Origin of the sequence: Sphingobacterium puteale, from assembly GCF_003627955.1 — a bacterium.
GTDB lineage: Bacteria > Bacteroidota > Bacteroidia > Sphingobacteriales > Sphingobacteriaceae > Sphingobacterium > Sphingobacterium puteale.
Genome location: NZ_RBWS01000012.1, coordinates 57672 through 115342 on the forward strand (window position 1 = coordinate 57672; position 57671 = coordinate 115342).

Annotated in this window: 52 protein-coding genes and 1 tRNA gene (2 of these 53 cut by a window edge); 20 read left to right on the plus strand and 33 right to left on the minus strand. The window is 40.6% G+C overall.

The genetic code is table 11. The annotated features are described in order from the left end of the window. From D7322_RS16270 to D7322_RS16295, 6 genes are all read right to left on the minus strand, one after another. Positions 1–428, minus strand: partial view of a DUF4973 domain-containing protein gene (locus tag D7322_RS16270; RefSeq protein ID WP_121125340.1) — the 5' portion only. Its footprint begins 556 nt before the window's first position; the window shows 428 of its 984 coding nt (coding positions 1–428); it begins with the start codon at positions 426–428; its stop codon lies off the left edge, out of view. A 15-nt stretch (positions 429–443) separates the two neighbouring features. Then, on the minus strand, positions 444–2501 hold the full coding sequence (locus tag D7322_RS16275) for a RagB/SusD family nutrient uptake outer membrane protein (RefSeq protein ID WP_121125341.1): 2058 nt from the start codon (positions 2499–2501) through the stop codon (positions 444–446). A 12-nt stretch (positions 2502–2513) separates the two neighbouring features. Continuing rightward, positions 2514–5600 carry a SusC/RagA family TonB-linked outer membrane protein gene (locus D7322_RS16280; RefSeq protein WP_121125342.1) on the minus strand — a complete coding sequence of 1029 codons (3087 nt, stop codon included), beginning with the start codon at positions 5598–5600 and terminating at the stop codon, positions 2514–2516. A gap of 10 nt (positions 5601–5610) precedes the next feature. Further along, positions 5611–7074 carry an IPT/TIG domain-containing protein gene (locus D7322_RS16285; RefSeq protein WP_121125343.1) on the minus strand — a complete coding sequence of 488 codons (1464 nt, stop codon included), beginning with the start codon at positions 7072–7074 and terminating at the stop codon, positions 5611–5613. Between the two features lie 871 nt (positions 7075–7945). Further along, positions 7946–8281: a hypothetical protein gene (locus D7322_RS16290; protein WP_147430451.1), complete on the minus strand. Its 336-nt coding sequence runs from the start codon at positions 8279–8281 to the stop codon at positions 7946–7948. Continuing rightward, complete coding sequence (locus D7322_RS16295) at positions 8278–8862, minus strand: RNA polymerase sigma factor (RefSeq protein ID WP_121125345.1); 585 nt, start codon at positions 8860–8862, stop codon at positions 8278–8280. Before D7322_RS16295 ends, D7322_RS16290 begins: the two co-directional genes overlap by 4 nt. 120 nt (positions 8863–8982) lie before the next feature. Here D7322_RS16295 and D7322_RS16300 point away from each other — a divergent pair, with 120 nt between their 5' ends. After that, a complete protein-coding gene (locus tag D7322_RS16300) occupies positions 8983–9321 on the plus strand; it encodes a DUF6249 domain-containing protein (RefSeq protein ID WP_121125346.1) in 339 nt (112 codons plus the stop codon). Positions 9322–9371: 50 nt separating this feature from the next. Further along, the gene (locus D7322_RS16305) at positions 9372–11015 is read left to right on the plus strand and encodes a serine hydrolase (protein ID WP_121125347.1); all 1644 of its coding nucleotides are present in this window, start codon (positions 9372–9374) and stop codon (positions 11013–11015) included. A 339-nt stretch (positions 11016–11354) separates the two neighbouring features. On the opposite strand, the gene D7322_RS16310 is transcribed toward D7322_RS16305, so the two are convergent. Together D7322_RS16310 and purD are read right to left on the minus strand one after the other, a co-directional pair. Then, positions 11355–11426, minus strand: a tRNA-Glu gene (locus D7322_RS16310). A gap of 91 nt (positions 11427–11517) precedes the next feature. Continuing rightward, complete coding sequence (gene purD, locus D7322_RS16315) at positions 11518–12792, minus strand: phosphoribosylamine--glycine ligase (RefSeq protein WP_121125348.1); 1275 nt, start codon at positions 12790–12792, stop codon at positions 11518–11520. A 195-nt stretch (positions 12793–12987) separates the two neighbouring features. Here purD and D7322_RS16320 point away from each other — a divergent pair, with 195 nt between their 5' ends. The 7 genes from D7322_RS16320 to idi all read left to right on the plus strand — a co-directional run bounded on the left by D7322_RS16320 (position 12988) and on the right by idi (position 21494). Next, entirely contained in the window at positions 12988–15672 is a 2685-nt protein-coding gene (locus tag D7322_RS16320; protein ID WP_121125349.1) for a carboxypeptidase-like regulatory domain-containing protein, read from the plus strand. 39 nt (positions 15673–15711) lie between these two features. Next, the gene (locus D7322_RS16325; protein WP_121125350.1) at positions 15712–16485 is read left to right on the plus strand and encodes an enoyl-CoA hydratase/isomerase family protein; all 774 of its coding nucleotides are present in this window, start codon (positions 15712–15714) and stop codon (positions 16483–16485) included. A gap of 11 nt (positions 16486–16496) precedes the next feature. Further along, on the plus strand, positions 16497–17180 hold the full coding sequence (locus D7322_RS16330) for a hypothetical protein (RefSeq protein WP_121125351.1): 684 nt from the start codon (positions 16497–16499) through the stop codon (positions 17178–17180). Between the two features lie 34 nt (positions 17181–17214). Continuing rightward, entirely contained in the window at positions 17215–18951 is a 1737-nt protein-coding gene (locus D7322_RS16335) for a phospho-sugar mutase (protein ID WP_121125352.1), read from the plus strand. Further along, positions 18952–19494, plus strand: coding sequence for an NUDIX hydrolase (locus D7322_RS16340; RefSeq protein WP_121125353.1), 543 nt, complete (start codon positions 18952–18954; stop codon positions 19492–19494). It begins immediately after the preceding gene. 78 nt (positions 19495–19572) lie between these two features. Continuing rightward, positions 19573–20886, plus strand: a complete 1314-nt coding sequence (locus tag D7322_RS16345) for a nicotinamide mononucleotide adenylyltransferase (protein WP_121125354.1) — start codon at positions 19573–19575, stop codon at positions 20884–20886. Between the two features lie 74 nt (positions 20887–20960). Further along, positions 20961–21494 carry an isopentenyl-diphosphate Delta-isomerase gene (gene idi, locus D7322_RS16350; protein WP_121125355.1) on the plus strand — a complete coding sequence of 178 codons (534 nt, stop codon included), beginning with the start codon at positions 20961–20963 and terminating at the stop codon, positions 21492–21494. 167 nt (positions 21495–21661) lie between these two features. Here the strand turns inward: idi and D7322_RS16355 are convergent, their stop codons facing one another. From D7322_RS16355 to gcvP, 3 genes are all read right to left on the minus strand, one after another. Further along, positions 21662–22486, minus strand: a complete 825-nt coding sequence (locus D7322_RS16355) for an N-acetylmuramoyl-L-alanine amidase (RefSeq protein ID WP_121125356.1) — start codon at positions 22484–22486, stop codon at positions 21662–21664. 210 nt (positions 22487–22696) lie between these two features. Then, positions 22697–23356, minus strand: coding sequence for a hypothetical protein (locus tag D7322_RS16360; protein WP_121125357.1), 660 nt, complete (start codon positions 23354–23356; stop codon positions 22697–22699). 242 nt (positions 23357–23598) lie between these two features. Further along, on the minus strand, positions 23599–26472 hold the full coding sequence (gene gcvP, locus D7322_RS16365) for an aminomethyl-transferring glycine dehydrogenase (protein WP_121125358.1): 2874 nt from the start codon (positions 26470–26472) through the stop codon (positions 23599–23601). Positions 26473–27013: 541 nt separating this feature from the next. On the opposite strand from gcvP, the gene ctlX reads away from it, so the two are divergent. After that, entirely contained in the window at positions 27014–27967 is a 954-nt protein-coding gene (ctlX, locus tag D7322_RS16370; protein WP_121125359.1) for a citrulline utilization hydrolase CtlX, read from the plus strand. Between the two features lie 199 nt (positions 27968–28166). Here the strand turns inward: ctlX and D7322_RS16375 are convergent, their stop codons facing one another. The 7 genes from D7322_RS16375 to rpmB form a co-directional block, all read right to left on the minus strand. Then, entirely contained in the window at positions 28167–31346 is a 3180-nt protein-coding gene (locus tag D7322_RS16375) for a TonB-dependent receptor (RefSeq protein ID WP_121125360.1), read from the minus strand. 175 nt (positions 31347–31521) lie between these two features. Next, positions 31522–33111, minus strand: a complete 1590-nt coding sequence (bshC, locus tag D7322_RS16380) for a bacillithiol biosynthesis cysteine-adding enzyme BshC (protein WP_121125361.1) — start codon at positions 33109–33111, stop codon at positions 31522–31524. Positions 33112–33368: 257 nt separating this feature from the next. Then, a complete protein-coding gene (rimO, locus tag D7322_RS16385; RefSeq protein WP_121125362.1) occupies positions 33369–34706 on the minus strand; it encodes a 30S ribosomal protein S12 methylthiotransferase RimO in 1338 nt (445 codons plus the stop codon). 148 nt (positions 34707–34854) lie between these two features. Further along, positions 34855–35817: a signal recognition particle-docking protein FtsY gene (gene ftsY / locus D7322_RS16390; RefSeq protein WP_077436836.1), complete on the minus strand. Its 963-nt coding sequence runs from the start codon at positions 35815–35817 to the stop codon at positions 34855–34857. Positions 35818–35951: 134 nt separating this feature from the next. After that, complete coding sequence (locus D7322_RS16395) at positions 35952–36119, minus strand: DUF4295 domain-containing protein (RefSeq protein ID WP_077436837.1); 168 nt, start codon at positions 36117–36119, stop codon at positions 35952–35954. Positions 36120–36174: 55 nt separating this feature from the next. Beyond that, positions 36175–36357: a 50S ribosomal protein L33 gene (rpmG, locus tag D7322_RS16400; protein ID WP_002998409.1), complete on the minus strand. Its 183-nt coding sequence runs from the start codon at positions 36355–36357 to the stop codon at positions 36175–36177. A 77-nt stretch (positions 36358–36434) separates the two neighbouring features. Then, positions 36435–36668 carry a 50S ribosomal protein L28 gene (gene rpmB, locus D7322_RS16405; protein WP_046672597.1) on the minus strand — a complete coding sequence of 78 codons (234 nt, stop codon included), beginning with the start codon at positions 36666–36668 and terminating at the stop codon, positions 36435–36437. A 218-nt stretch (positions 36669–36886) separates the two neighbouring features. Here rpmB and D7322_RS16410 point away from each other — a divergent pair, with 218 nt between their 5' ends. The 3 genes from D7322_RS16410 (at position 36887) to D7322_RS16420 (ending at position 38642) form a co-directional block, all read left to right on the plus strand. Then, positions 36887–37153 carry a signal peptidase gene (locus D7322_RS16410; RefSeq protein WP_121125363.1) on the plus strand — a complete coding sequence of 89 codons (267 nt, stop codon included), beginning with the start codon at positions 36887–36889 and terminating at the stop codon, positions 37151–37153. Beyond that, positions 37137–37859 carry a DNA repair protein RecO gene (gene recO, locus D7322_RS16415; RefSeq protein WP_121125364.1) on the plus strand — a complete coding sequence of 241 codons (723 nt, stop codon included), beginning with the start codon at positions 37137–37139 and terminating at the stop codon, positions 37857–37859. The genes D7322_RS16410 and recO overlap by 17 nt, the downstream gene beginning before the upstream one ends. Positions 37860–38102: 243 nt before the next feature. Continuing rightward, a complete protein-coding gene (locus D7322_RS16420) occupies positions 38103–38642 on the plus strand; it encodes a DUF805 domain-containing protein (RefSeq protein WP_121125365.1) in 540 nt (179 codons plus the stop codon). Positions 38643–39049: 407 nt separating this feature from the next. Here the strand turns inward: D7322_RS16420 and D7322_RS16430 are convergent, their stop codons facing one another. Beyond that, positions 39050–39241, minus strand: coding sequence for a cold-shock protein (locus D7322_RS16430; protein ID WP_046672593.1), 192 nt, complete (start codon positions 39239–39241; stop codon positions 39050–39052). Between the two features lie 163 nt (positions 39242–39404). Here D7322_RS16430 and D7322_RS16435 point away from each other — a divergent pair, with 163 nt between their 5' ends. From D7322_RS16435 to gcvT, 6 genes are all read left to right on the plus strand, one after another. Next, a complete protein-coding gene (locus D7322_RS16435; protein ID WP_077436842.1) occupies positions 39405–40121 on the plus strand; it encodes an SIMPL domain-containing protein in 717 nt (238 codons plus the stop codon). A gap of 2 nt (positions 40122–40123) precedes the next feature. Beyond that, positions 40124–40621: a DUF4112 domain-containing protein gene (locus D7322_RS16440; protein ID WP_121125367.1), complete on the plus strand. Its 498-nt coding sequence runs from the start codon at positions 40124–40126 to the stop codon at positions 40619–40621. Positions 40622–40766: 145 nt separating this feature from the next. Beyond that, positions 40767–41135: a DUF4359 domain-containing protein gene (locus D7322_RS16445; RefSeq protein WP_121125368.1), complete on the plus strand. Its 369-nt coding sequence runs from the start codon at positions 40767–40769 to the stop codon at positions 41133–41135. 1 nt (position 41136) lies between these two features. Continuing rightward, a complete protein-coding gene (locus D7322_RS16450; RefSeq protein WP_121125369.1) occupies positions 41137–41823 on the plus strand; it encodes a pseudouridine synthase in 687 nt (228 codons plus the stop codon). Further along, complete coding sequence (locus D7322_RS16455) at positions 41820–42641, plus strand: DUF6929 family protein (RefSeq protein WP_147430453.1); 822 nt, start codon at positions 41820–41822, stop codon at positions 42639–42641. The genes D7322_RS16450 and D7322_RS16455 overlap by 4 nt, the downstream gene beginning before the upstream one ends. Before the next feature lie 80 nt (positions 42642–42721). Next, positions 42722–43804: a glycine cleavage system aminomethyltransferase GcvT gene (gene gcvT / locus D7322_RS16460; RefSeq protein WP_121125371.1), complete on the plus strand. Its 1083-nt coding sequence runs from the start codon at positions 42722–42724 to the stop codon at positions 43802–43804. A gap of 81 nt (positions 43805–43885) precedes the next feature. On the opposite strand, the gene D7322_RS16465 is transcribed toward gcvT, so the two are convergent. The 3 genes from D7322_RS16465 to D7322_RS16475 are packed head-to-tail and all read right to left on the minus strand — an operon-like array spanning position 43886 to position 44745. Beyond that, complete coding sequence (locus tag D7322_RS16465; protein WP_121125372.1) at positions 43886–44128, minus strand: DUF6358 family protein; 243 nt, start codon at positions 44126–44128, stop codon at positions 43886–43888. A 1-nt stretch (position 44129) separates the two neighbouring features. Then, positions 44130–44429, minus strand: coding sequence for a PLDc N-terminal domain-containing protein (locus tag D7322_RS16470; protein ID WP_121125373.1), 300 nt, complete (start codon positions 44427–44429; stop codon positions 44130–44132). Position 44430: 1 nt separating this feature from the next. Next, positions 44431–44745, minus strand: a complete 315-nt coding sequence (locus D7322_RS16475; protein WP_070562591.1) for a rhodanese-like domain-containing protein — start codon at positions 44743–44745, stop codon at positions 44431–44433. A gap of 267 nt (positions 44746–45012) precedes the next feature. On the opposite strand from D7322_RS16475, the gene D7322_RS16480 reads away from it, so the two are divergent. Beyond that, positions 45013–46317, plus strand: a complete 1305-nt coding sequence (locus D7322_RS16480; RefSeq protein ID WP_121125374.1) for a M20/M25/M40 family metallo-hydrolase — start codon at positions 45013–45015, stop codon at positions 46315–46317. Here D7322_RS16480 and D7322_RS16485 read toward each other — a convergent pair. The 11 genes from D7322_RS16485 to D7322_RS16540 all read right to left on the minus strand — a co-directional run. Next, positions 46314–46814, minus strand: a complete 501-nt coding sequence (locus D7322_RS16485) for a GNAT family N-acetyltransferase (protein WP_121125375.1) — start codon at positions 46812–46814, stop codon at positions 46314–46316. The two genes, D7322_RS16480 and D7322_RS16485, sit on opposite strands and share 4 nt — an antisense overlap. Beyond that, on the minus strand, positions 46811–47383 hold the full coding sequence (locus D7322_RS16490; RefSeq protein ID WP_121125376.1) for a thiamine diphosphokinase: 573 nt from the start codon (positions 47381–47383) through the stop codon (positions 46811–46813). Before D7322_RS16490 ends, D7322_RS16485 begins: the two co-directional genes overlap by 4 nt. Positions 47384–47393: 10 nt before the next feature. After that, positions 47394–48584, minus strand: coding sequence for a M20 metallopeptidase family protein (locus D7322_RS16495; protein ID WP_121125377.1), 1191 nt, complete (start codon positions 48582–48584; stop codon positions 47394–47396). A 13-nt stretch (positions 48585–48597) separates the two neighbouring features. Then, entirely contained in the window at positions 48598–49056 is a 459-nt protein-coding gene (locus D7322_RS16500; protein ID WP_121125378.1) for an SPOR domain-containing protein, read from the minus strand. A gap of 20 nt (positions 49057–49076) precedes the next feature. Next, a complete protein-coding gene (gene secA / locus D7322_RS16505) occupies positions 49077–52364 on the minus strand; it encodes a preprotein translocase subunit SecA (protein ID WP_121125379.1) in 3288 nt (1095 codons plus the stop codon). 318 nt (positions 52365–52682) lie between these two features. After that, positions 52683–53552 (minus strand): menaquinone biosynthesis family protein, encoded by an 870-nt coding sequence (locus D7322_RS16510; RefSeq protein WP_121125380.1) that lies wholly within the window; start codon positions 53550–53552, stop codon positions 52683–52685. Between the two features lie 81 nt (positions 53553–53633). After that, complete coding sequence (locus D7322_RS16515; RefSeq protein ID WP_147430455.1) at positions 53634–53894, minus strand: hypothetical protein; 261 nt, start codon at positions 53892–53894, stop codon at positions 53634–53636. Then, on the minus strand, positions 53884–54693 hold the full coding sequence (gene surE, locus D7322_RS16520) for a 5'/3'-nucleotidase SurE (protein ID WP_121125382.1): 810 nt from the start codon (positions 54691–54693) through the stop codon (positions 53884–53886). The genes D7322_RS16515 and surE overlap by 11 nt, the downstream gene beginning before the upstream one ends. 106 nt (positions 54694–54799) lie before the next feature. Next, the gene (locus D7322_RS16525) at positions 54800–55507 is read right to left on the minus strand and encodes a hypothetical protein (protein WP_121125383.1); all 708 of its coding nucleotides are present in this window, start codon (positions 55505–55507) and stop codon (positions 54800–54802) included. 101 nt (positions 55508–55608) lie between these two features. Then, positions 55609–56229: a hypothetical protein gene (locus tag D7322_RS16530; RefSeq protein ID WP_121125384.1), complete on the minus strand. Its 621-nt coding sequence runs from the start codon at positions 56227–56229 to the stop codon at positions 55609–55611. 759 nt (positions 56230–56988) lie between these two features. After that, positions 56989–57671, minus strand: partial view of an AraC family transcriptional regulator gene (locus D7322_RS16540; protein WP_121125386.1) — the 3' portion only. 310 nt of this gene lie beyond the right edge of the window; 683 of the gene's 993 nt are visible here — the last part of the coding sequence; the start codon falls outside the window, past its right edge; the stop codon is at positions 56989–56991.

Here is a 57671-nt window from a genome sequence, read left to right on the forward strand (position 1 = left end):
ACCCATTTTTCGGTCATGTCAATCCCTCTCAGTGAAAAATCAATGGCCATCAATCCGGTATTTTCTCCAGACTTGATATTTACCGTTTGAGGCATGGTAAAATAGCTGATGTTCAACTGTTTGTAATAAAAGTCCGTCCGTGTCTGGAATCGCTCGTAATTCAGAATACCCAATGTGTCGGTATCCACTCCCACTTTGACCGAAAGATTTTTATCGTTGGTTGTCGACCCGCTCACCTCCAACGGTTGCATAAAGGCGGTCTTCTGTCCATCCTTGTAACGGACATAAATATTCGTCACTCCCTCACTTTCCAAGGGAGCTTTGAAAGAAACGTAATGTTCAAATTGTTCTTCTTTCCACTCATCATTACAGGATCCGCAGACCGCGAGTATAGTGAGTAATAAAAACTTTATATAGGGCTTGCTCATAATATGCGTATTTGATTAATCATTGTAAGTCCAACCAGGATTTTGTGTTAAGTTCTTATTGCGCTTAAGTTCAGTATGGCTAATCGGCCAAAACCACATTTTATCAGCAAAGGTTGTTTTTAAGGTCCAAATCGCGACTGGCTGATAGAAAAGGTCACGCTCGTTTTCGTTCATCAATACATTACAGCCATAAACTGGCAATGCTTCTTCAACAGGCGCATCCATCCAGCGACGCAGATCATAGTAGCGCTGCCCTTCGCCCATAAGCTCAATAAAGCGCTCCCGTTTTATTGTTTTTCGCAATTCGTTCTTATTCCCATATATGCTTGCCGGATAATCGGGTACACCACCACGGATCCGGACAGGGTGTATCCCTTTTTGCAGTTCAGCTATATCCCGGCTGATGCTATAGGATCCGCCACGCCAAGACGGAACCGTATATGAGCCACTTAATTCATTTAGCGCCTCAGCATACATCAGCAGCACATCTGCATAACGGATGGCCGGTTCGGCCTTAGGAACAATACGTGAACCTACTCCGCCTTCGTAAGTATCACTGGGATGAACAAACTTCTTAACCCCGAAACCCGTACGTAACCAATACCCGTTTGCTGAATTGAAGCCGTTTCCTTTTGGGTCAGCGCTATAATAGAAAATTTGTTTGTTGCGGTTTTCTTCTTTTGTTTCATTAAGCAATGTCCAAAAACTTCCATTATAAGCTACCGAAGCATAGAATCTCGGTTCCCGGTTTGCATACTGCAAGGACACACCAGGACGCAATGGTCTGTATTTTTTGTTGTCATAATCCTCTTGGGACACAAAACCACTGATACGGTTTGAACCATTTCCACGACCGATTTCTTTATCCTTACCCGGCACATCCGTCCCATCATTCATATAATAGGCATCCACCAGTTTCTGTGTCAGTCCATGCGTATTCCATCCTGTTGCAGAACGTGGAAGCTGGTGAATGACCATCTGGTCGATCCCTTCATTCGGCTGATTGTTACCCCGCGTAAATATTAACTCCGGATTACCTGAAGCTGTCAATGTCCCATTAAAGACCTGAGCATATGATTTGGCGGGATCAATGTCTGCCCAGCCCGCAGGCCAGCTTTTATCCGAAAAATTATGATCCTGAGGAGGCCGCACTGTCGCATCATCTCCCGTCTCCTGAAAAGGCGCGGTATAAAGTCGATATACCCCCAATTCGATGACATCACGCGCTGCAGCAGCCGCCTTGGCCCATTTCTCTTCTTTATAATCGGCAGATAACAGGCGCTTCATCTGCTTGTCTACCAATAATGAAGCATAGCCTGAATTATTACCATTTGCCAACGGACTTGCAGCATAGAGTAGTACTTTAGCTCGAGCGGCCAATGCTGCCCCAACAGTTGGCCGTGCAGAACCGTCTTGCCCACGCCTCATACCCAGTGCTTCCATTTCTTTAGCAGCCTGCAACAGTTCATCGCTTATATAGGTTGCACATTCCTCATAGGTGTTTCGCGGAATCGCCAAATTGTCATAACTATCGGTATAATCCAGCCCTTCATTTGGCAATAATGGAACCGGGCCGTATTTACGGAGCAATAGCCAATACAAATATGCCCTTGCAAAACGTGCTTGTCCCCGATAATCATTTATCTCAGCAGCCGACATCTCCGTGTTCATATAGATATTCTGAATAAAAGTTGAGGCGTCACGAATACCCAAATAGCACTGTGTCCATGTCCCTTGTTTATCGGCTTCAGTATATTCACCCATCTTGAACATATTGTAAGACAGCTCATTTTTCGATGGATCATAATCTTTATCACGATCACCGTAGTACATATCATCTGCAAAACAATGCGGCGTCAAGCCCTTGCTTGCTACATCTGCATTTTCCCCTTTAAATTGCTGAAATATATCGGCCAGCCATTGTTCCGAATATTTTTTATTTTTAAATGTTTTTTCAATATTAAGCCTGTCCTTAAAATACTGATCAGACTTTAAATAATCCTTTTTGCAGGAAGAGACAACACTTGCCCCCAATACGAGCATCAACACTATATATAGTTTCTTTCTTTGCATCTTTTTAAAATTTTATAGGTTAACATTGATGCCAAGTGTTAACGACTTAGGCAGGGGATAATCCTCTCCTCGTGGTGTCGCCAACTCTGGATCCCAAAGTTTGAATTTTGACCAAGTCAATAAATTTGAACCAGTTAAAAAAATACGAATGCTATTGGTCTTAATTCGATTCGTCAGTGCTTTTGGCAAGGTGTAGCCAATATCCAAGGTTTTCAAACGAATATATTGACCATTTTTCAACCAAAAAGTAGACTCTCTAAAGTTATTCGGGTTTGCTCCATAACTTAATCTTGGATAAGAAGCATTGGGGTCTTCTGTTGAAGGATCACCGGAAATATCCGCAGAAATCCAGCGGTTATCACCCATTACTCCTTTCATGATCTGTCCCCATTCTCCCTCACTAAAGGCATATACTGTTTTCCCATAGGTGAAAAAAGTTGATTTCCCTGCACCTTGAAAATGGACGCTAAAATCTAAACTCTTCCAGCTCGCTGACAAGCCCACGCCATAGATCAAATTAGGACGTCGCGTTGCACCGATCGCAACACGGTCACCATCATCTATAACACCATCACCATTGATATCTTTATATTTAATATCTCCAGGCTGATAAGTACCAAATGTTTGCTCCGGACTATTACGTATATCATCATAATCTTTAAATAAACCTAACGCGATAAGTCCTTTTGCTTGGTCTACGCGGTACCCTTTTTGATTTTGATATCCATATACATTATTTTCCTCATCGATCTCAGTGATTTCGTTTTTACTATAGGTTATATTACTTCTGGCGGTTAAATTTACTTCGCCCAATTTTTGCTTATATTCTAAACGCCCATCAAAACCACTGGACTTCACAGCCCCTACATTCGCACTTGGCACGCTCCCTAGTCCCACCATGATTGGCAGATAATTCCTTGCCATATAGATCCCGGTACGTGCCTCATTGAAGAAATCTAGATTAGCAATAATTTTATCCTTAAAAAGTGCTACATCAAATCCCAGGTTCTTTTTCGTCGCCATTTCCCAAGTGACATTTGGCGAAGCGACCTGTGTATACCGCAATGCAGTGAAGTAACGGTCGAATCCATAATCGGCCCATTGATAACCATTATTTGCTATCTCTCCGATGGTAGACAGATAAGGGAATCTTACATCATTTGCCAATTGATCGTTACCCACTCTTCCCCAAGAATAACGAATCTTTAACATGTTCATCCAGGAGATATTCTCCTTTACAAAAGGTTCCTCGCCGATATTCCATGCTGCTGAAACAGCAGGAAAAAAGCCATATTGTCTGCCTGGAGCAAAGTTCTCAGAACCATTATATCCAAAATTAAAATCAGCAATGTATCTTGATTTCCAATTATAGGTCAAACGTCCAGCTAATCCTTGATTTCTTTTTGCAATTCCATTTTTAATATCATCACCAAGATCAACTGTACGAACAAGCGCATCACGCGTAAAACGAGCAACTGCGCCGATATTATGATTTCCTATACTGCGATCATAATTGAACATCATATCGTAGAATTCGCGACGATCACCACCAGAACTACTTGCCTGATACAATTCTTGTGGATCAGAAATATGTGTAAATATCAGATTCCCATTTTCATCCCGTGCCCGTTCTGCCCGCCATTGTTCAGGCCATTTACGTCGGTAAATATTATTATCATTATTGGTATCATAACCGATAATTCCTCTAAACCGCAGTCCTTTGGTTATAAAATCAAAATTTTGTTCAATGGAAATATTCGTCTGAATCTTATTTTGCCAGTTTTCATTATACCCGGTTTGAGTCGCCACTACCCAAGGATTTGTCTGATTTCCCGTTCCAATTGCCGGAACATAACCATTTGAATACAGCACCGGTGTACGAATTGGTGAATAACCGAACAATACACCCCAAAAATCATCGTCTCCTAAACCTGGGCTATTCCTTTTATTTAACGAACCTGAGACCCCTATTTTTAACACCGTACTTTTAGTCACGTTGATATCCGTATTCAAGCGGTAGTTATATCTTTTGTAGTTTGCATTCGTATTGTAATCATTCCGCAAGGTTTCGTCTGTTTTATACATCCCCCCCTCATTAATGTAGCTTCCGGACAAAAAATAACGTGCGGTAGCTCCCCCACCTGTCATATTTAGATTTGCACGGTAAGTCATTGCCCCGTCTTTTAACAAAAGATCTTTCCAGTTGACATTGGGATATAGATCAGGGTCTAACCCCAAACGTAGGATTTCCAATTCCTCGGGCTGATAAATCGGTTCAAAATTCCGTGTAATACGTGCTTCATTCAAAAGATTGGCGTAGGTAACCCCATCTTCAAATTCAGGCGTAATGGTTCTAGTATTGTAAATATGTTCATCTTTGAAGTTGATACTAATCTTACCGTCCTTACCGCGCTTGGTTGTAATTAAAACAACACCGTTAGCTCCTTTTGAACCATAAATCGCGGTTACAGCTGCATCCTTAAGAATATTAATGGTTTCAATATCTTCAATATTAATATCGTTTATATCACGTTCAATATTATCCACCAATACCAGAGCGGAAGCTCCGCCACCAAAGGTCGAAATACCTCGGATCCAAAACTCGGTAATATTTTTACCCGGTTGCCCAGACTGCATCATACCCAAGACACCCGGCGCATTTCCGATTAACGCATTACTTATACTTGATGTTGGATTCTTTGTCATGGTACTTAAATCAACGCTACTGGTCGCAGCAGTCGATGTCAACTTTCTCTGTGTACCTGTACCAGTCACTACGACTTCTTCAAGCACACTACTCTCTGATTCTTTCAGCGTTACATTTACAGAACGATTATCTTTGACAAGTACTTCTTGCTTTACATAACCTACAGACGAGAACACAAGTGTCTTGTAACGTGCTACTTTTATCTTAAAGTTACCCTTATTATCCGTTGTCGTTCCAAGACCAGGGGAGTCCTTAATCGAAATACTGACACCAATAATCGGTGTGCTTTTAGCGTCAACAACGGCGCCTGTTACTTCCAGCATATCTTGTGCCGACACCCCAAAGCTGACACAGAGAAGCAACAAACAGGTTAGTAATATTTTATTTATCATCTTATCCTAGTTAATTTTGGTTACTTTCATCCATTTCTTCCAATGCAATTTTTCGGATACGTCTGTTTTCCCGATCTCCAATATAAAAGGCATGTTCCTCTTCACTATAAGCGATACCCGACGGACGGTCAAAGCGAGCTTCTTCACGCAAATCACCATTGACGTACCCATACGGATTACTGTTCAAGCTTGCACTCCCTCTACCAGCAAAAGTGGTTACGGCACCTTCCGGTGTAAGTTTACGAATCGCATGATTATTAAGGTCCGTAAAATAGAAGTCATACAGATCAGGCTTATTTGCATCTACATAATCCTGATTTTTCACGAAAACCCCTTGGTAAGGTTGGTCGATCTGAGCTGACGATCCAACCCCATCCTTATAACCGCCTCCTCGTACCTTTCCACAAACCAAATAGGGCTGGTTAAATGTTTTTTTCTCCCAATTGTAGTCCGCCCGCATAATATAACCCCGGTTAACGATCATAATATAGGCGTAATTACCGGTTGGATGGATCAAGATCCTATATTCCCATTCCGGATCCTGAATCAGAAAGGGATTTGTATATTCCTTTTGCCCTAAACCTCCATTGAAATATTGATTCAGATCAAAACGATAAAACTCCCCTTTCGCGTAGCTATTAAAATACATTTCACCATTGACAGGATGAACGGAAGCACCATTACATTGCCGGCTCTTTGTCAAGACTTCTTTATCCAAGAAATTCCTCGCCCTCGAAAACAATAAATTAGAGTCGTCATTTTCTCCCCCCCTATCCTGGGCGACAATCATATAATTTTTGTCCAAAGTAAAATCTATACTGCGTGGACGATCAAAATCCGATCTCCTCGTCGTTATGGTACTATCTTCAAAATTGATCAGATATAGACCGTTATTATTGTCAAATGTTACCCAAAGATGTTTTGGATTGATCGGGTCAAACTTCATAAAAGAAGAAAGCCAAAAACCACTGGCCATCTTGGTCTGGTCCGGATCATTAAACTTACCATCTTTCCAAGGCTCATCACCGCGGGCATTTCTGTAACCAGCGAGCGTGGATACAACCAGTTTACGTTGGTATTCAAAGTTATTCTCCGCTTTCCCGATTACGGGTTTATCTTCTCCCCCTACCCGCACTTCGATATCCCCCTTAAAAGCCTGCTTTGGCACCAGGCAATAAAGAGATTCGCCCAAGGCATTGATGACAACAGCCTTTTTTCCGCCGATATAGACGGCGACATTTTTAGGATCATTACCAAAATTTTGTCCATAAATAATCAGACGCTGTCCCATACCACCTGATTTTGGGCTAAAATCAGACACGATAACTGGTTTAGTAGGATCAAAAGGCTTAGATTCTCCAATAATTGCTGTTGTATCGTTCTTGCAGGCCCAAATACCAAAGGTGAGAATCATAAAGACCCAGAGTCTACCAAATCGGCACAAGGCTCTACTCGCTACTTGTTTTGTTCTCATAAGTTATTAATTGGTTAAAATTTATTTCGAATACTTCTTTTTCAGTATCCCTGTGGACCGCTTCCGGATATTTTATCTTTAGGTTTACCTCCTTGAAGGTATCTCAGGGACTTAACTAGTTTTTCTTACATCGAAATTTTAGGACGAACGAATCGATGCCCGCCCTTTTGAAGGGCAAACTCCTTTTAAAAATGTATACATAATTGATTATTTAAAATTAAAGCTAAATGGTATTAGCTTTTGACAGCTAAAAAAGACTTTATTGCAATAGCTTCAAAGTCTTCCTAATTTATTTAAATTACTTTTCTATTATTTTCTATTTTCCTTTTTCAGACTCCAAGGATTATAATCCCTGCAATTCTTAGCATAATGCTCTTCACTCGTTCAAATCGTTGCTACATCTAAGCTATATCGATTACTAGCATAATAATAACATTCATTCTTTCAGCAAAAATTTAATAAGTATTTCTCTAATCCGTGTCTCTAAGTGTTTCCCTAAGGCGTTATATTCATATAATTGATTACTCAAAAGTAGCCAACGTAAAATTTTTGAGACTATCGAATTATCTCAATAATCTGCGTATTTGTATCAAAACAAAACTCATAAACACAAAGAAATGTAAATCAATCAGTTGAAACAAAAAAATAGACTTGCAAATTGAATATTTTATTTTTTAATTTGAACCACTGTGATAAATAAAAAGGGGCATTTCCCAGTCAGAATCTAACGAATGTATACCTATCTGGTTGTACCGGATTAGGAACAGCTATACAAGGAACAGATTGAACATGCCCTATTTTGAGTGTTGCCAATGTTTACACTTATACGGACAATCCCCCCTGAGCATGCTGAGACATATACTCAGAATTGTTATTTTATAATTGCACGCGGATACTGGGTCAAATAATGGATGCTGCATCCAAATACTAATAGAACTGAAGCCAATACGCCAATCAGCAATGCGGAGTCAGCCCCGAACGGGTTTAGCTCTACTAGTATCATCAGGTTAAAAAATATCAAAACAGCAAGGATCACTTTTCCCAGCCGCTCTTCTTTTTGATATCTCTTACTGTAACTAATCCGATAACTGGTCATAGATGCATGTAGCAACTGATCGGAAAACTTTGCTGAAGGCGCATCCAAAAGCTCCTGTTTCAATAACTCCGCTAGTGGATCAATATTTTTCATTTTCTCACGACTCATCATAAATCTTTTATTTCATTCCCTAATAAGCTTCTTAGCGATTGTTCCAGTTTTTCTCGTCCCCTCATCAGCCTCATTTTGACCGCCGACTTTCCAATTCCTAGGATCTCCGCTATTTCTGAGATACTTTTTTCCCCCAGATAATGGAGTGTAACGGCCGACCTTTCTTCTTCTCCGAGTCTAGAAAGAGCCAGGTCAATATATCTTTTCCTGTCTGACTGAATAAGGCTGCTAATTTCTCTCTTTTCGTCGAGCAGATAGCTTTCGGTCCCGGAGTCCTCCGCTAGTTTTGTCGTTTCCAACCGCTTACTGTTTTTTTTAGTCAGGGCGGTATAGTAAACGATTTTATATAGCCAAGTGGAAAACTTAGCCGCACTTCTAAATTGATCCAATGCCCGGAAGGCTTTCATAAACGAATCCTGTACCACTTCTTCAGCATCTTCGTTATTTCCGCAGATTTTAATCGCTAAGGTATATGCCAGCTTTTGATAAGTTGCTACCAAATATTCAAAGCCTTCACGCTTACCACCGATGGCTTTTTTTAAGTAATAATCTTCATCTTTACGGTTTTTTCCGAACAGCATGCCTGTAGCCAAATTATTTATAAGTACTACTACTTAGACTATCAGAAAAAAATAGTGGTCACAATGTGACCACTTGTCCATAAATTCAGTCCTATCAGGAAATTAATAAAAAAAATTGAAATGGAAACTACATCAGCAGCATTATTTATATCCATCTCTCTGGTCGTATTTGGGATTAGCTACTACTACTTTACCACTAGACATAAGGAGCGTATGGAAATCATAGAAAGGGGGCTTTCACCAGACTATTTTAAAAACCAATCTAACTTTTTGCCGATGCTATTGGTACTCGGCTTAAGCAGTGTCGGAGTTGCACTTGGACTGGCCGTGGGGCTTGCCCTATGCGATTTCTTCCCCACAAAAAAATTCCTAATCATCGGACTTTGCATCTTCATGGGGCTCGGCCTCTCGCTCATCATGTCTTATCTGGTACTGAAAAATACTCAAAAAAAAGGGTAAACGCACTTTTTTACAATTAACATTTAGTTTTTACAATAACCTATAAATAAATGAAAACCTCATTACTAGCATCGCTATGCTTTATTTTTTCACTTCTCATCCAAGTTATAACGCTCGCACAAACCAACCAGCAGCAGTTTGATTCTCTTACTAATCTCCAATTCCATAAAGATGGAGCTGGCACTGTAGTATACCTAAGCAGAGGCAACGAGACTCTTTATCAGAAGGCGTTTGGTAAAGCCAACATAGAACTTGATGTCGCGATGACGTCGGAACACGTGTTTCGTCTGGGGTCAGTGACCAAGCAGTTTACCGCAGTGCTAATCTTGCTCCTTCAAGAGCAGGGCAAGTTGTCGATCCAGGACGACATCCGCAAATACATACCAGATTTCCCCGAGAAGCAGAAAGTGATCACGATTGAAGCCTTGTTGACCCATACCTCGGGAGTCATTAACTATACCGGACTGCAGAGCTTTACTGAAGAACTTAAACGGAAAGACCTAAGTCCAAAACAGCTGGTGGATTTATTCAAATTGGAACCACTGAAATATGATCCTGGTTCGGATTACGAATATTCCAACTCTGGGTATGTCTTGCTGGGCTATATCATTGAACAAATAACGGGAAAGAGCTATGCGGAATTTACTTATGAAACGATTTTCAAGCCTTTAGGAATGAATCATTCCTATTATGATAGCCCGACTAGGATCATACCAGGCAGGGTATCAGGATATGTCCAGCGAAATGGTGCATACCGTAACGCAGACTACCTGAGCATGAATCTTCCCTATTCTGCCGGTTCGCTGATGTCAACTGCTGGGGATTTGCAGAAATGGTACAGCAGCCTGTATGATGGCAAGTTGCTGAAACAAGAGACTATGAAAAAAGCGCAAACATCGTTTAAACTGAACAACGGGCGCTTAACAGGCTATGGTTATGGATGGGAAACAGGAAATGTCCAAGGAAGTCCTAGCGTAAAACATGTAGGCGTGGTCAATGGTTTTTTTGCTTATGCAGCTTATCTACCATTGGAAAACCTTTCTATTTCCATACTCAGGAATTGCGATAGCCCCTATGAACCTGATATCCTGGCTTCCAAACTCCTAGCCGTGGCCTTAGGAAAACCATACGACTATAAGCCCGTTAAATTAAAATCGTCTGAACTTGAGGTGTTTCAGGGTGTATATAATGTTAAAAATAGCGGCAAACATTCTGTACGGTTGCAAGACGGAAACCTAATGTATTATTATCTAGGTGGCCCAAAAACTCGTTTGGTTTCCTACGGAAAGGATCAGTTCGTGATGGGAAATAGTCTGAACACGTTGAAATTTACTAGAGATGAAAAAGGTAACTTAGATGGTTTTACGACAAGCGGTACAGGTATGCCTAGCTCGGCTGTTAGAGAAAACATCGTCTTGAAAGCTCAGCCGAAAATCAAAGTTTCCAAGGCACAATTAGAGAAATACATCGGAAAGTATCAGTTCAATTTTGGGCCGGTATTTGAAGTGCTCCTGGAAAACAATATCCTTTATGGAAAAGTAGGTAACGACAGAAAAGAACTGGTACCATTTGACAAACACAAGTTCTACGCTCGGGATTTGGATGCGGTCATTGTTTTTAACGTAGATGGTAAAGGAACAGTCATTAGTCTGACCAAAACTCAGAATAGTGATATGGTCGCTAAGAAAATTTAGCAGCAGTATAGTTAGACGACCAGGTTGTCATTTAGAGGTCAAATTGCCGAACCTCAAAGATAAGTTACTTGTGAAAATTAGAGTTGATATGCTGTAGATAAGTTATTTGCTGGCTTATTAAAACTGGATTTACTTTACATAAATGCGGGTATTTACAATACACGCTATATTTACAATACACGCTATATTGTTTGCCTATTATACCCTGAAAAACCAAAATTGGATGGCTTGACTTATCGAGTACCCTGACACAATGGCCTTCTAGAAGTTATTCTCCTGATTAACAGAAAAGTAAGAAACAAAAAAAAGGAGGCACCTGGTAAGCAGTGTCTCCTTTTGTAGCCCGTAGGGGAATCGAACCCCTGTTTCAAGAATGAAAATCTTGCGTCCTAACCCCTAGACGAACGGGCCATTTTTAATGCAACTCCAAAAGCTTTCTTGTTTTTGGAGTTGCAAATATAGACCTTAAAATTATTATTACAAAAATAATTTTAAATATTTTTTAGATGAGGTCAAAACCGATGTCACGTCTGAAGTATTTTCCTTCAAAATAAATTCTTCCGGCATCAGCAGTAGCCTGTTGAAGAGCATCAAAAAGTGAGTCTTGTAATGTCGTAACGGCAATTACACGTCCACCGGCAGTGACAACCTTACCATCCTGCTCCTTGGTTCCTGCTTGGAATACAATAGATTCTTTGACATTTTCGATATTCGCGATTTCTTTTCCAGATTCATAGGCTCCAGGGTAACCTCCAGCCACTAACATCACCGTAACAGCTGTTTTTGGAGAAACCGTATAAGAACGTTGGTCTAAATTTCCTTGCGCAACGCCTTCCAACAGATCCAACAGATCAGATTCAATTCGTGGCAATACAGATTCTGTTTCAGGATCACCCATACGCACATTATATTCAATGACATAGGGTTCACCATCAACATTCATCAAACCGATGAAAATAAAGCCTTTATACGGAATACCATCTTTCTTCAGCCCTTCTACAGTTGGTTTGATGATACGTTCTTCCACTTTATTCAAAAATGTTTCGTCAGCAAAAGGTACAGGAGAAATAGAGCCCATTCCGCCTGTATTTAGACCTGTATCACCCTCTCCGATACGTTTGTAATCTTTTGCAGAAGGAAGTACCTTATAGGAGTTTCCATCCGTCAAGACAAATACCGAGAGTTCAATTCCTTTTAAAAATTCCTCCACCACAACGACGCGACTTGCCTCTCCGAATTTAGAGTCAGCAATCATTGCTTTCAGTTCGGCTTTTGCATCTTCGAGTGTTTCACAGATCAAAACACCTTTTCCCGCAGCTAATCCGTCAGCCTTAAGCACAATCGGTAATTTTTGGCTCTCCAGATAAACCAATCCTTCAGCAAGCGAGTCTGCATCAAAAGAACGAGAAGCGGCGGTAGGCACGCCATGGCGATCCATAAATTGTTTCGAAAAATCTTTTGAACCTTCTAATTGGGCACCTTCTTGTTGTGGGCCTATGACAGGAATATTTTTTAAATCTGTCCGGTTCAAAAAATAATCATGAATACCTTTCACCAAAGGTTCTTCTGGTCCCACCAACACCATTTGTATCGCATTTTCCAAAACAAAGGATGCGATAGCTTCAAAATCAGTAACTTTAATATTTACATTTTGTCCATATGCTCCTGTACCAGCGTTTCCTGGAGCAATAAACAATTGATCTAAACGTGGACTTTTCGATAGTTTATAGGCGAAGGCGGATTCACGACCTCCTGAACCGATTATTAGGATATTCATAGCACAAAGATATTTTTTTTATGCTAATTTTCAGACATAAGATCATTCAAAAACGGATTTTATATTTATTTTCCAACTCAAAAGCGCCCTCATCCCAGTAATAGGAATTGCCAGATCTCTTTCATGCGATAATATTTTGATTTATAAGTTGATTAAAGGAAAAATATTTTCTAATTTTCAAGAAACATTAGTCATATGTATGCTCGCTTATTGTTGTTAATCAATTGCCTTCTGTTTCCCTTTCTGGCCTCCGCTCAAATTGATCAGACCATACAGAAATTGGAGACCTATCACGAAAGTCATGTTACGGAGAAAATTTATCTACACTTGGACAAAAATGACTATTCAGCGGGTGAAAATATCTGGTTCAAACTATATTGTACCACGGCGCCATTTAATTACTTGAGCAATATCAGCAAGATTGCGAATATCGAATTGATCTCGCCGACAAATAGCATCATCAAAAGCATTAAAATCCCTCTCACATTGGGCCTTGGCATCGGTGATTTTAGCCTATCGGACACACTCGTGGAAGGATCATACCGTATCAGAGCATACACCCGCTGGATGCAAAACGATTCCGTCTCCAATTTCTATGAGCGGATTGTACCGGTTACCAATGGTCGGGCAGACAATGTCATTACTGAAAGTACTCTCCTTCAAAATGGAACTGAAAACCTCTTCCAGATCAACTTAAAGACAATTCAGGGCGCGCCGCTAATAAACAGCAGCGTGAGCTATACCTTCCAACAGGACGGCCTAAAAGAAAAGAAGGGGCGCTTAAAATCCAATGAAAATGGAACGATAGCTCTTGAGCTCAAAGATAATTTTAGGGGCGGAACATTATCCTTACAATTTTTATCATCAGATAAAAGACGGGTATTAAAGAATTTTACAATTCCAGATCCCAACCTACAGAACAGTATCCAGATTTTCCCTGAAAGTGGTGAGCTCGTAAACAATATTTTGAGCAAAACCGGGGTTAAAGTACTTACACCCGCCGGACTGGGCCTGAAGTCCAAAATCAAAATCGGAGAGGAAAACCAGGCTCCCATCATCGAATTTGAGACGAATGACCTCGGCATGGGCAGTATGCCGCTTATTTTAAGCACAGGAAAAAAATATATTGCCACGGCGGTATTCCCGGACGGGAATTCGGTGAGCAGCCCTCTGCCTCCGGTAGCTGCCTCAGGCTACGTACTCACTGTCAACTCGGGTTTAAAAGATAAAATCGCCGCCCAATTATCGGCGACAGATGACCTCGTAACAGGTAAAGAAGTCTACCTCATTGCACAATACAATGGACTTGTTTTACATGCTGTTAAACAAAAGTTAAACGGGCCGGAAATATTATTCAACATTCCCAAACAAGACCTTCCTTCGGGAGTAATCCAATTATCAGTACTGAATGAACAGCTGGTTCCGATCATCGAAAGGCTCGTATTTAGTTACAATGCGCCAAAAACAATGTTGCCAATAACCTTACAATTGAACAAGCCAACATTTACAACACGGGATCAGGTAATCGCAAATCTTTCGGTTAAGGAAGGTAGCAGTGATACCTCAAAAATCGCCGCCCTCTCAGCTTCGGTAATCAATCTCAATAAAGCCGATTCTGCTACAGCGCAATATTATTCTTCAATTGTCTCCGAGCTCCTCTTAAAATCCGATCTCAGGGGCTTTATAGAACGTCCAAATTATTACTTTGAAGATCTCAACAATATCAAGTTCAATGAGCTTGACAACCTTATGCTGATCCAGGGCTGGCGTAAGCTAGATTGGAAAAATTACCTTAATACGACGAATAATGCGTACCTTCCGGAGAAGGGCCTCACGGTCTCGGGTACTGTTAAAAAAACCGGAAGAAAGGCAGTAGTTCCGAATGCAAAAGTTACTTTAGTCCCCACGAGCAATATGATGCTAAGTTTAGATACGCTAACAGATAATGAGGGTAGATTTACTTTTGATAACCTTTTTTTTGCGGATAGTATCAAGTTTATTGTCACCGGGAATGGTCAAAAAGAGAAGAATAGAGTCGATATTCTTGTTGACAATGCTTCTTCTCCTACAGTCAGGGAAAGTAAAGACAAACCTCTGATGCTGAATGATATCAACACCAAACTAATCAACCAGCTTAAAGATAATCAGCAATTCCTGGCCGAACTTGAAGCAGCAGGTATTATTCAAAAAAGCATCAAACTGGAAGAAGTTCAGGTCAACAGAGTCAGAGTCAATAAAGCAGATAAAAATTCAAGAAACCTCAATGGCCCAGGCAATGCAGATCAGGTGCTGACGGCTGAGGACCTGTCCACATGTGCGACCCTGGAGCAATGCCTTGCGGGAAGACTAGTGGGAGTTATTTTCCGAAACGGAGTCCCTTACAGTACGCGATCGATGGGATTAAATGGAGGAAGCCCCATGCAGGTAGTGCTCGACGGCATGTATATTGAGCCTGACCAGATTAGTATGATCAACGTCCCGGATATCGCGAGTATCGAAGTCTTGAGAAGTGTCGGGAACACCGCTATTTATGGAATGTACGGCGGAAACGGTGTTTTGGTAATCACCAGTAAATCGGGCGATGCAATGTCATCCGCCTATACACCAACAGGAATAATAACCATTTTACCCAAAGGTTTGCATGTCAACCGCAACTTTTTCAAACCACAATATAACACCACACAGAAACAGGTGCTTAATCGTGATTTGAGAACAACAATCTCCTGGGAACCAAATCTGGTAACAACTAAAAATGGAGAAGCCAAATTTGATTTCTACACTTCGGATGAACCCGGAACATATAAAATCACGATTGAAGGAGTTGACATGGAGGGAAAAATTGCACACCTAGAATATTTAATGGAAGTAAAGCCACAATAGCAAGCCGAACAAACCGTTATAAATTTAAATAAACTCATTATGGAGCATATCAAAACCCAAGTAGAAGACCATATTTTAAGCATTTTTCTGGATCGCGGAAAGTCAAACGCCATCGATACGCTATTACTGAAAGAGCTGATAGAGACGTTGGAGATAAATCGGGAAAACGAAGCCGTTCACGGCGCAATTCTTATTGGTAAAGAAAACTTTTTCAGTGCGGGGCTTGATCTCATCACCTTATTTGGCTATAATGAGGATCAAATCAGGGAATTTTGGAATCTCTTTTTGGAGGCAACCTCGCTATTGGCGTCATTTCCAAAACCAATCGCAGCGGCCATATCCGGTCATAGTCCCGCCGGAGGCTGCGTATTTGCCCTATGCTGCGACTATAGGATCATGGCTGAAGGTAATTTCGTCATCGGGCTCAATGAAATACCCGTTGGATTGATTGTGCCCGAAAGTATTTTTCAACTGTATGCTTTCTGGATTGGAAGACACAACGCGTATCAAAATCTGCTTGAGGGAAAACTCTTAACTCCAGATGAGGCAAAATCGCAAGGCTTGGTAGACGATGTCGTTCCGGCAAACATGCTTTTTAATACCGCAGCAAAGAAAATAAAACAGATCACACAGTTTAATCAAAAGACCTGGCAGACCTCCAAGCTGAACTTCAGAAAAGAAATAATTCTTAAATTGCGCGAGAATAGAGAAGAAACTATTCAGGAAATCCTTGTGCAATGGTGGCTGCCATCAACAAGGTCAATATTAAAGTCGATCATAGATAACTTGACTTCAAAAAATAGTACTAAATAAATAAAAACAACATGAGAAATCTCTTTTTCTTTGTTCTGATCTGTATCTCGATAGGTGTATTCTCCTGTAGAAACAATAAAAAGGAAGACAAGGCCGTAAAAATTGCCCAAGATTCTATCCCCTTAGATACGATAAGCAAACCCGACACACTCGAAAAGGAAGTCAAAAAAGAGGATACAGAAACATTAGAACAAGTTTTGGAAAAAATAGCCAAAGCATATATTGATCAAGACAGCAAAACAATCAATGATTATATACATCCCAAATTAGGTATCTATATTATCTATCGCCCGGGAGCACTGGACTCGTATGTGCACCAAAATAATTTTAGCTTTGCCAAACCGGTGCCGGAGTATCACTCATATGAAAAACTGAGCTACAAAGGACCTTTAAAAGCTGGAAAGCTTCCCGTTTTCGACTGCGGCACAATGAAATGGGATAAACTTGGTTTTTTTTATGACAAGAAATCCCGTCCAAATGAATTGTCACAAACAGCCAAATTTATGAATGAGATTTTAGACGCCAAAATTACAGGTAACGAATTACGACGGTTAAGAAATATAGAAATCAGAAGTTATCGCGCGATAATGACCTCCAATGAAAGCGAAGAACCATTTGTTTTTCACGTTACAAAAGAAGGGGAAAAATGGTACATTACAGTTATTGATCGTGCATATGCGGGTTGCGACGCCTAAAATATTTTTTTACATTTAGCCATATTTAATGATAATGGGAAATTTAGATAAAGACATACAAAAGAAAATTGATGACTGGTTAACCTCAAGTTATGATGTGGAAACAAGAGGGGCGGTTCAGAAGTTAATAGATGATCAGGCAGAAACGGAACTGATTGATTCATTCTACAAGGATCTCGAGTTTGGAACTGGAGGATTAAGAGGAATAATGGGCGTTGGCTCCAATCGCATGAATAAATATACGATTGGAAAGGCGACACAGGGCTTATCGAACTATCTTAAAAAGCAGTTTCCTGATCAGGAAATCAAGGTAGCCGTAGCATACGATAGCCGTAACAACTCGCAATCGTTTGGCCACCTTGTCGCCCAGGTATTCGCTGCAAATGGAATCACGGTTTACCTCTTTGACGAATTACGTCCTACACCAATGTTATCTTTTGCCATCCGTCATTTCGGTTGCCAAAGCGGCGTCATGTTAACGGCTTCACATAACCCGAAGGAATACAATGGTTATAAAGCCTATTGGAACGACGGCTCGCAGTTGACTGCACCACATGATAAAAATGTGATCGATGAAGTCAATGCAATCACCTCGGTAAAGGATATCCAGTTTGAAGGAAATAACCAAAATATTATCCCTGTCGGTGAAGAAATTGACGAGATTTATATCAATGCCAATAAGTCATTGAGCATACACCCCGAGGCGGTGCTGGCGCAGAAGGATTTAAAAATAGTCTATTCTCCGATCCATGGCACAGGAATTACAATTGTCCCCAAAATGCTGGCATCGTGGGGTTTTGAAAACGTTACGGTAGTTACCGAGCAGGCGACACCGGATGGAAATTTCCCAACGGTGATCTATCCAAATCCGGAGGAGGAGGACGCAATGGCTTTGGCGAAGAAAAAAGGCGAAGAGATTGGCGCGGATCTCGTTTTGGCGACTGACCCCGATGCTGACCGTGTGGGAATCGCCGTTAAAAACAGCGGGGGCCAATTTCAGCTACTCAATGGTAATCAGATCGGCAGTTTGCTGATCTACTATGTATTGAGTGCAAAGAGTGACCTACAGCAATTGGGACACAACCCATATATCGTTAAAACGATTGTAACCAGCAACCTTCAGGCGGATATTGCCGATCATTATCATGTAGCGCACTATGAAACCCTTACTGGCTTTAAATATATTGGCGAACTGATCACAAAATTAGGAGATTCGGCCCAATATCTAGCCGGTGGAGAGGAAAGTTATGGCTACCTCGTCGGTGACCTGGTCAGAGATAAAGACGCACCCAATTCATGTGCTTTCCTGGCTGAAATGACCGCATATTTTAAATCAAAAGGCAAGACTGTCTATGACGTATTATTGGAGATCTATCAGGAGTTTGGCTGCTATCAGGAAAAATTGATTTCCTTAACGAAAAAAGGAAAAGCCGGAGCCGAGGAAATTCAGGCCATGATGACGGGGTTGCGTCAAAATTTACCGACGAAACTCGGAGGAATCGAAGTCAAGGAAATTCGGGACTATCAACTTTCCCAGGCGACTGACATGAAGACCGGAAATAAGAAAGAGATTACACTTCCAAAGTCGGACGTCTTGCAATTCATTACGACGGATGGTGACGTGATTTCGGCAAGACCTTCAGGTACGGAACCCAAAATCAAATTTTATTGCTCCGTTAAGGGAATACTTCAGGATAAAAAGGACTATCTGAATCTTCAACATATATTGGAAGAAAAAGTGGACCGCATGATGAAAGATATTGTTGGTTAAATGGAAAAATGGAAACTACTATCATCTGAATATATCTGCAAGGAGCCTTGGGCGACATTACGGCGGGATACATGCGAACTGCCCGATGGACGCATCAACGACCATTATTACGTGCTGGAATATCCAGATTGGGTCAATATGGTCGGGATTACGGCACAAAGCGAGTTATTGGTAATCAGGCAATACCGTCACGGAGCAGGGATACTTTCTTTGGAAATTCCGGCTGGTACAATGGAGCCGGGTGAAAATCCCCAAGAAGCTGCTGTACGGGAAATGCTCGAAGAAACAGGGTATCAGTTTGAAAAAATCGAAGAGATAGCAACACTCTATGCCAACCCGGCAACAAGTGGTAATGTTACGTATACTTATCTCATGACAGGAGGACAGAAAGTTCAGGAACAGGAACTGGATGAACACGAGGAGATTGACGTTTTCCTTATACCGCTTAAGGAAGCAAAAGCCATGCTGCTGGAAAACAAATTTAGCCAAGCCCTGCATAGCAGTGCATTGTTCTATGCTTTTAATAAATTAGGCTTGTTTTAAGACAAGCCTAATTTTATTCTGTTTTTTCCTTTCATACTTTAATTTTCACTAGACTTTTGATTTTTGTACCTTTGTGCCATGGCAAGAGAAATTTTTGAAACCAAGCGAAAGGCCCTGAAGATAAATCTAAACCCCGAGATTTACGGAACCTTCGCGGAGATCGGTGCTGGACAGGAAGTCGCACGTAACTTTTTCAATGCAGGAGCTGCATCAGGTACAATTGCTAAAACAATGTCAGCTTATGACATGGCATTCAGCGATGCCATATACGGTGAAGAAGAAGACGGCAGATATGTCAGCAGAACTCGTTTACAGAAGATGCTTTCCCATGAATTTGACTTGCTGACCCAACGATTGCACGGCGATAAGTATTGCAATAAAAAATTCTTTGCCTTTGCGGACACTGTCACTACGCTGAATTTCACCAAAACAAATGAACCCCATGGATGGATTGGCCTCCGTTTTCAGCACGAGGTCGGCGGGCCTACAAACGATATTATTGTTCACATCAGACTCTTGGATAGCGACAATCAGCTGCAACAAAAGGTATTGGGCATTATCGGTGTGAATTTGTTGTTTGCAGCCTACTATTATGCAGAGGATGTGCAGACCATGATCGAATCCCTGGTCGATAATTTATCCATTGGGTCTGTCGAAATTGATCTGGTTAAGTTAAATGGTCCTCTTTTTGAAAATGTCAACCAGCGCTTGATTAATTTATATCTCATTGCCAAAGGCTTCGCGAAGGCTGCTATTTTCCAGCCCGATGGTAAAGCGGTACAGATCAAGGATTATTTATACAAAAAAAACATCATCTTACTTCGCACGAAATACCGTCAGAAATCACTTCCTAACTTCGACCTGTTTAACCTTGCCGTCGAACAGTTTAAGAAAAATACAGGGGCTACGGATAGTGACACCATTGTTTTAATCGAGGTTTTGATGGGGAATGTGCTAGAGGATACTCATGAAATTACGGATGAAGATCTACAAGAATTCGCATCAAGAGCGGATGAATTATGTGCGACAGGCAACAACATTATCGTCAGCAACTTCCGCAGAAATAATCATCTCGCTGAGTTTATAAGCAACTTTAAACCTAAGAATATCGGAATTGCAACAAACGTTTATAACTTAAAGAACATCTTTAATTCGGACAACTACAATAAAGAGCTGTACACCAATGAGCTATTATCGTATATTTCCGGCATGTTCAATAAAAACGTAAAGCTTTACGCTTATCCTTATCTATTGAAAAAGGAAAATAAAATCATCACCACTAAAAATATGCCCGTTTCCGAAGAGGCAAAACCTCTATTTGATTTCTTGATCAAGAACGGATATATCATTGATATTGAAAATTACGACGAGAAATTTGTAAAAACCGTATAATAACACGTCGTTAAAAATTAATTTATTATATAGTCCAATTTAGTTAAATTGGACTATATTTATTTCCAGTCCTTATGAAGCACGAAAATGTAATACTCGTTGATACTAATGATGCCGTGGTTGGCAGCATGGAAAAATTTGAAGCCCATCAAAAGGGCTTATTGCATCGGGCATTTAGTGTTTTTTTATTTAATGACCGGGATCAGCTTCTCCTACAGCAAAGGGCCCTGGATAAATACCATTGTGGCGGGCTTTGGACAAACAGCTGCTGTTCGCATCAACGCCTCGGAGAGAGCAATCTGGACGCTGCAACGAGACGCCTGACAGAAGAGCTACGGATTGAGGCAACAGCGCTCTATGATGCCTTTTCATTTGTATACAGCGCCCGATTTGACAATGGCCTTACCGAACATGAATTTGATCATGTCCTGATTGGAAAATTCAGTGGAGAGCCTGATTTTAATCCGGCAGAAGTCGCCGCTGTACAGTATATGGGTCAACAGGAAATCGAGGACGAAATCACGCACTTCCCTGAAAAATTTACTCCTTGGTTCAAGCTAATCTATCAACGTGTATTTGAAACCTATGTAGAGAAATACAAAAAATAAGATTCAAAAAGGCCTACGGCGAAAAAGTATGCCGAAGCCTTTCCCCTTCCTATCGTGGCTAAAATTAACAACGCTATAATAAGAGCGCTATGAGCTGTCGATTCTGAAAATAAAAAGGAGCAATTCCTTCACAAATTGCTCCTTTCAAGTTTATATCGTTGTCCTCCCTAGAGATACTTTTTATAGATAGAATACATAATCTTTAAATCGTTTTCCCCTAAAAATGCCGTATTCACATCTTGTTGGATATAATGGAGTTTAAAAGCTTTTATTGCCGCATCCAGATTACTGACATCATAACCAATGATACGTAACGCCATTTTCGGATTGAAGTCAATAGGAGGTGTTTCCAAAAATTCTTCGTACCAATAGCCAAAGCCCTGATCGGCCAGCTTTTTCCAAGGGAATCGTGACGGATCATTTTTACGTGTAGGGGCAAGATCCATATGGCCAATGAAATTTGCCTGTGGAATCTTATAGGTATTTTTTAAATAAGTCAATAGTTGTATCAACGCATTTACCTGCGCATCCGTCCAGGGATCTGTTGTCCCATTATTATCCAGTTCAATACCTATGGACGAAGAATTCAGGTCGGTATCATTTCCCCATTTCCCCAGACCGGCATGATGCGCACGGTACAGATCATTCACCATCTGCACAACCTTACCGTCCCTACCAACAACATAATGTGAACTTACGCCTGCTTTTGCAGAATGAAAGGTACGAATGGTCTGCCCCAGAGAATCCTGAGCAGTGTGATGAATAACCACAAAATTAGGCTTTCGGACACCAAAATTGATGGAGGCAATCCACTGCTGATCTTTCACATTTACTTTTTCCAGCTGCCCGGAAACAGGAGACTGACGATATAAATTAGAAAACTCCTTCGCTTGATTCTTATATACTTTCTCGGTCTTCGCATATTTATTGCCCGCACAGGATGTAATCAATGCCGCAGCAATAAAGAGATTGGATACTGATGTTATCTTCATATCGAAATGTTTCAACACAAATATACTTCCAAAATACCATATCAGGGCGATTGTAGCTTAAATTGATACAATATTCTTCCGTTTCTGCGGCGCTTTTCATGAAATCATTTCTTATTCACAGGCCCGATTGTTTTCCAACATCAGCTGATCATCAAAAAAGTCCAGACGGAACATCTGGACTTTTTGAGATCGTTATAAGGTATTGATATTTTATTTTAAAGCGCTTACATTCAATTTACCCATAAATGCCTTTAGCTCATCCAAACTATACCCATTTCCTCTTAATGTGATTAAATAACGGTCTTTTTCAAGATAACTGATTTCAGAACTCTTTGGTGTTGAACCTTCCACACCTTTGTTATCGGTAGTTTTTGCCCGCTTACCTTCAAAATCACCTGTTTTTTCTACTTCCGTATCAGTAATATTTTCTGAATCAACCATAAAACCCATCTGTGCGAGACTAACAATAGCAGAAGCCGTCTCACCAGCGCCATCAATAATGCTTATTTTAATATCCTTTTGATCATCGACGGTATATGTTGCATCCCCAGAAATGACACTGACTCCATACATAGAACCCGCAGAATAAGATGTTCTTTTCAAGCCGTCTAAACTTTCTGGAAGAAATGCTTTTAACTCCTCCGAACTCAACGGTTTTTCAGATTTTAGCTTGGCCTGGAGTTCCTCCATTTTCTTTGCTCCGTCAGTCAGGTTATCTAGATTAGACACCCCCTTAACCACATCCGAGATTCCCGTACTTGTTTCATTTTCATCCGCCGAACCATCCTTGGATTCGTTACGGTTTCCGCAACCTGCGATCAAAATAGCCGCGCTCAATAAGAGAGACATTACGCTCAATTGTCTTTTCATGATTATCAGTTTTTTTAGATAAAACGTTAGAAAGATAAAAAAATGATTTAATAGGCACAACTATTAAAATATAGCAGTAAAATAGTCTGATCCGTTCTTCTCCAACTTATCCCCAATTCGTCTTCCACTAAAAGTCAATACATTTTGGACAACAACAATATAATGGCTTTCTCTAAATTCTCAGTAAAAATAGAAGCCCCCGTAATACGGAGGCTCTATTTTTATATTATTTTCGAAGCCAATTATGCTTCGGCATATTCCTCGATCGAAGGACATGAGCAGATCAATGTACGGTCTCCCTGAGAGTCGTTTACACGGCCTACAGAAGGCCAGAACTTACGTTCTCTCACGTATTCCAACGGATAAGCAGCCGTTTGACGACTGTAAGGTCTATCCCACTCATCTGCGGTAACTACTGCCGCTGTATGCGGAGCATGCTTCAAAACGTTATTTGTCTGTTCAGCTTCTCCAGCCTCCACTGCAGCAATTTCCTGACGAATAGCAACTAATGCATCACAGAAACGATCTAATTCCGCTTTTGATTCAGACTCCGTCGGCTCGACCATCAATGTGCCTGCAACAGGGAAAGAAACTGTTGGCGCATGGAAACCATAGTCCATCAAACGTTTCGCGATATCAGCAACTTCGATACCTACATTTTTGAAACCCCGGCAATCCAAGATCATCTCATGCGCACAACGGCCATTGCTACCAGAATAAAGTACTGGATAAGCATTTTCCAAACGCGCCTTAATATAATTTGCATTTAATATTGCTGTCCGTGTCGCATTTGTCAAGCCTTCACCACCCATCATCGAAATATAAGCGTGGGAGATAATCAAGATTGATGCTGAGCCAAATGGTGCCGCCGAAACAGCTGTAATTCCTTCTTCTCCTGAAGTAGAAACAACTTGATGGTTTGGCAAGAAAGGCACTAAATGTTTAGCAACACCGATCGGCCCCATACCCGGGCCACCGCCACCATGTGGAATACAGAATGTTTTATGCAAGTTCAAGTGACAAACGTCAGCACCAATATGCCCCGGACTAGTCAAACCTACCTGTGCGTTCATATTTGCTCCGTCCATGTATACCTGACCGCCATTGGCATGAATGATTTCACAAACTTCAATGATTGATTCCTCAAATACACCATGCGTAGACGGATAAGTCACCATTAAAGAGTTCAGATGAGCAGCATGCTCTTCCGCTTTTGCTCTTAAATCTGGTATATCAATGTTTCCAAGTTCATCACATTTTACCACGACCACTTTCAAACCAGCCATTGAAGCCGATGCAGGGTTAGTACCGTGTGCAGAAGCTGGAATCAAACAGATGTTACGACCATGATCGCCACGGCTCTCGTGATAAGCACGGATAACCATTAGCCCCGCGTATTCACCCTGTGCTCCTGAATTTGGCTGGAAGCTCATTTTAGCAAAACCTGTGATCTCTGACAACCAATCGTTCAATTCACCGATCATCTGCATATAACCTGAAGTTTGGTCTGCTGGTGCAAATGGATGTAATCCACCAAATCGCGCCCAGGTAACAGGGGTCATTTCAGCTGTGGCATTTAATTTCATTGTACATGAACCCAATGGGATCATCGAATGGCAAAGCGATAGATCTTTTGCTTCCAATGATTTAATATAGCGTAACATTTCATGTTCAGAATGGTAGCTATTAAAGTTTGGATGAGTTAAGTACGCTGAGGTACGAACCAATTCAGCAGGGATCGAAGAACTTAAGTTTTCTTCTAAGGTATCGAAATCTACATCGTTCAATGTCTTGCCCTGAATTTTTGCAAACACTTTTACGATTGTTTTGATATCTTCATAAGTTGTTGTTTCATCAATCGCAATGGAAACCTGTGAACCATTGTAATAGAAGTTCAACTCATTGTTCAACGCTTCAGATTTTAATGCGCCCGCATGTGCACCTAAATCCACACGTAGGGTATCAAAGTATGCGGTATTCAATTGGGCATAACCCAATGATTGTAAAGCCTGATCCAACAAATTGGCTAAAGCATTGATACGGGATGCAATATTTTTAATTCCTTCGGGGCCATGGTAAACAGCGTAGAAAGAAGCCATAATCGCCAATAAAGCCTGCGCCGTACAGATATTAGAAGAGGCTTTATCACGACGGATATGTTGCTCACGAGTTTGTAAAGCCATACGTAAGGCGTACTTTCCATTCGAATCAGAAGTTACACCAATGATACGTCCGGGGATATTACGTTTGAAGCTATCACGCGTCGCGAAGTATGCGGCATGAGGTCCTCCGAATCCCATTGGTACACCAAAACGTTGTGAGTTACCGACAACAACATCTGCTCCCCATTCTCCCGGAGGAGTCAACAGCGCCAAGCTCATTAGATCGGCAGCAGCACATACCGTAATGTTTTTACCGTGTGCAGCCTCAGCAAATGATTTGTAATCAACGATTGAACCGTCTGCCGCGGGATATTGTACAAATGCTGCAAAAACATCATCTGTCAATTCCGATTCTTGAATAGCAGTGATTTTTAGTTCGATACCGAAAGACAGGGCACGCGTTTTCAATACATCTATCGTCTGTGGATACGCATTTTCAGAAACCAAGAATACATTGGCATCTTTGTTTTTACGCGCTGAGTAAAGCATAAACATTGCTTCAGCCGCAGCCGTGGCTTCATCCAATAATGAAGCGTTTGCAATTTCCAATCCAGTAAAATCAGAAATAACGGTCTGGAAGTTTAACAGTGCCTGTAAACGACCTTGTGCAATTTCCGCCTGGTAAGGAGTATATTGCGTATACCATCCCGGATTTTCAAACACATTGCGTTGAATTACACCCGGAAGGATCACGTCATAGTATCCTTGACCAATAAAAGATTTAAAAACTTTATTTTTTTCTGCAATTTCCGCTATCCGCTTTAAATAGGCAACCTCAGACAATGCTTTTGGAAGATTTAAAGGTTTTGGCGCACGGATTTGAGAAGGGACCGTTTGGTCGATTAGCTGGTCAATTGACGTTACGCCCAATTTGGCCAACATTTCATTCGCTTCAACTGGACTTGGGCCATTGTGGCGACTTTCGAATTTTTCTTGGAAGTGTATATTGCTCATGTGTGCAAAAAGTTAACGCTTATAGACAGTTAGCGACATAATAATTAGGTAATTAACTCTCTTATAAACAGTCGTTTTTTGGATGAGCAAAGATAGCAAAATAAATGACTGAAAACGAAGCAAAAAAGTGTATAAAAAGTCAGTTTTAACAACGCGCAGATATGCAATCGATTGTCCTATATGCATTAAAATTCAAATAAAAACAAACAACCAAAGTTCATGTTGAAAATATACCAACCAAATCAAAGATAACTTAACAGAATAATAAAAAATGAAAGATTATGCTGCTATTTTTCAACCGCCATTTTTTCTTTTTGAAGATATTCTTTTTGCAATGGCGCTGATTTTTCAATACATTAGTATAAGTACCAATTGTAAAGTGATTTCTGACACTGTTCAATGATTCAAAGGGATTTCACAATATTACAGCATCGCTGAAAAATCGAAAAGAGAAATCGGGCTTTTACTGCAATGGGACTCTAAAAATAAGCATATCATTCTTTTTAACAAATATAAACCAGGGAAGTAACGATTATAAATCATGAGAAAACAGGTAACAGACAGTGTACTCCTAGTGAGACCCTCTGTCTTCCGCAAAAATGAGCAGACCGCAGTCAATAATTTTTTTCAAAAGGACATTGAAAACTTAAGCGGTGAAGATGTAAATAGGGAGGCACAAAGTGAATTTGATGCCCTTGTCAATGAATTAAAATCACACGGCATTTTAGTGACGGTCATTCAGGACGATGAAAAATCGGAAAGCCCGGACAGCATATTTCCGAACAATATCGTCTCTTTTCATCAGGACGGAAAAATTATCTTTTATCCGATGTTTGCCCCCAACCGTCGAAAAGAGCATCTATTGGACTTTGAGGGCCCATTGAAACAAAACGGTTACTATGTAAAGTTGATTAAAGACTTAAGTGAGGCCGAAAATAACAGACAATATTTAGAAGGGACCGGGGCCCTTGTATTGGACCGAACACACCGGATTGCTTATTGTGCACTGTCGGAACGTGCAGACCGCAGCATGTTGGACGAATACTGCAGAACAGAAAATTACACTCCGATCGTCTTTCATGCATTTCAGACAGTCAATGGCGAACGCAGACCTATCTATCATACCAATGTGGTATTGGCCGTGGGAGAAGATTTTGCAATCTTATGTCCGGCTGCGATTGATAATCAATCCGAACGGGAAGGGTTGTTAAAGAAACTAAAAGAGACCGGAAAAGAAATCATCGAGATCAACGAAAACCAACTGGAAAATTTTGCGGCAAACTGCCTTCAGGTCAGAAATAAATATGGAAACCGTTTTATAGTATTAAGCGATAAAGCATTATCCTCATTGACCCTTTATCAAACGGCACAATTGGAAAAACATGGAAAAATCATCCATCAGGATTTACATGTTATCGAAACCTGTGGCGGAGGTAGTGTCCGCCATATGATGGCGGAAGTATTCCTTCCAAAAGAAAAAGTGATGAATGCTTAAGGCATTCATCACTTTTTGAGACTCAAACTCCATCAGCATGCAGCTATTGAACCTCCTTTAGTTACTAATTTGTTGGATCTTTCTTGTATCTGAACCTGGTATTACATCAGACTTTTGCCTCTTTATTGTTATTTTTTGATTCAATTTCAAAAGGACACGGCTATCTAGTCAGATCGCCGTGTCCTGCTTTTCTAAATGTTTAGAAAGAATAACGTAAGCCCAGCTGGAATTGGTATGGGTTGCCGGAGGGGGTAACGATACCTGAATTGTTTACATTGTAATTGAACTGCTGCTTGGCAACATCAAAAGGGATCAGCTTTTCCCCAGCAGCATCTTTCCCGCCTAACGCATACAGATTTTGATTGCCTAGAGACTCATTTATGCCCCAAGTTTTCTTAAATAAGTTGGCAACGTTGAAAAGATCACCCGATATTTCCAATGCGTGGTTCTTATATAAATTGAATTTTTTGGCAATTCGTAGGTCGATCAAACCATAAAAACCATTCACCCCACCATTACGTTCTGCTATTTTACCCTGATATTTCTTGATATAATCTTTAAGACTCTGACTCGCTTCCGGGTTATTCAACAGATTATTCAACCCGGTGACCAGCTGCTTTGAAGTGTTCGGATTATTCGGGTCAAAGATAAAGGCCAAATCATTGTCCCCGGCGACAAAGTCTCCATTGATGTTACCGCCTGCGAGTAAACTATACCGTGTCCCGCCGATACCCGAGTAGCGAACGCCGACACTAACCCCGTAAAATGTTGGCAAAGTTCCGTAAATAACAATCTTATTGCGGAATTGATTGTTCGAATAGCTCATTTTGCTCAAATCGCGAGGATCATCTTTCACAGCTAAGGATAAGGTAGCCGTATTGGCCACATTCCCGTTGAAGGATGTATTGTCTTTCGCATCGTTCCAGGTATAACTAACCGAGATCGTTCCATCCTTGTAATACTGATAACTTGCATCGAATACGACAGCAAACTGATTGACTTTGCCCTCAGAATTCAATTCCAAAACCCGGCCAAATTTATCTGAAATCCGTCCTTTTTTCCAGTCAGGAGCTCCATCAACGATGGATCCCGCAGGAACGAATACACCTCTATTATCTTCATTTGCCAGTCTAAAGAAAGGATCTTTCACCATATTACGATCGACATACATATAATTATTACGACCCAAATTCATATATCCTGAAAGACTCGCTTTTAGCTTCTCCGTAAAAAAGTGGGTGTAGGAAATATTTGCTTTATACACGACCGGGATTTTGGCATCGGGACCATAAGTATTTATGGTCGGGACCTGAAACTGGGCTAAAGTGGGTGTGGATGATGGATCCTTTCTGTAGCCGACAAAATTTGGTGTAGGTACATCCGCACCGCGAACATCAACAGTAGCAAAATGCTTCCCATCGAAAGTAAGGTTATTGATCGTCATATAATTATTGATATCCGATGCAAATATACCTCCCCCCACTCGAAAGAAATCTTTTCTTTCTTCGTTCACATCCCAGGTCATTTGGAAACGCGGTTGTACCACAAAAGACTTGAGTTTATGATCTGTACGGACACCGACTTCTCTTAGCAATTCTTCATTTAGAGGAGAGGTAGGATAATGTCCGTAATCCAATCGTAAGCCGGCGACCAGGTCCAATCCCTGCGCTAGCTTGGTTTGCAATTGTCCATACACACCGGCATTGAATATCTTACCGACCACAGCCGGATCACTCACCAAAGGAACTTCACGATAGTAAGCATACGGCTTCATGTCGTCAAAGTTCTGCATAGCCGTTTTTCCATCACTTGGTCTAAAGTGGAAGCGCCCATTGACCTCACTCCCGTAAATGGAATTGGCATGGGTATACATCAGATCCACACCAAAGGTGTAATTGATGTTGTCGGTGCTGTAATAGATATTATCGACAAGCTGAAATACATTATTTTTAAAAGATTCCTGCGCAAAACGATGTCCCCCCAATTGCAATGTGGTCTTTTTATCTTCCCCGGCAACTTTGGAGATCGCATCTTCTACAATTGCACGTGGAATATTCTGACCCGGTAAAAGGTCTCCCGGGCTACTTTTCTGATAAGTATAAAGATGTTGTACTTTTAACTCATTGGTTACCCTCGGGGAAATGGTGGTACGCAAAGTAGCCAGTAGGCTGTTGTCAATATTCTTGTCATTTCCGTAAGATTCATACAAAGTAATTGGCTTGTTGTCTTGTAGCCCAAGCTTATTGTTGTCACTTGTAAAGTTATTACGGATTGTCAACAAGTTATTATCATTGATTTGCCAGTCAATACGCCCAAAAATCGCATCGGAGCCTCTTTTCTTGTCAAAGGCACCATATTGGCGTTCGTTCCCCAATCCGTACTTTTTCCGCCCAATATTGACAAATTCATCCAATGTCGCGTTTGTAACATTAAACCTTTTTTCATCGGCTTCAGAGTTGATATCAGCAATAATCAAGGGACGGGAGTCTTGCTGATGATCCCAGGCAACAAAGTAATGGAGCTTGTCTTTTATAATGGGACCGCCCAAAGTAAAGCCATATTGATAAGTGGAAAAATCGTTGCTGCGTTTGTTCCCCCGAATATCGTATGGACTTGACAACCAGTCTGCTCGCGAATATAACCAAGCACTCCCCTGTGTCTTATTTGTTCCTTGTTTTGTCACTGCACTGACCGTCCCCCCTCCGGCTCTCCCATAAGTCACATCATATTGGTTGGTCACGACTTTAAACTCCCGGACTGCTTCAATAGAAATTGAAAAAGGAGCGCCACTCCGACTTGTTGTCGAACCTGCTGAAGTCGGGTTCTTCGCATTCATCCCGTCTATCGTAAAATTGGTAGAAGACCCGAGCTGACCACCGATATTATCGCCTTTGCTTAATGGAGACAGATCCATTAAAGAGGTAAAGTTACGGCCATTGACGGGTAATTTCGCAATATCCCGGGCTGTAACCGCTGTTGCAGCGCCCAAGTTCTCTATCTTATTCTTGAGGGTGCTTACACCAGTCAACTCAACTGTTTCCAGTACATTTGAAGCATTCTGAATCGGAATATCTAACCGGATCATATCCCCTTGGTTTAACGTAAAGCCTGAACGGATCTGCTCACCGTAACCGATATAAGTCACTTTAATGATGTACGGACCTCCCAATGGAAGCTCCTTGAAATTGAAATCACCATTGGCATTGGTCGATGTTTTGGTGGTAAAACCTGTCGATTCGTTACGAACCTCTACTGAAGCTCCATGAACCCCTTTGTTATTCTCGTCTGTAATTTTCCCGGAAAATCCTGCCTGGGTTGTTTGCGCATACAAACCTGTTCCTATCGCAATGGCACAAGTCGTAAGTAATATTTCTTTCATTTAGTTGTTGGTTGTGATATGGCATCAAAACTACTTCGACAGTATTAACAGAAGCTAAATGAAATATTATGAAATTATAAACAAAACATCACAAAGCAATTTAAGGAAAAATAACGAAGCAAAAAGCAAAGACAAGAGGGAATTAATCATAAAAAAAGTCAGTGAAACACTGACTTTAATATAAGATTGTAAATTTAAAATCCAGGGGATTAAAGTATTTATAAAGATCTCTAAAGAGGTTGTCACCATATTTTACATACAACAGGGCGAAGTTTTCCGATCGCTCCTGTAGTCCCCCTCCGGGAAAGAGCTTTTCTTTTACATTGTCTATATCTGCCAATGCATGCTGATGGTTTCGTTTTTCTGCTTTCATCAGCTTTTTTTCCAGGTTATTCATCGCCTTTTTCAAGCGAGCCTTTATCGCCTCCGTGCTGGGTCCCAGACTCGGATCGATTTTGTGCGTGCGCAATTTTATCTTTCCAAAGATCGCATTCAGTTCCATCCATTCATCATTAAGGTTTAATCTCTCTTTGGTATGACGACGTACATACTCCTTCTTCAAAACCTCTGCTGGCCGGAAGATGCTTTTGAAGGTTAGATCAACACGAAAAAGCTTCGCGGCCACATTATCGTCGGTAATCATTGCTGAATTTCGCGGAATCAGGATGGGGAAGTCTATTTGGTACTGATCAAAATTAGATTTCAGTTGCATCCAATAGACCATTTCAGCTCCACCGCCGATATAAGCTAAATTAGGAAGGATAATTTCCTGATACATCGGACGCATCACCACATTTGGACTAAAACGCTCAGGATGGGCATCTATTTCTTTTTCCAGCTCTTCCTTGGTAAAATATATGTTTTGATGCAGAACCTCATATCGGCCGTCTGCAGTCAGCACCAAGCGTTCTCTAAATTCATCCGTCAGATAAAAGAAGTTGATCTCCCGCGCATGTACCTGTGTAGAAAACCCGTTTGCTTCCAGTTCTTTCGACCTGTCCGTGATCGCTTTAAAACTATTTTCGGATAAAATATCCGTTTTGATAATCGGTTTAAATAACTCCTTCAGTGCTTTATCATCTGCATCAATAATCAAAAGACCATAGGCTTTAAAAAGTTCGTTTACCATATAGCGTGTTGCGTCAGCCAACCTCGAGTGCTTAAGGTATGCTTGCTCCACAATATCCGTGAGTTTAGCAGAATTGTCAGAAAGACCAAGGATATTAGTGTATTGCTTTACTGCATCGACAATTGAAGCTGTATCCATACGCCCTGTCGCCGACACTGGTGGTGTCTCCCAGGCAATTTTCTTTCCGTAGACTTTTGTATGATTAATTTCTTCAAAATCATGATCCTCAGTTGCCATCCAATATACCGGGATAAAATTTTTGTCCGGATGTTTGGCATGTAAGTCTTCGGATAGACGTATTGCCGTCATGATCTTAAATATAAAGTACAAAGGCCCTGTAAAGATATTCAGTTGGTGGCCCGTGGTAATCGTATAGGTATTCTCCTGCAACAATAAATCTATATTTTCGGCGACGGCGGGAGACCCCTGCAACAATGTCGCATATTGAGCTTTTAGGCGCTCCACGAGAATGGCACGGTGGTCAAAATGTTTTTTTTCGTGCAATTGCTTTTCAAAACCGTCAAATGTAGGCCAGTGTCCAACAAACGGTTTCAGCGTCTCGTCATGAGCCAGATAGGCCAACAATGTTTTGGAGAAACTATTTGTCTCACTATATTCGATATAAGTTGCTTTCATATATGCTTATTGTACGATATACAAATGTATTTAGTTTGAGCGGACAAAATACTGATTTTTAATAAAAAGCCCATTCCACTTTTAAATTATATCATTCTATTGACAAATGTCCAAATAAAACCTTCATACTTTCACAGACACCAACAGCGACATAAATCCACAGAAGTTCTTTCCCGACGGTTCAAAAAAAGAGCCTCCCTTGTATTCCGGGAGGCTCTTCCGTATATTCTTAATGACCTTCATCGGTCAACCGGATATTATATTTTGACAATTTGGCCATAGAGATCGAAATCTTCCGCACGGTCGATTTTTACCTGAACAAAATCGCCGATTCGTGCATAAGAATCCGCCGCTGAAATCAAGACCTCATTATCCACTTCCGGAGAATCATATTCTGTTCGCCCGATAAAATAATCTCCGTCCACACGATCGACTAATACCTTATATGTATTGCCCACTTTCGATTGATTAATATCGTAAGAAATTCCTTGTTGAACCTCCATAATAGCCTCAACTCGTTCTTCTTTTGTTTCTTGTGGAACATTGTCCTCCAATGTATGCGCATGGGTTTTTTCCTCATGGGAATAGGTAAAACAGCCCAAACGGTCAAAACGAGTTTCTTCCACCCACTCCAACATCTCTTGAAAATCCTGTTCCGTCTCGTCGGGGTATCCACAGATTAATGTCGTACGCAACGCGATATCAGGCACTTTGTCCCGGATCGCATTGACAAGGTCAATCTGTTTCTGTTTGGTTGTCCCTCTACGCATAGACTTCAACATTGGGTCTGAGATATGCTGCAATGGCATATCCAGGTAATTACAGATATTTGAACGCTCATTCATTGCATCCAAAATATCCATTGGAAACCCGGAAGGATAGGCATACTGTAAACGGATCCACTCAATACCATCCACATCGGATAAATGACGCATCAGGTCTGAAAGATTACGTTTCCCATAGATATCCAATCCATAATAGGTTAAATCTTGCGCGATTAAAATTAATTCTTTGGTTCCATTTGATGCCAAAAATTTCGCTTCCTTAACCAAATCATCAATTGATTTGGAAACATGCTTACCGCGCATTAATGGTATTGCACAAAATGAACATGGACGGTTACAGCCTTCCGCGATCTTAAAATAAGAAAAGTGTGAAGGGGTGGTCAACAAGCGTTCGCCCAATAATTCATGGCGATAGTCCGCTCCGATAGAAGAGAGTAAATCAGGCAAATCATTTGTCCCGAAATAGGCATCCACACTCGGAATTTCAGCTTGCAGTTCCGGCTTATAACGTTCCGAAAGGCATCCGGTAACAATCACCTTATTGATCTTACCTTGATCCTTTAATTCTGAATATTGTAAGATTGCATCAATGGATTCCTGTTTAGCATTGTCAATAAATCCACAGGTATTGATGACAACAATATCATTCTCCTGTATATTTGAGGCCTCATGGACAACTTCCATCTGATTACCTTTCAGTTGGCCCATCAGCACTTCACTATCGTGAATATTTTTCGAACAGCCCAAAGTAACGACGTTGACACGTGGTTTATTGATCAATGGGACAGGTTTCGTATATTTTGTCTTCATATGATTAGAAGGGTTTGTCAAGAAACAAAAAGGAGCACCTGACTAAGGAAACAAGGTTTTAAACATGTCCATTTATTTCCTCAATCTGATTAATCATCATGCACAAGCAAAAGATGACAACTTTATTTCTGACAATAATTTTAATTTTCTATTTGAAAAGGGAGTCTACAAATTCCTTTTTATTAAATAATTGGAGATCGCCTATTTTTTCGCCCACACCAATGTATTTCACCGGGATTTTGAACTGATCGGATATCCCTATAACAACACCGCCTTTGGCTGTTCCATCCAATTTCGTCAGTGCCAGAGCGTTCACATCCGTAGCCTGTGTAAACTGTGTGCATTGCTCGATGGCATTCTGACCTGTAGAAGCATCTAAGACCAACAAAATTTCATGTGGAGCGCCGGGAACGACTTTTTGCATGACATTTTTTATCTTGGTCAATTCATTCATTAGACCAACCTTATTATGTAAGCGGCCTGCCGTGTCAATAATACAGACATCTTCCCCATTTGCAACAGCAGACTTAACCGTATCATAAGCGACCGAAGCGGGATCCGAACCCATTGCCTGTGCCACAACGCGCACGCCAACACGCTCACCCCACAGTTTAAGCTGATCCACAGCTGCGGCGCGAAATGTATCTGCAGCACCTAACACGACTTTACTTCCAGCTTGTTTGAGCTGATGGGCAAGTTTGCCTATTGTTGTCGTCTTACCAACACCATTCACTCCGACGACCATAATGACATAAGGCTTATGATCTCCGTAATTGAAGTTTTCAAAATCTGAGCTGTTATTTTCGGCAAGTAAGGTCTGAATCTCTTCTTTCAGTAAATTGTTTAGCTCTGAAGTGGAGACATATTTATCTCGGGCAACACGCGCTTGTATGCGGTCTATGATTTTTAAAGTCGTCGTAACCCCCACATCAGAAGTAACCAAAACCTCTTCCAGATTATCAAGCACATCGTCATCTACAGTAGATTTACCCACTACAGCTTTCGTTATCTTGGAAAGAAATCCTTCTTTGGTTTTTTCCAAACCCTTGTCTAAGGCTTGCTCTTCTTCTTGTGTTTGCGGCTTTTTCTTAAAAAAATCAAATAATCCCATGGAGTGTTTAGTGAAAATTGATGTCCAAATATAAACAAATGTCCTCAACAAAAAAAGCCCTTTCGGTAGGATACCAAAACGGCTATTTTTATCGAATTCTTTTTAAAGAAAAACTTTAAAAAAGGAAAATGCTACTAGTTATTTTTTTGAGCTTCTGCAACTACGTCTTTCACTTTATCGTTGTGAACCATACCTTCTTTGAAAGTATACGCGCCAGTTTTTGCAGATTTAGTAGTAACAATAACCTTTGTAAATTCTTTACCGCCACCTTTTTGTAACGATGCAACTGCTTTCTTTGCCATGGTATTTTAAATATTTTTACTCAGCCCGCTATTTGCAAGTGCTAAGATGGGTGAATTACTTAATTTCTTTATGAACAGTAACTTTTCTCAATACTGGGTTGAATTTTTTCAACTCCAAACGCTCAGTTGTGTTCTTTTTGTTTTTAGTAGTGATGTAACGAGACATTCCCGGAAGACCACTTTCTTTGTGTTCAGTACATTCTAAGATAACTTGTACTCTATTTCCTTTTTTAGCCATTGTTTTACTTTATTTTGAATCCTAATATAGGATTGAAATTCATGAATAATCTTAATGTAACAGGCGATAAATCAATATTAAATTGATCCTTTAACGATAAATTTATTGATCGCAGCTGTAATACCGTTCTTGTTGATGGTCTTGATAGCAGAAGTAGATACTTTCAACGTAATCCAACGATCTTCTTCTGGAATGTAAAAACGTTTAGTTTGTAAATTTGGATAGAATTTACGTTTAGTTTTAACGTTTGAGTGAGAAACGTTATTTCCTGTTAACGCTGCTTTGCCTGTTAAATCACAAATTCTTGACATGATATTATCTTTTTTGTTGTCTTTATTACAATATATTAATCCTTTGCACTCTCTGCAAAGAGTTTGCAAATATCTATATTTTTTTTTAGATAAGCAACAACATTATGGGAATTATTTTTAAAAATAGTTCTACACAGGAACGGTACGGGCAAAAATAAAGCATTTTATTGTATTATATTTGCTCTGTAAAGAAAAATAGTTTTCAACAATTCACATTTATGAACAAATATCTTCGCAAGGGCCTAAGAGAAATAATCATCGGCACGTTGTTCGTTATCCTAGGTTATTACCTGATGGAGCAACGATCTAACTGGTACAAGTTAGCCATGATCATCGGAGTTATTACATTCGGTATCGGTGTCCTGACATTAATCTATCGAATGATTCGGAAAGTAGACCGCAATGCACTTATTGAAATGCGTGAAGAGGCTCATAAGGAGGAAATTCATAAAAAAGAAAAGGAAGGGGATGCTGAACAAAACTAGAGGTATCGTCTTAAAAACAACGAATTATTCGGAAAGCAGCCTCGTTGCACAGATATATACTGAATCCTTTGGTATGCAATCGTACCTCATTGCCGGCGCACGCAAGCCAAAGGCCAAAATCAAAGCCAATATCTTACAGCCTTTGCATCTACTTGAAATTATAGCAACACATAAGGACAATGGCTCACTACAGCGTATTTCCGAAGCCCGGCAGACACCAGTATTACAGGAGATACCTTACGATATTATAAAAAGTTCATTGGCTCTTTTCTTAAATGAAATATTGTACAAAATATTGAAAGAACAGGAAAGTGATCCTTATCTGTTTGAATTCATCCATCAGTCTGTCTGCTGGTTAGACGAAACACATCTCAACCTGGCCAATTTTCACTTGGTATTTTTAATCAAACTGACGCGATTCCTTGGGTTTTATCCAACGGTTTCCAAACAAGCTCTTCCTTATTTTAACCTACATGAAGCAACGTTTTCAAATCTACTGCCGGAACACCCATTCGTGCTTCAGGAACCTCACACGTCAATTTTTCGGAGCCTAACCGAAGCTGAATATTCAAATTGTGACCGCATCAGAATGTCAAGTACAGACAGGCAATTTTTATTGGAAAAATTACTGGATTTCTACCGCCTTCACCGCACAAACTTCAAGGAGATAAAATCGCTCTATATACTCGAAGAGATCTTTCGATAAAACATTTGTCCTTAGATTTTCCTTCAAAATAGCTGCCTATATCTTACTCAGAAGCAATTCACAGGCTTTTCACCTAAATAAATACTTGTTGCTTGTTCAGGTTTCGACAAAGAGCCTATCTTCAGACACTTAATATATCTATAATAATTGTTTTCCCAGATAAATTCTTGGTACATTTATTGTAACAGAATTGTGAACAATTGATTTACTAACTTATATTTTCACCTAAAAAATCTGAACGATATGGAACTTAAAGAAGCCTTTTTAAAAGTTGTTCGAGACAACTATGCAAATTTTGAGGGTAGAGCCCGCCGAAAAGAATATTGGATGTATATACTAACAGTCTTCATTATTACAGCAGTATTTGGAATACTGGGAAAAATTGCTAGCGTATTTACTTATATCTCTGGTTTAGTTAGTTTGGCTTTATTTATCCCAGGTTTGGCTGCTGCGGTTCGAAGACTGCATGATACCAATAAATCAGGCTGGTTCATATTGGTCGTCTTTATTCCATTTATTGGGTGGATTTATTTATTTTACCTATTGGTCATTGAGGGCGACAAGGGGTCTAATCAATATGGTCCGGATCCAAAGGCAGAGGAAAATGGAACAAATCACCCCTTCAATCAAGCACAAGATCCATTTGGTTCTTCACAACCGAATAACTCCTTTGGAAGTTCACAGCCTGCACAAAATGCGGGGAACAATGATGATCCGTTTGGAAATTCACAAACGCCTCCTTCACCTTCAACACCACCTGCAGATAAAGATCCATTTGCATAGGTCGTTCTAACGGAACAAAAAAAGAGCTTTCATTATAATGAAAGCTCTTTTTTGTTTTTTCGATTGCGAAATTTTCCTCAAAAGTGAAAAGTCATCGAGATCAATGTCTATGCTTCTTTTTCTGTTGCCCAGGCGCAAAATCCCTCGCGGATTGTTCTCCATAATATTTTTTTGCCTGACCTGGAGGCATACCTTTTGGTCCACGGCCATGTCTATGCCCATGATGGGTGGAATAACACGCAGACATTGAAATTGCCATCACCACAGAAAGGATCACTATTAAAGTACGTTTCATGTTAAACTATCTATTTGAAACATTTATGCAATTATCAGTCCAAATTTTTTTCAATAAAAAAGCCCATGCTTATCGCATGGGCCTTTTCACAATAAATATATCTTGAATCTAATTAGATAACTCTTACATTTACCGCATTAAGACCTTTACGGCCTTGTTCAACTTCGTAAGATACATTGTCATTCTCACGAACTTTGTCAACTAATCCAGAAACGTGAACAAAAATCTCGCTCTCGCCTGAATTAGGGATGATGAAACCGAAACCTTTGGTCTCATTAAAGAATTTTACTTTACCTTCTTGCATGGCACTATTTTATTAATTTCCCTAAAGGTATAGAAATAAAATCAAAAATCTTAACGTTTTTATTTTTTTTATCCGTTAAACTTTTTTGTCTACTTTGGCTCCAATCTTGTAGCAATGCGATAATAGGAATCGTATTATTATAATAACTTTAAGATAGTAAAACATGAAAAAAATATTATTAGGACTGGCTTTTTTAGGTTTGATGACAAAACTAAACGCTCAACAAATGGTAAATAAAGAATTTGTATCCACAGTGGGTCGCGCAGAGGAAGAAGTAACCCCAGACATCATCTATATAGATGTTACACTGAAGGAATTTTATGACAATGGAAACACCAAGAAAAAGGTTGCCATAGACAAGTTAGAAAAAGATCTCTTCGACTCTGCAACAAAAGCCGGTGTTAAAAAAGAAGATTTTACGATCCAGAATATCTGGAGTTACAATACACCGGAAAAAAAGAAAAAGGATACGGATATCCTACTTTCCAGACAATACCGAATTAAAGTAACGAACTTAAACAACTTAGATCAGTTATTGGATGGAGTTGATAAAGCAGGTATTCAAAGCACTTACATCAGTGAATACGATTACTCGAAGAAAAAAGAACTTGAAAAGACCTTAAAAACGAAAGCGGTATTGGATGCGAAAGCAAATGCGCAGATTCTTGCCGAAGCAGCAGGGCAGAAAATCGGTAAAGCGATCGTGCTTTCTGAGACACCGCAACAGATTATCTTTGGTGTTCAGCCGATGATGCGTAATGCAATGTATAAAGGCGCCATGGCTGAAGCGGCAGACGCTGCTGGTGAAAATGGCCTTGACTTAAATATCAGACCAATGAAAGTAACGAGCGAAATCAGCGCTTCTTTCGAACTATTATAATCATGCAGAGGGAATTATCTCCGGAAGATAAGAAGAAACAAATAGACCAGGATTTCGGTTGGATCAACCGAATATCTTGGTTAATGGATAATCAGTTCAAGATTGGCAACTTCCGGTTCGGACTGGATCCGATCTTGAATCTGATTCCTTTGGGTGGCGCTGTTGCCGGCTTTGGCACATCACTGGTTCTGGTTATCGCCATGTGGCGAAATGGGGCCAGCCCAAAATTAGTTATCCGTATGCTACTCAATATCAGCCTTGATGCGATCTTAGGAAGCATCCCCTTTCTAGGTAATATCTTCGATTTCTATAGCAAAGCCAATGAAAAGAATATCAAATTGCTACGCGAGCACTATTATGAAGGCCGGCACAAAGGTTCGGGCATCGGTATTATCTTATCGATCGTATTGATCCTATTTATCTTAATAGCTGGTGTTTGTTACCTAATCTGGAATTTCTTTTCCTGGGCGTTTTCGCTGTTAAATGGAATTTCTTTCTAAGATCCAACCTTTTCACACCGTTTTCCCTTCGCTGCACAGCTTCGATATCAAAACAATTGCGCATATCTAATATCTATTTAATAATTTTGATAGCGGTAGATCCAGTTGTGAAACGATCTCTCAACATTAATTTTAGCATAAAAAAATGAGCAAAAAAAGAATATTTGCCCTGCTTCTGATTGTCATCATGCTGGCGGCTATACTGACAAACCCGAGCAAAGAGGAACATGAAAAAATTGTCCGTGCAAAGGCTGAGCAATTACTAAAAAGTCAGCTTCATGCAAAAGACCAGGCTTTTTTCGGATTGGGAATGCAACTTTTCGGCAACAAATTAGTGGACAGCTTTGTCCAGAATTCCGTTGTTATAGACAATTATTATCTTTTCTCTCTGACCAAGATCAAATGGCAAGGCACAGAACAGATTATCGGAGGTGGTGCGTTTAAACAGATTTGGCTGAGCCCCAAGATTGATGAAAAAGCAGATGAAATTATTGCTGCATTGAAAAAAATCTAATATGTCCTTAGAAATTCTTTACGAAGATGAATCCATTGTGGCGATCAATAAGCCGCATGGTCTTTTGGTACATCGTTCATCCATTGCGCGTGACACGTCCGAATTTGCCCTTCAAATACTACGTGACCAGCTGGGCAAAACGGTATACCCTGCTCATCGCCTCGACCGTAAAACTGGTGGAGTCCTTTTGTTTTCTCTGAACAAAGAAACGGATCAATACTTACAAAAAAGTTTTCAGGAACATCAAATTGATAAAAAATACCTTGCTGTGCTCCGAGGATTCGCTCCTGAGGAAGGAATTATTGACTATCCCCTGAAAAAAGAAAATGGCACATTACAAGATGCCCAGACATCATTCAGACTGCTGGCCAAAAGTGAGCTCGATATTCCTTTCGGGAAATTTCCAACTTCAAGGTACAGTCTTGTTGAAGCCAATCCACTGACTGGTCGCATGCATCAATTGCGGCGTCACTTTGCACACATATTTTACCCCATTATCGGTGATCGTCCGCATGGCTGCAATAAACAAAATAAATTCTGGAAAGAGAACTACCAGATGGACACGATGTTACTTCACGCATCAGAATTAACGTTCAATCACCCTTTGTCGGGCGAGACCGTTCGTATAAAAGCAGCTATCCAATCCGATTTCCGGAAAGTTCTTGGAATCTTAAACATACATGAATGATGTTAAAATTAATCCTCGAAGCATTTATTAGTATAACTGGTATCACCGCGGCATCTGGTATCGTCTATAATAACGATGAACTCCATATTGTCTCGGACAACAGCAATTACCTGTATAGCTATAACCTCGCTCAGCACCGCCTATCCAAAACGGCCTTATTGGACACTGAACCCATGGAAAATATCAGCAAAGCGAATAAAATGGATCTTGAATCCATTACTTTCGACGGCAAGTGCTACTACCTGTATGGATCGGGGTCAACTGAAAAGAGAAACAACCGGTTTATTTGGGACGGAAACAAAGTCGTGAAGGAAGACTATAGCGAAATCTACGCGCATTTAATGCAGAAATTTAAGATCAGTAAATCGGACTTCAACATCGAGGGAGTGCTGCATATTGACGATCGGATCTTGTTTTTCAACAGAGGAAATGGCCCCAAAGGAGTCAATGCAATTTTAGAATACAACGGTAAAGCTGAAGATAAATCACGGTGTATTCCAGTGGAATTACCGACGATAAAGGGAATCAGTACCGGTTTTTCGGATGCCGCACTGGTGGGTGAAGACATTTATTTCATCGCGACCGCGGAGGATGCAAAATCAACCTATCTTGACGGCGAGATCGCCGGGTCTTTACTTGGAAAAATACCAGCGGATCTGTCGTCCAAACCTGAAGTATTCCAGATCCCCGGAAATCATAAATTCGAGGGCATTACCTTCAAGGAGAAAACTGATAAGGGTTTAATTTTCCTGCTATGCGAAGATACGGATACAGAAGACGCTGAACTGACTGTTTATTCGTTGAATGTAACGAATTAAATCGTTTGTTCTAAAATAGATTCAAAGCTAGGAATCACGTATATTTTATTAAATTTGCAACTGATTAAAACTTAATTTTTATGTTAAAAAATACTGCCCTTTCGGAGACGCACATTGCTTTAGGAGCAAAGATGGTTCCCTTCGCAGGCTTCAACATGCCAGTACAATATACTGGTATCAATGATGAGCACGAAACAGTTCGTACAGGTGTAGGAGTTTTTGATGTAAGCCACATGGGTGAATTCATCCTCAAAGGTGAAAAGGCCCTGGACCTTCTTCAAAAAATCTCTTCAAATGACGTGTCGAAACTATATGACGGTAAAGTCCAATATGCTTATATTCCAAACGAAACTGGCGGTGTAGTAGACGATTTTCTAACATACCGTATAGATGATAAGACCTATTTTCTGGTTGTCAATGCGTCCAATATTGAGAAAGACTGGAACTGGATTTCCAAATACAATACCGATGGTGTAGAAATGAAAAACATTTCTGACCAGACTTCTTTATTTGCTGTTCAAGGCCCTAAAGCAGCGGATGCTTTACAATCACTGACAGATATCGAGCTTGCTCCAATGGAATACTATACTTTTGCCAAAGGTACTTTTGCAGGAGTAGATAACGTGTTGGTGTCGGCAACCGGCTATACTGGTGCAGGTGGTTTTGAGATTTATGTGGCCAATGAAGATGCTCAGAAAGTTTGGGACGCTATTTTTGAAGCCGGAAAAGCTTACGGAATCAAACCGATCGGATTAGGTGCCCGCGATACTTTACGTTTAGAAATGGGTTTCTGCCTTTATGGAAATGACATCGACGACAATACTTCGCCTTTGGAGGCTGGGTTAGGTTGGGTAACGAAATTCACGAAAGACTTTGTAAACTCCGCTGCACTTAAAGCCGAAAAAGAAGCCGGACTTAAAAAGAAACTGGTCGGTTTCGAAATGATCGACAGAGGCATCCCGCGCCATGATTACGAGATCGTAGATGCTGATGGCCATGTAATCGGTCGGGTTACTTCGGGAACACAATCTCCGACATTGAAAAAATCGGTTGGTTTGGGTTACGTAGATACTGCATTCGCAAAAGACGGTACAGATATCTTTATCCATATCCGTAATCAAAAAGTAAAAGCTAAAGTAACGAAACCTCCATTTGTAAAATAAGAACGGGGTAGGCGATATAAAAAAGAGCAGAAGACAATCGTTTTCTGCTCTTTTTGTATGTTATAAGTAAGAAACTCGCTCCTATTTGCTTTTCCCCTTTCCCTGTTTAGCAGCATATTGCTGCTTTTTCTCGCGATCTTTCTCCTGAATCACAACTTTTATGCGTTTGCTTAAGACAACCTTAAGGTAAATAAGTACCACCAAAAATGCGATAGACAATCCCGTCACCAGCATATTTCCGGCTTTATACCCTTCAAATCCACAATACGCCAAAAACACAATGGCCAAGTTCAATACAATATTCAGTATAAAATATTTTGTCATATTACTTTTTTGTTAATCCCAATACCCGTTCTCTCCATCCAGCAAAGAAATAGAAAGCTCCACCGATAATATTGAGCAGTACGATAGCCAGTGCCATCAACATCCGATCGCTATTGGGAATTGTCCTAGAAAGCATAATTTCCCGTAAGATCAATATCACCCATAAAAGGGATAATAGAATAGAAAGACTGCCTAATATGGGGAAAATACTTAAGCTTAATAGCCGGGCAAATAGGGCTACGATATAAAAAGCAAGACTAAACAAGAAAGCCTGTTTAGTCTGATGCTCCAAATTTGTCATATTAATAAACGTCTAACTCTGGATCGATTTCCTCTTTCCAGGCCAAAATGCCGCCTTTTAAATTTGCAAGATTATCAAAACCTTGTTGTTCCAATAACATAATTGCCTGCGCTGAACGTTTTCCGGAACGACATTGAACGATAACAGGTTTGTCTTTGGCGATTTTATCTGCCTCGATCAGGATCCCTGATAGTGGAATATTCAAACCGTTCAAATTTGAAACCTCATATTCAAATGACTCACGCACATCAATCAATTGAAAATCTTCATTGTTATCGATCTTATTCTTTAATTCCTGTACAGATACTTCTTTCATTGTCAAAAAATTTATAATCAAATATACTACATTTTTTTCTGAATTGTCTGTCTTCAACGGCCATCAGGAACATTCGTGCCTGTTACGAATTCAAGACAACCACGGACACTCTATTGAATGCATCTTTTTACTGAAGGACAATGACAACTTCATTCCAACTTTTATCGTCCTAAGGGGAACGATAATAGGCCTTAGTTGGAGGATAGCACGAATTTTCACAAAAATTACAGGCGAAATCAGTATCTTCATCCGAACATTACTAACGTTATGAATTCAGTACCCAAAATATTTTTAACATTCGCATTAGTTGCCTTATCTTCCATTGCCTTTGGACAGCAAGTTATTTCTGAACAACAGCGTCAGGATGTGGGCCGTATTTTAAATACCTTGGCTTCGGATGATATGCGTGGACGATCGGCTCTGACAAAGGACATTGAGCCAGCGGCAGATTTTATCGCCGGAGAGATGAAAAAAATAGGTCTCAAACCTTATGCGGAAGAATCTTTCAGACAGACATTCCAATTGGACAAGCTCTCGCCCAAAAGCAACGTCGCGACGATCAATAAAAAGGCTGTTCCCGCTGAGCATATGATATCATTGGGTAACCATGTAACGCTCAAATGGGATGAAAACAGTCCTGTGAAAGTCGCTTATATTGCATCCGGTGCAGATTTCTCCCACGCCTTTCGGGAGCATTCCCTATCCCAAGAAAACACGCTTGTACTGGTAGACCCTTCTTTTGAAGCCTCTTTTGTCCGTTTTGGGCAAATGCTCAACAAGCCTAAATTCATAGAAGATCCGAACATACAAAAACCTTCAATAGTCTATCTGTTAAGCACAGAAACACCAAAAACATTTCAAGTCCATATCGAGCGCGATCTTCAGCACTTCCCGCTTTTTAACATTGCCGGAATTATCCCCGGAAAGAGCAAACCAAATGAATATATAATCTTTTCAGGACATTATGATCATATTGGCATATTGCCTGCCGTAGGACAAGATTCAATTGCCAATGGAGCAGATGACGATGCTTCGGGAGTAACAGCGATGTTGACCCTGGCGGATTATTACAAAAAGAAAAACAACAATGAAAGGACACTTATTTTTGTGGCATTTACGGCCGAAGAGCTCGGCATGTATGGTTCAAAATATTTTTCTAATCATATCAATGCGGATCAGGTCGTGGCAATGATCAATATGGAAATGATCGGAAAAGATTCAAAGTTCGGCCCTAATACGGTCTATATAACAGGTTATGATCAATCTGACTTAGGTAAATTAATGCAGGAAAACCTAAAGAATACAACCTTTAAATTTTATCCCGATCCTTATACAAAACAAAATTTATTCTACCGCAGTGATAATGCCGTGTTAGCGGCAAAGGGTGTTCCCGCCCATTCATTTTCTACTTCCCAAATGGACAAGGATGAGTATTACCACACGGTAAAGGATGAAGTCGCCACGTTAAACGTTCAAAATATTATCTCCAGTATAGAAGCAATTGCTATCGGTACTTCAGGCATTGTAGAAGGCAAGCAAACGCCTTCACGTGTGGAAAAATTAAAAGATTAGGAAGAGGCTGCACGATCTATTGCCCGATGCATGACATAGTCATTGAGCACATAGTCATAATAGGGAATATCAACAGTTTCGACAACCTGAAAGCCCTGCTTTAAATAGAAATGGTAAGCAGGGTTATTTCTATTGACATTGAGTTCCAAAATATCTTTGCCCTTGGCTTTCGCTTTTTCAACAGCAAAGTCAATCAATGCTTTCCCAAAACCTTTTCCCTGAACATCGGGCATCAAATACAGCTTTTCAATACGAAGTTTATCTGCAAGAGTTTTCAGCGCAACAAAGCCTTGGCCAATCCCGTCTTCCTTCAGAATATAAAAGAACTGTCCGCCTACCATGCCTTCAGCTAAGCCTTCAACGGTATAGCTTTTCTCCAGCATAAAATCAATCTGCTCTTTTGAAAGTATTTCACCATAAGCGTCTGGCCATATGATGTGCGCCATATTAGAAATACTACGGATATCTGTCTGTTCGGCTAATTCTATTGTTATCATGAGATTGTCTCTCCTATTAAAATATATTTTGATTTCGAAAATCCGAGGGTAAATAAGCCATCCTCTTCTGTTTCATAAAGATTCTCACCTATTTTCCGAAGTCCTTCTGTGGTGATTTCTTCGCCTTGGCTGTCGATCTTTAGCTGTTCACCTCCTGCTTTCCATTTTGTAAAACCGGTAGTGACAAAATAGTAGCGCATTCCCTGAGCCAATAATACCACATTGATCAGATCCAAATAGCGCTGATAGCGCGCAAGACTTATTTGATCCGTAACAACATTAACCGCTTTATATTGATGTTCGACGAGATACTCAATGGCTGAATTTAAAAAATTATCGATATATGGAATTACTTTCAAATTCTCCTGTGTTTGATTCGCTTGCGTCTGCGCAAAAACAATATCAAATTTGTATCCTCTAGCGTCCAATGGATCAACCATATTGTTTTCTATAACAATTGTTGGACTCCATTCAAGCAATTGCCCCAAATCTTCTTCGCCTATCAGAAAAAGGTCTTCAATCAGCAGAGCAGGCTCTTGGTTCTCACGAACGATATGATGCGATGACATTTCGAAAAATTTAATAACCTAATCTGCGCAAGGTGATGTAAGCCATCAAGCCCGTACTGATTTCCAATGAGGATTCATCGACATCGAATGTGGGTGTATGTACCGCAGAAGTTATTCCTTTCGCCTTATTTCCTGTACCTAATCGGTAGAAACAAGCATTGATTTCTTGTGAGTAATAGGAAAAATCTTCCGCAGCTGGCCAGAGATCTAAATCCACGACATTCTCTTTTCCAAGATATTCCTCCGCAAAAGTTCGTGCACTTTTGGTCAGTTCAGGAGCATTGATCAAAAATGGATAACCTTTGCGAACTTCGAAGTCGCAAGTAGCCCCCATACTTTCGGCAATTCCGACAGCCATTTTGACCATTGTCTCATGCGCTTCAGCACGCCATTTCTCATCGAATGTACGGAATGTACCCTCAAGATAAACCTGGTCAGGAATAATATTTGTCGCACCATTAGCGATGATTTTGCCAAAAGACAGCACAGTCGGTGTGCGTGGATCCGCAAAACGGCTTGCTACCTGCTGTAAAGCGGTAATAATATGCGCTGTGATCACAATCGGATCAATATTCTGGTGCGGGTGTGCACCGTGCCCCCCTCTTCCTTTTACGGTCATAAACAACTCATCACAAGAAGCCATATACTTCCCTTCACGAAATCCCACTTTGCCTGTTTCGATAAACGGCATTACATGTTGACCTATTATAGCGGAAGGTGCGGGATTTTGTAGGGCACCTTCTTTGATCATAATGGACGCTCCGCCAGGCAAACGCTCTTCTCCGGGCTGAAAGATTAATTTCACCGTCCCGCCAAATTCAGCTTTCAGGCTATGTAATATCTTTGCGGTTCCCAACAACGAGGACGTGTGTACATCATGGCCACAAGCATGCATGACCCCCGGAGTATTGGATCCATAAGGTCGGCCTTCAACTTCCTGAATAGGTAATGCATCCATATCCGCACGCAAGGCGATGACCTCATCCGAAGGGAGTTCGCCCTTAATTAACGCCACAATACCTGTATCTGCTTTTGTTTCGTAAGGGATTCCTAATTGATCCAGCTGTACCTTTACAAATGCCGAGGTATTATATTCTTCAAAGGAAAGTTCAGGGTTTTGATGAAGATGTCTGCGGTTAGCAACTGTATCTTGAAAATATTGATGGGCTAAGGCCAGGACTTTTTCTTTCGTACTTGCCATAAGGTTGTTTGATTTATTGATAAACAAAAACGCTTTCTGAAAAGACGAAAACGTTACTAAAATATTGACGGAGCTCACGCATAAACGCATTCGCTTCGGAACGACTTCTAAAGTCGCCCACCTTCACCCGATAATTGGGTTCATCATAAGTGATATAGGTATCAACATCTTTATACATTCCCCGAAAACGAGTTTGCTCCGAAAAAGCTTGGTTTCGACTGGATCCGGCAAAGATCTGGACGCGAAAACCTCTCACCTTGATTCTTGTTGCCGCGGAACGTACAACAGGTTTCGAAGGAACTGCAGTGGTTTTGCTTTCGACAGGATTGATTCCCATTGCTGCCCTAAAATTTTGAAGCTGTGTAATCAAAGAATCTTTGGTTACAATAACTCCACCTTTTTCCTGTGCTTTTACATGAACAAGCGTAAATAGCACAAGTGCATATATGAAAATCAATCCTCTCTTCAGCATAGTTTAACCTTTCTTGTCGATTAGTTATTTGCGCCGTGGCAATTTTTATATTTCTTACCGGAACCACAAGGACATTCGTCGTTGCGTCCCACTGTATTTTCATTACGAACAGGTTCTTTCGGACCATCATTCACATCCTCTTCACTGACACCAGTAGGTGACACCAAATCTGCTTTTGTCTCAACTGTCTTTACAGGTGCTTGAGTCACTTGTCTCGCCTGTAATGAGGTTGTTTCTTGTCCGGGAATCTCACCTTTAAAAATAAAGCTCACGACATCCTTGTTCATAGAAGCTAACATAGATTTGAACAAGTTAAAGGCCTCCATTTTATAGATAATGATTGGATCCTTTTGTTCATAAACAGCATTTTGAACGGATTGTTTTAGATCATCCATCTCACGCAAATGTTCTTTCCATGCTTCGTCTATCAATGCCAATACAATGCCTTTTTCAAAGGATTTGAACACCTCTTTACCGTTGCTCTCAATCGCTTTTTTCAAATTTGCTGAAACTTGAATACCACGGATACCATCCGTAAATGGAATCACTACATTTTCAACAATCTGACCACGTTCTGCGTATACATTGTTTAATACAGGAACTGTCAATGCACCAATAGCATCTATTTTATGGTGATATGCTCTACTTGCTTGATCAAAAAGACGGTCTGTCAATCCTTCGATCTTTCCTTGCGCAAACTCTTCAGCAGTGATTTCTGGTGTAATAGCAAAGATACGGATAACCTCAATTTGGAAGTCTTCGTAATTTCCTTGCTCCTTCGCTTCAGCGACAATCTCTTCAGCAACGTCAAAGATCATATTATTCAAATCCACATCCAAACGTTCACCAAACAACGCATTTTTACGTTTAGTATAGATTACGGTACGTTGGGAGTTCATGACATCATCGTATTCCAATAGACGTTTACGAATACCAAAGTTGTTCTCCTCAACCTTACGTTGTGCTCGTTCGATAGATTTGGTCAGCATGCTATGTTGCATCACTTCACCCTCTTCAACACCCATTTTCACCATGATATTGGAGATTCTTTCAGAAGCAAACAAACGCATTAAGTTGTCTTCCAACGAAACGAAGAATTGTGATGATCCCGGATCTCCCTGACGACCTGCACGACCACGTAACTGACGGTCGACACGACGGGATTCATGTCGTTCAGTACCGATAATCGCAAGACCACCGGCATTCTTAACTTCTTCGGTCAATTTAATATCCGTACCACGACCAGCCATATTCGTGGCAATAGTCACTTGTCCGGGGCGACCGGCTTCAGCAACGATATCCGCTTCCTTTTGGTGAAGCTTTGCATTCAATACATTATGTCTGATCTTACGTAATTGAAGCATACGGCTCAATAGTTCGGAAATTTCTACCGATGTTGTACCAACCAGCACAGGGCGTCCCTGATCTGTCAACCGTTGAATTTCTTCGGCTACCGCGTTGTATTTTTCGCGCGCAGTACGGTAAATCAGATCCTGACGGTCTTCCCGTTGGGCAACGCGATTGGTAGGAATTTCTACAACATCTAACTTATAGATTTCCCAAAGCTCGCCAGCTTCTGTTGACGCAGTACCAGTCATCCCTGAAAGTTTGTGGTACATACGGAAGTAATTCTGCAAAGTAATCGTCGCGTACGTTTGTGTCGCATCTTCGACCTTTACATTTTCTTTCGCTTCGATAGCCTGGTGCAAACCGTCTGAGTAGCGACGACCATCCATGATACGGCCTGTTTGCTCATCGACAATTTTCACTTTACCCTCATCCACGATATATTCCACATCATTTTCAAACAAGGTATACGCTTTTAACAGCTGGTTGATTGAGTGAATGCGTTCCGCTTTTATCGAATAATCACGTAATAAATCCTCCTTCTGTGCAGCTTTCTCTTCTAGGCTCAAACTAGATTTTTCAATTTCAGCAATAGCTGTACCCACATCTGGTAAGATAAAGAAGGAAGGATCCTCACCCGTCGCTGTGATCAACTCGATACCTTTTTCTGTTAATTCGACTTGATTATTTTTTTCGTCAATCACAAAATAAAGTTCTGCATCTACTTTAGGCATATTTTTATTTTGTTCTTGCATATAGTAGTTTTCTACTTTTTGCAAGATAGAACGATTGGCGCCTTCACTTAGGAACTTGATCAAGGCTTTATTTTTAGGTAGACCTCTGTACGCTCTCAATAAAGCTAGACCACCCCCTTCAACATCAGAATCACCTGCAGCCAATGCCTTTTTAGCATCATTTAATACGGTATTGATATAAGCTTTTTGTACATGTACCAAACGTTCAATACGTGGTTTCAATTGATAGAATTCATGTTGATCGCCACGTGGGATCGGACCTGAAATAATCAATGGTGTACGGGCATCGTCAATTAAAACCGAGTCAACCTCATCGACCATGGCAAAATGCAATTTACCTTGCACCAATGCATCCGGCGTCTGAACCATATTATCACGTAAATAGTCGAAACCAAATTCGTTGTTCGTACCATATACGATATCCGATTGGTATGCCTTACGGCGTTGTGGCGAATTTGGTTGGTGTTTATCAATACAATCTACGGATAAACCATGGAATTCAAATAAAGGTGCGTTCCATTCGGAGTCACGACGGGCAAGATAGTCATTCACGGTCACGATATGTACCCCTTGTCCAGAAAGCGCGTTTAGATATGTTGGCAAAGTTCCGACCAATGTCTTCCCCTCACCGGTAGCCATCTCCGCAATCTTTCCGCTATGCAGTACAATACCACCGATCAACTGTACATCATAATGTATCATATTCCAGGTTACCTCAGTACCTGCAGCCATCCACTTGTTTTTCCAAATCGCTTTATCACCATTGATAATAACGTTTGGCTTGTAGACAGCCAATTCTCGGTCAAAATCACTGGCAGTAACTTCCAGTTCTTCGTTTTCTGTCAAACGTCTTGAAGTTTCCTTCACCACGGCAAATGCCTCGGGCAAAATATCCTTCAATACCTCTTCCAACTTCTTATCACGGTCTTTAGACAACTTGTCAACTTGCTCGTAAATAGAAGTCTTTTTAGCCATATCGTCCTCATCTTGATCCGCCTCTGCTTTTAGCGTATCTATTTCTTGGTCAATATCTGCGAGGTAATTCTTAATTCTTTCTTTGAAGTCAGCGGTCTTGGCACGTAACTCGTCATTGGTTAGATTTGAAAGCTTATCATATTCAGCCTTGATTTGCTCTACAACCGGCTGAATCCCCTTGATATCTCTTTCGGATTTACTTCCAAATAATTTACTTAAAAACTTTAACATAATTTTTTTTCTATCTCAACTAAAGATTTTGTACAATAATGACTCCAAAGTAAAATTGCAGACAATTTGACACTAATCGGGCAAATTTAGTTATTAGATATGATATCTAACAGCTTACCACTATTTTTTTTGCGTTATTTTTTTCAATTGGATACACATCTTATTTACTTGTCTCAATTTATCCCATTACCGAGGCCGTCCTGCTTCCCTATCCCGGTTATTCGCTCTTCACGCCCAAAATAGTCGTACTTGAAACCAAACAGGTAGCGCTGCTGCACAAGCCTACTGCTATTGTGGCTACCAAATATTAAGAAGGTGTTATGAAAGAAACAATTTTTTATCCGAATGCGGGATAAAGCCCATCTCCTGCGCCTTTTCAAACATTTTAGTAATTGCATTACGTCCTTCGGTGCCTAGTTCAATGGAGTACTTATTGACATAAAGTTCAATATGCTTATACATCACCTCCTCACTCATCTCCTGCGCATGGCTACGGATAAATTCCAACCCGGACTTTGGATTTGCAAAAGCAAACTCGACGCTCTCCTTTAAAATTGCATTAAGCGTGTCTTTCACATCCTTGGGCAACGAACGTTTTACGACAATACCACCCAGTGGAATCGGAAATTTTGTCGTACTTTCCCAATATTCTCCCAAATCGACGACTTTATACAGTCCTTTTTCTGCATAGGTAAACCGGTTTTCATGAATAATAAGCCCCAAATCAATGGAACCATCCAAAAGCGCGCCTTCTATATCAGAAAAAACCAGTTCTATTTTATTGGTTAATTCCGGGAATGCCAAGCCCAACAGAAAATTTGCAGTTGTAAACTTCCCCGGATATCCCACCTTTAACTTATCAAATTCGCCCAGACCGTCAGCATTTTTTAGCTTTTCCCGGAGCACTTCTGCCAAAGCAGCATCTTTTGTGATTAGCATCGGCCCTACGCCAAAGCCCAAGGCGCTTCCCGCATCTAACAGTTCGTAATCTTCAACGGCATAAGCAAAAGCATGATAGCTCAATTTGGTGATATCCAGTTCTCCATGAAAAGCCCTTAAATTCAATGTCTCAACGTCTTGATAAGCTACGTCAAAATCCAATCCTTTCGTATCTATTTTATGATGGATCAAGGCATCAAAAATAAATGTATCGTTCGGACAGGGAGAAAACCCCAATGTTAATTTCATTTTATTCTTTTTTAAAAAATAGACAGATAAAACATTTTAAACAATCGCTGTGGTATAGCCACTGTGATTGACAGCTCTGTTTTATACAGTCACTTTATGTGTCAGTAAATATAATATCATGGCCAAAAATGTCATGATGATAATTCCTTTCCCTACATGATCATTTCCTGAGCGGTATGCAAACCTTAAAAAAATCAAATTGATCAATATGGCAATGGTATATGTTGCCATTGGCTTCTCAGGCAGAAAATGAAGTTCAAGATCGGTGAAACGCACCAGCAAAAATGCCAGTGAGGGAAATATAAGGCCTATGCCCAAGCCTATCCAAAGATTATTTTTCACGCTTGCTGTATTTGTCCATACCATCCAAATGATCAAAACTCCATGAATTCAGTTCCGGAATAGCATGATGTGCAGTCATGTCAAATTGTGTAGGAACAACGGATACATAGCCATTTGCTAATGCAAAACTATCCGTATCTTCTCCCCGGTCTTGCAAGACAAATTTTCCTGTGGTCCAATAATAGTCACGGTTATGCGGATCAATACGTTCATCAAATTCCTCTACCCAGTGTCCTCCAGCCTGTCTGCAAATTTTAATACCTTTAAATCCTTGTGTTTGCGGAAAATTGACATTGAGCAATGTATTTTTGGGCAGACCGTTGGCCAAAACTTGTTCCGTTATGGAAATCACATAAGGTCTACAGTAACTAAAGTCCGCATCATGGGAAAAATTGTCCAGCGAAAAACCGACAGAAGGAATTCCTTCGATAGCCCCTTCGACCGCAGCAGACATTGTTCCAGAATATAAAACATTAATCGAATTATTGAGCCCGTGATTAATACCAGACACACAGATATCCGGTTTTTGCCCTTTGAAGACTTTATTAACGGCAAGCTTGACACAATCTACCGGTGTTCCCGAACATTGATACATTTCAACCCCTTCATAGAGATTGATCTTATCTAATCGCAGCGGCCTACCAAGCGTGATCGCATGTCCCATCCCCGATTGAGCGGAGTCCGGTGCCACGACAACGACATTTCCTATTTTTTGCATTTCCTCCAACAGCACCTTAATTCCCGGAGCTGTAATACCATCGTCATTAACAACTAAAATATTCGGTTTTTTCTTTACCATATACGAAGTTAATAAATCTAAAACCGAGAAGTAAAAAATATGATAATTACTACGGCCCCAACTCACTTGTCTGAGCAGCAGTGTCCGGGTCTCAGTAGCGAAAGAATCAACTATGAGCTTCCCAGAATGGCCGAAGCACTTGGGCCGCCTTGGTAAGTTCAGCCATATTATGCACTGTTTTACCATAAGCTGCATGCAGATCGTGATAGGCCACAAAGTACTTTTCCAGCAGATCATATAGCTGTGTCAATACGGATAAAAAATCTTCAAGGTCAGTGCCCAACGAAGCTACATCGGCATCCATGTCGTCTGCAAACTCAAATATATCATCCAGTACATCAAATTTTAAAGGATCAAGCGGTTTGTCGAATCTATAGTACTTATCTACTATATCATTGTATTCCTGTTCGCGCAGCGCGATACGATCATAGAATTTTATAGTATTGCGGTGTGCCGCCTCAATCTTGAGGTAATAGTCACGCAGTTCGATCTGCAATTTGATATCCACCTCGGCCAAAGGCAATTCCTTGCTCAAAGCACCTGTACCGCTGTACCAATCTAACATAGCTACTAATTCGGCAATCTCGGCATCTAGATCTGACAGCGCAATAGACTCCAGCAGGGCATTTCCCCGCTCCTGTTCAAAGCGGATTTTCATGAACCAAGCTTGGTCATGTGCTTTCCGGTAATTCAATAAAGCCTGTTCTTCCAGATTACTTGGAAAACCGATATCTTTTGTCAGGTAATTTATACTCCGTAATGGATGATTGATTGTGATGCTCTTAAAATCCATGGTTACGCTTAAATTGGTCATTGTTTTTTAAAGCTAATAAAGAAAAAAATATTTTCCGTAAAAAAGAGCGGTAATTTTCCGTGCCTTTGATCTTAGCTATGGAAAATCACCGCTCTTATACGTTACACGATATAACAGCGGACAACGTCACTGTAGACCGGTGTCGGATCAGGCCCCAGATAGGTTACACGAAACTCGTACTCTTTGAGGTGCTCCAAGTCCTTAATCGTTATCTTTGATTTTGGACTAATGACCGTGGTCCAAGGAACCGTACCGACCGCGCGGTATTCAAATTGATAGAATCGAGCCCCTTTCCACGATTTGACCGCCATTTCGGCGATCAGCAATCCTTGCACAGCCAGCTGTACAACCAGTCCGTTTGGCTTCGGAGAAAGTCCATAGTAGCTACCGCTTACCTTGGCCTTCGATGGGATGAATCCCGCTGCCAAAATCAGATTGGCATCTCCATTTGCGACAAGTTCCACGTGCAGGGAAAGATGGTATAAGGCCTGTTTTAGCCGGGATCCATATTGATTTTTGATCACGACCTGACGTTTGTCACGATAATTCGCTTCGGTAATACCGTCCCGAAAAAGTTCGAGTACAACACCGAGTTCTGCCAAAAGTGCTGTGGCTTCTGGAAATAGACTTGCGTTTTCAGTAGATTTTTTGAAAACATTTTCAGCATACTTAAGCAATGTTGCTTCTGTCTTGATTTGGTTTGATAATGTTGGCTTTGCCATAATTGAAATAATTAAAAATGTAATTAATTTTGTTAATGGCTCAAATCTACGACAGAAGGCTGACGAACTAGGGGGCAAAATCGGCCAACTTTCCGGCAGGACAGGACTTTTTGTTGCCGATTTTGACACCTAGCACCTAAAATCAGACAGAAATCAAGGTCTATATCCCTTTAAACACAGATTTTAGTGGTAAGCAAACACTTACCGTTGCTAAGGAGAGATGAACAAAACGTCCTTGGCATTTTATCAAACGTCCTTAGCATTTTACCAAATGTCCTTAGCGTTTTACTAAACGTCCTTAGCATTTTACCAAATGTCCTTAGCATTTTACTAAACGTCCTCAGCATTTTACCAAATGTCCTTAGCGTTTTACTAAACGTCCTTAGCATTTTACCAAATGTCCTTAGCATTTTACTAAACGTCCTTAGCGTTTTACTAAACGTCCTTAGCATTTTACCAAATGTCCTTAGCGTTTTACTAAACGTCCTTAGCATTTTACTAAACGTCCTTAGCATTTTACTAAATGTCCTTAGCATCTTACTAAATGTCCTTAGCAATACGCCGCCGCTGATCTCATTTATACAAATGATTGGCGTATTACAGTTGGTGCTGATCTTCCAAAACCCGAATTTTTGGAGCAATACAGGAGAACAGCGCTACTTGTCCCAATAAGTTGACAGCAGAGCGACGAACTGAACATCGTTTACATGAACATGGATTAAAAGCTGTCGGCCAGGTAATGAAAAATGTGATAACGTGTTAAGCCTGGGGGTATGATCGCTTAACAAAGGATTCCTTTTTACGACGTTGCGCTCTAAACTCATTGGGACCTATTCCGAACCGTTTCTTAAACGCCCGGGCAAAATGTTTGGGACAAGCAAAATTCAATGCGAAAGCTATCCCTGCCAGCGAATCATCTGAATGAATTAGGCTTTCCCTCGCATCCATCAATCGGTATTCGAGTATCATACCCACAACCGTGAACGACTTTCCCTGAAAACTACGGGACAACTTACGGGGGCTGACGTTCATTGCTTCCGCAATTTTTGCGACAGACATATCTTCGTCGTCATAATGCCGACGGATATACATGACAGCTTTCTGATAGAGCAACGTATCACTGTGATCTATGGCAGGCTGATTAGGCTTTAGGTCCTGAAATAGCTGCTGGAATAAGCGCAAGTTCCAATTTGCGAGTTGAAAGGCTGTTCCAAAAGAATGAAATTCATAGCGTCGCAGCGATGCCAAAACATTATAGAGCTTACTCTGAATCGGTGTGTATCCGAGATAAGATTCCGGACGCTGGTTGCCGTCGGGCATCAACTCCTTCAATCTCGGATAGTCAATCATTAAACTGTCCAGGTGTTTTCCCGAAACCCCAAGGATCAGAAACCATGATTTTCCTTCATCAAGGAACAATTCTGGCTCTCTTTCATTTAAAT

What these genes read in the sequence shown, in the direction of transcription:
- D7322_RS16275 (WP_121125341.1), bottom strand. Translation starts at nt 2,501, where the DNA reads ATGCAAAGAAAGAAACTATATATAGTGTTGATGCTCGTATTGGGGGCA.
- D7322_RS16280 (WP_121125342.1), bottom strand. Translation starts at nt 5,600, where the DNA reads ATGATAAATAAAATATTACTAACCTGTTTGTTGCTTCTCTGTGTCAGC.
- D7322_RS16285 (WP_121125343.1), bottom strand. Translation starts at nt 7,074, where the DNA reads ATGAGAACAAAACAAGTAGCGAGTAGAGCCTTGTGCCGATTTGGTAGA.
- D7322_RS16290 (WP_147430451.1), bottom strand. Translation starts at nt 8,281, where the DNA reads ATGATGAGTCGTGAGAAAATGAAAAATATTGATCCACTAGCGGAGTTA.
- D7322_RS16295 (WP_121125345.1), bottom strand. Translation starts at nt 8,862, where the DNA reads ATGCTGTTCGGAAAAAACCGTAAAGATGAAGATTATTACTTAAAAAAA.
- D7322_RS16300 (WP_121125346.1), top strand. Translation starts at nt 8,983, where the DNA reads ATGGAAACTACATCAGCAGCATTATTTATATCCATCTCTCTGGTCGTA.
- D7322_RS16305 (WP_121125347.1), top strand. Translation starts at nt 9,372, where the DNA reads ATGAAAACCTCATTACTAGCATCGCTATGCTTTATTTTTTCACTTCTC.
- purD (WP_121125348.1), bottom strand. Translation starts at nt 12,792, where the DNA reads ATGAATATCCTAATAATCGGTTCAGGAGGTCGTGAATCCGCCTTCGCC.
- D7322_RS16320 (WP_121125349.1), top strand. Translation starts at nt 12,988, where the DNA reads ATGTATGCTCGCTTATTGTTGTTAATCAATTGCCTTCTGTTTCCCTTT.
- D7322_RS16325 (WP_121125350.1), top strand. Translation starts at nt 15,712, where the DNA reads ATGGAGCATATCAAAACCCAAGTAGAAGACCATATTTTAAGCATTTTT.
- D7322_RS16330 (WP_121125351.1), top strand. Translation starts at nt 16,497, where the DNA reads ATGAGAAATCTCTTTTTCTTTGTTCTGATCTGTATCTCGATAGGTGTA.
- D7322_RS16335 (WP_121125352.1), top strand. Translation starts at nt 17,215, where the DNA reads ATGGGAAATTTAGATAAAGACATACAAAAGAAAATTGATGACTGGTTA.
- D7322_RS16340 (WP_121125353.1), top strand. Translation starts at nt 18,952, where the DNA reads ATGGAAAAATGGAAACTACTATCATCTGAATATATCTGCAAGGAGCCT.
- D7322_RS16345 (WP_121125354.1), top strand. Translation starts at nt 19,573, where the DNA reads ATGGCAAGAGAAATTTTTGAAACCAAGCGAAAGGCCCTGAAGATAAAT.
- idi (WP_121125355.1), top strand. Translation starts at nt 20,961, where the DNA reads ATGAAGCACGAAAATGTAATACTCGTTGATACTAATGATGCCGTGGTT.
- D7322_RS16355 (WP_121125356.1), bottom strand. Translation starts at nt 22,486, where the DNA reads ATGAAGATAACATCAGTATCCAATCTCTTTATTGCTGCGGCATTGATT.
- D7322_RS16360 (WP_121125357.1), bottom strand. Translation starts at nt 23,356, where the DNA reads ATGAAAAGACAATTGAGCGTAATGTCTCTCTTATTGAGCGCGGCTATT.
- gcvP (WP_121125358.1), bottom strand. Translation starts at nt 26,472, where the DNA reads ATGAGCAATATACACTTCCAAGAAAAATTCGAAAGTCGCCACAATGGC.
- ctlX (WP_121125359.1), top strand. Translation starts at nt 27,014, where the DNA reads ATGAGAAAACAGGTAACAGACAGTGTACTCCTAGTGAGACCCTCTGTC.
- D7322_RS16375 (WP_121125360.1), bottom strand. Translation starts at nt 31,346, where the DNA reads ATGAAAGAAATATTACTTACGACTTGTGCCATTGCGATAGGAACAGGT.
- bshC (WP_121125361.1), bottom strand. Translation starts at nt 33,111, where the DNA reads ATGAAAGCAACTTATATCGAATATAGTGAGACAAATAGTTTCTCCAAA.
- rimO (WP_121125362.1), bottom strand. Translation starts at nt 34,706, where the DNA reads ATGAAGACAAAATATACGAAACCTGTCCCATTGATCAATAAACCACGT.
- ftsY (WP_077436836.1), bottom strand. Translation starts at nt 35,817, where the DNA reads ATGGGATTATTTGATTTTTTTAAGAAAAAGCCGCAAACACAAGAAGAA.
- D7322_RS16395 (WP_077436837.1), bottom strand. Translation starts at nt 36,119, where the DNA reads ATGGCAAAGAAAGCAGTTGCATCGTTACAAAAAGGTGGCGGTAAAGAA.
- rpmG (WP_002998409.1), bottom strand. Translation starts at nt 36,357, where the DNA reads ATGGCTAAAAAAGGAAATAGAGTACAAGTTATCTTAGAATGTACTGAA.
- rpmB (WP_046672597.1), bottom strand. Translation starts at nt 36,668, where the DNA reads ATGTCAAGAATTTGTGATTTAACAGGCAAAGCAGCGTTAACAGGAAAT.
- D7322_RS16410 (WP_121125363.1), top strand. Translation starts at nt 36,887, where the DNA reads ATGAACAAATATCTTCGCAAGGGCCTAAGAGAAATAATCATCGGCACG.
- recO (WP_121125364.1), top strand. Translation starts at nt 37,137, where the DNA reads ATGCTGAACAAAACTAGAGGTATCGTCTTAAAAACAACGAATTATTCG.
- D7322_RS16420 (WP_121125365.1), top strand. Translation starts at nt 38,103, where the DNA reads ATGGAACTTAAAGAAGCCTTTTTAAAAGTTGTTCGAGACAACTATGCA.
- D7322_RS16430 (WP_046672593.1), bottom strand. Translation starts at nt 39,241, where the DNA reads ATGCAAGAAGGTAAAGTAAAATTCTTTAATGAGACCAAAGGTTTCGGT.
- D7322_RS16435 (WP_077436842.1), top strand. Translation starts at nt 39,405, where the DNA reads ATGAAAAAAATATTATTAGGACTGGCTTTTTTAGGTTTGATGACAAAA.
- D7322_RS16440 (WP_121125367.1), top strand. Translation starts at nt 40,124, where the DNA reads ATGCAGAGGGAATTATCTCCGGAAGATAAGAAGAAACAAATAGACCAG.
- D7322_RS16445 (WP_121125368.1), top strand. Translation starts at nt 40,767, where the DNA reads ATGAGCAAAAAAAGAATATTTGCCCTGCTTCTGATTGTCATCATGCTG.
- D7322_RS16450 (WP_121125369.1), top strand. Translation starts at nt 41,137, where the DNA reads ATGTCCTTAGAAATTCTTTACGAAGATGAATCCATTGTGGCGATCAAT.
- D7322_RS16455 (WP_147430453.1), top strand. Translation starts at nt 41,820, where the DNA reads ATGATGTTAAAATTAATCCTCGAAGCATTTATTAGTATAACTGGTATC.
- gcvT (WP_121125371.1), top strand. Translation starts at nt 42,722, where the DNA reads ATGTTAAAAAATACTGCCCTTTCGGAGACGCACATTGCTTTAGGAGCA.
- D7322_RS16465 (WP_121125372.1), bottom strand. Translation starts at nt 44,128, where the DNA reads ATGACAAAATATTTTATACTGAATATTGTATTGAACTTGGCCATTGTG.
- D7322_RS16470 (WP_121125373.1), bottom strand. Translation starts at nt 44,429, where the DNA reads ATGACAAATTTGGAGCATCAGACTAAACAGGCTTTCTTGTTTAGTCTT.
- D7322_RS16475 (WP_070562591.1), bottom strand. Translation starts at nt 44,745, where the DNA reads ATGAAAGAAGTATCTGTACAGGAATTAAAGAATAAGATCGATAACAAT.
- D7322_RS16480 (WP_121125374.1), top strand. Translation starts at nt 45,013, where the DNA reads ATGAATTCAGTACCCAAAATATTTTTAACATTCGCATTAGTTGCCTTA.
- D7322_RS16485 (WP_121125375.1), bottom strand. Translation starts at nt 46,814, where the DNA reads ATGATAACAATAGAATTAGCCGAACAGACAGATATCCGTAGTATTTCT.
- D7322_RS16490 (WP_121125376.1), bottom strand. Translation starts at nt 47,383, where the DNA reads ATGTCATCGCATCATATCGTTCGTGAGAACCAAGAGCCTGCTCTGCTG.
- D7322_RS16495 (WP_121125377.1), bottom strand. Translation starts at nt 48,584, where the DNA reads ATGGCAAGTACGAAAGAAAAAGTCCTGGCCTTAGCCCATCAATATTTT.
- D7322_RS16500 (WP_121125378.1), bottom strand. Translation starts at nt 49,056, where the DNA reads ATGCTGAAGAGAGGATTGATTTTCATATATGCACTTGTGCTATTTACG.
- secA (WP_121125379.1), bottom strand. Translation starts at nt 52,364, where the DNA reads ATGTTAAAGTTTTTAAGTAAATTATTTGGAAGTAAATCCGAAAGAGAT.
- D7322_RS16510 (WP_121125380.1), bottom strand. Translation starts at nt 53,552, where the DNA reads ATGAAATTAACATTGGGGTTTTCTCCCTGTCCGAACGATACATTTATT.
- surE (WP_121125382.1), bottom strand. Translation starts at nt 54,693, where the DNA reads ATGGTAAAGAAAAAACCGAATATTTTAGTTGTTAATGACGATGGTATT.
- D7322_RS16525 (WP_121125383.1), bottom strand. Translation starts at nt 55,507, where the DNA reads ATGACCAATTTAAGCGTAACCATGGATTTTAAGAGCATCACAATCAAT.
- D7322_RS16530 (WP_121125384.1), bottom strand. Translation starts at nt 56,229, where the DNA reads ATGGCAAAGCCAACATTATCAAACCAAATCAAGACAGAAGCAACATTG.